Source organism: Streptomyces coeruleofuscus (genome assembly GCF_039532725.1).
Taxonomy (GTDB): domain Bacteria; phylum Actinomycetota; class Actinomycetes; order Streptomycetales; family Streptomycetaceae; genus Streptomyces; species Streptomyces coeruleofuscus.
Window position 1 is genome coordinate 285,304 of the sequence record NZ_BAAASE010000008.1, and the last position, 56,195, is coordinate 341,498.

A 56,195-nucleotide genomic window follows, 5' to 3' on the forward strand; every position below is an offset into this window, starting at 1 on the left:
CCTACAACATCGACATATCGATTCTCGGTGCGGCCATCGACACCGTCGGCGGCCTCCAGGTCGGCCGGATGCGCATCGAACTGCCCGGCCGCTACGAGGACAACGTCGTACCGATCGGCTTCCTGCGCGAAAAGGGCCTCCAGATCGACGTCCCGGGCCGCGAGTCCGTACTGGTGAAGGAGGGTGTCAAGTGACCTGGTCCGAAATGCAGCCCCTGCTGGAGCAGGCGTGTTGGGACACGCTCTACATGGTCGGCTGGTCCACGCTCATCGCCGTCGTCGGCGGACTGCCGCTCGGGATCCTGCTGGTCCTGACCGACCGCGGCGGGCTGCTCCAGAACGTCGTCGCCAACAAGGTCATCGGGCAGATCGTGAACATCGCCCGCTCTCTGCCCTTCATCATCCTGATGGTCGCGCTGATGACCTTCACCCGCTGGATCACCGGCACGACCATCGGCCGCGAGGCCGCCATCGTGCCGCTCGCCGTCGGCGCCATCCCCTTCTTCGCGCGCCTGGTCGAGACGGCCGTCCGCGAAGTGGACCACGGGCTCGTCGAGGCCGTGCAGGCCATGGGCGGCAACACCTGGACCGTCGTCCGCAAGGTCCTCGTCCCCGAGTCCCTGCCGTCGCTGATCTCCAGCACCACGACCACGGTCGTCGCGCTCATCGGCTACTCCGCGATGGCGGGCACCGTCGGCGCCGGCGGCCTCGGCGACATCGCCATCCGCTACGGCTACCAGCGCTTCGAGACCCAGATGATGTGGATCACCGTCGCGATCCTCGCCGTCGTCATCTCGGTCATCCAGTTCGCCGGCGACTACGCGGCCCGCTCCCTGCACCGCCGCGGCGCCCACTCGGGTCCCGCCCCGAAACTGCGGCTGCTCAAAGCCGCCTCCTGAACCCCCCGTTCACCCACAACGGGGCCGCACCACCCGCAAGGCCATAAGGAAAGGCACTTTTCGTGCGTAACACCGCCAAGATCACCACCGCCGTCCTCGCCGCCGGAGCCCTCACCCTCGGGCTCAGCGCTTGCGGCGCGGGCAAGGACGCCTCCGACACCTCCGGCCCGCTGATCGTCGCCGCGAGCCCTGTCCCGCACGGCGAGATCCTCAACTTCGTCAAGGACAACCTGGCGAAGAAGGAGGGCCTCGACCTGGAGGTCAAGGAGTTCACCGACTACACCTCGCAGAACCCCGCGACGCAGGACGGCTCCGTCGGCGCCAACTACTTCCAGAACAAGCCGTACCTCGACGACTACAACAAGAAGAACGGCACCGACATCGTGCCCGTCGTCACGGTCCACCTGGAGCCGCTCGGCCTCTACTCCCGCAAGGCCGAGAAGGCCGACGACCTGAAGAGCGGTGCGACCGTCGCCGTCCCCAACGACACGGTCAACGAGGCCCGCGCGCTCAAGCTTCTCGCCGCCCACGGGCTCATCACCCTCAAGGACGGCGCCGGCAACGAGGCGACCCCGTCCGACATCACCAAGAACCCCAAGAACCTCAAGTTCAAGGAGCTGGAGGCGGCCCAGACGCCGCGCTCCCTCGACGACGTGGACGCCGCCGTCGTCAACGGCAACTACGCCATCGAGTCCGACCTCGAGCCGTCGAAGGACGCCCTCGTCCTGGAGTCCCCGAAGAACAACCCGTACGGCAACTTCCTCGCCGTGAAGAAGGGCCAGGAGAACGACCCGCGGGTGAAGAAGCTCGCGAAGCTCCTCACCTCGCCCGAGGTGAAGAAGTTCATCCAGGACAAGTACGCCGACGGCTCCGTGCTCGCCTCCTTCTGAGCCCGCGCCCGGCACCCGTCACGCACGGGGTCCTCCCTCACCCGGTGGGGAGGACCCCGTGGTGCGGATCAGTGCTTTCATGCTGCATGCTGGGCAGTTCAGCAGGCCCTGAAGGTTCACCGAAGGTAACGGAGCGGCGCATGACGAGCACCTTTCCCAACGTCTCCATCAGCACGGAGCGGTTGGTCCTGCGTCCCTTCGAGGAGCCGGACATCCAGTCGTTCGCCGACATGATGAACGACGAGCTCGTCACCGCCTGGACCTCCGTCCCGCAGCCCTACACCGAGGTCCACGCCCGCGCCTGGATCACCGAACAGGCCCCCGCCGAACGGGCCGAGGGCCGCGGCATCGTCTTCGCCGTCACCGAGTTCCTCACCCAGCGCCTCGTCGGCGTCGTCCACCTCCGGAACACCGACTGGCGGATCCGCTCCAGCGAGATCTCCTACGTCATCGCCCCCTGGGCCCGCGGCGAGGGCTACGCCTCCGAGGCGGCGCTCATCACCGCGCAGTGGCTCTTCAACGACCAGAAGTTCGAGCGCCTCGAGCTGCGCACCCCGGCCGACAACACCGCCTCCCAGCAGGTGGCCCAGAAGATCGGCTGCATCAGCGAGGGAGTGCTGCGCGGCGCCTGGATAGCCCGGGCACGGACGGACGACGGCGAGTGGACCGAGGTCCGCACCGACCTGATCGTCTGGAGCCTGCTCCCCGAGGACCTCGAAGGCGTGGGCGACCAGCTGCCCGGCGGCTTCACGTCCTTCGGCGACTGGAACTGACTCCGGCGACCGGAACCGACCGGAACGGACACCGTGCGCGACGGCACCGACGCCCCCTCCGCCGGCTTCAGCGGGTAGTCTCACGGAGCCCGCCCGCGGGCACCTCACCACACGGCACACAGACGACCTGCGAAAACCCTGGAGACTGACGACGATGGCCGACCGGGTCACGGTGATCGGCTGGGACGGTTCGCCGCTGACCGCCGCGGCACGCGCCGCCCTGGGTGCCGCCACGCTCGTGGCGGGTGCAGCCCACCACCTGGCGCTCCCGGAGGTACCCGCCGGCGCCGAGCGCATCCGCCTCGGCAGCGTCGCCCTCGCCGCCCGCCGCATCGCCGCCCACCGCGGCACGGCCGTCGTGCTCGCCGACGGCGACCCCGGCTTCTTCGGCGTCGTCCGCACCCTGCGCGCTCCCGAGTTCGGCCTCGAAGTAGAGGTCGTCCCCGCCGTCTCCTCCGTCGCCGCCGCCTTCGCCCGCGCCGGCATGCCCTGGGACGACGCACAGGTGGTCGTCGCACACCGCCGCACCCTGCGCCGCGCGGTGAATGTATGCCGCGCCCACACCAAGGTGGCAGTCCTCACCTCGCCCGGCGCCGGCCCCGCCGAACTCGGCCTGCTCCTCGAAGGAGTCCACCGCACCTTCGTCATCTGCGAGGAACTGGGCACCGCACACGAGCGGGTCAGCGTCGTCACCTCCGAGAAGGCCGCCGACCACACCTGGCGCGACCCGAACGTCGTCATCGTCCTCGGCGGCCCGGTCGGCACCGCGGGGGAGACCGGCGGCTGGATCGCCGGCCGCGACCCGTCCGCCGGACCACGCGGCTGGTCCCTGCCCGCCGAGGCGTACGGAGGTGACCTCGGCGAGGGCGAGACCCAACTGCTGCGCGCCTCCCAACTCGCCCGCCTCGGGCCCCGTATCGGCGACCTCGTGTGGGACATCGGCTGCGGCAGCGGTGCCTTCGCCGTCGAGGCCGCGCGCGCCGGCGCCGCCGTCATCGCCGTCGACAGCGACCGGGCGGCCTGCGCCCGCACCGACGCGGCCGCCCGCCGCCTCGGCGTCCAGCTCCAGATCGTGCACGGCACCGCCCCGCACGTCCTGGAGAACCTCCCCGAACCCGACGTCGTCCGCGTCGCCGGCGGGGGAGCGGCCGTCGTCTCGGCCGTCGCGGACCGCCGCCCGCAGCGCATCGTCACGCACGCCGCGACCCGGGACGCGGCCGAACTCGTCGGCCGGGACCTGACGGAGCACGGATACGGCGTCGAGTGCGCCCTGCTCCAGTCCGTCGAACTCGACACCCGGGTCTGGACGGAGAAGGAACGGAGCGTCGCGTTCCTGCTCAGCGGGGTGCTTCCCCGGCGCAGCGCCTGATCCCGCCGCCGTCCCCGTGATCGGGTTGTCGTACTGCGCGCGGTAGGCTGGCCGATCGCTGCACCGCACGCGGACGTCCGGCAGATCGTCGGTCAATGTCCGGAAAGCCCGCCCGTTTTGGGGTGAGTGTGGTACGGCAGAACCGGAGGACGCGCAACGTGGCGCAGTCCACAGCGGAACCGTCGCGGATCAACGTGCCGTGACGGTGGTTGGGCCGCAACAATGCCAGTGAGTGGCTTTGTCGCCTTTTACAGGCGGGCCGTTCGTGCCGCTGGGGACGCACGCTCGTTCTTCACTGTGGGGCGGTCGGTGCGCCGTTCCGGGTGAGCTGGTCGTAGGAGCACTAACCGATGGGCGAGGGGTACGCATGACCGACACCGGCCAGGTCCCGGGCGAGGGACTGCCGGAGAGCGCAGGCATGGTGGAACAGCCGGGCGCCCCCGCGCACGGTGCGTACGCCTACCTCTCCGAGGACACCGTCGAGGACGAGGACCTGCTGTTGCCGGGCTCCCACGGCGCCTGGGGCAACGAGGTCGCCCCGCCCGCGCCGGAGCCGGTCGTCGAGGCCGTGCACCAGCCGGGCCCGCACGAGCTCTCCGGCCGCGACAGCGGCTCGGTCGACCTCGGCGGCGTCCGCCTGCCCGACCCTCCGCCCATCCCGCCCATCACCCCGCGCCGGCCACTGCACCTCGGCCCGCCCCTGCCCGACAGCTCCGCCAGCCCGGTCCGCTCGCTCGCCGACCGCGGCCCCGCGGGAGCGCCGGCCCGCCAGGCCGCAGCGCCGGCGCCCGGCCCCGAGTACCTCGACGCCCCGCGCGCCCCGGAGGCGCCCGCGCCGGCCGCCGAGCCCTGGGTCGCGCAGGTCCCGCCCCAGGCCCAGGTGAGCTCCGGGGCGGCGCCTGCGGAAACGGTTGTTCCGTCAACAGAACCGACGGGCACGGCCCAGGCCGTCGCAACCCACGTCACCCCGGAGCCGGCCCACCCGGCAGCGGCGGTCCCGGACACGGCCCCGGCCCCGGCCGGGTCCGCGCAGGCCGCCCACACCGAACAGCCCGCGCAGAGTGCGGCCGCGCCGGTCGAGCCAGCAGGTGACCACGTGGCCGTCGGCGAGCCGGAGCAGGCCGTCCCCGCGCAGGGGGCGGTGGCTGCGGGTGACCCCGCTGGGGTGGGCGTCGGCCCTGCCGGGGAGCAGATGGCCGCCGCCGAGCCCGTGGTGGCTGGTGAACCGGCGGGCGCGGGCGCTGGCCCGGAGGGTGAGCCGGTGGCCGCGGCCGAGTCCGTGCAGGGCGCGGCGGTCGCGGTCGAGTCGGCGGGTGCGGGCGTCGGCCCGGAGGGCGAGCCGGTGGCCACCGCCCAGCCGGAGCAGGGCGCTTCCGCGCTGGGAGCGGAGGTTGAGGGCGACCCGGCTGCCGTCGGCGTCGGCCCCGCCGCCGACCATGCCGCCACCGCGGAGCCGGAGCAGGGCGCTTCCGCGCAGGACCCGGGCGTCGGGGATGCCCCCGCACACGTGGCCGTCGATCCGGACGCCGGTCAGGTGGTTCACGCAGAGGCCGCGGCCGTGTCCGCTGCGGGGACTGTTCCGGGGGAGATGCCGGGCCCGTTCGTCGACGGCTCCGGTCAGCACGGTGAGCCGGCGCTCGCCGATGGTTCTCCCGCGGTACCCGGGCAAGGTGTCGCCGACGGATCCGCCGACGGTGGTGAGCAGACTCCGGCGGCTGCCGCGGAGCAGGACGTGGCGAACGCTCCTGTCCCGGAGGCCGCACCGGCGCCGGAGGCGGTCCCGTTCCCGGAGGCTGCCACCGCGCCCGAGCACGCTGTCGTGGCGCCGCCCGAGGCTGACGCAGCGGAAGCTGACGTTGCCCGATCGCCGGACGTGGTGGGACCCGCAGCCGCTGGCCAAGCGCCGGACCCGGTGGCCCCCGACGCCGCTGCACCCGCCCCGGCAGCGGAAGTCGGCCCCGAGGCTGCCGCACCGGGCACGACCGAGTCCGTCGCGCAGGAGCCGGAGGCCGGTGGCCACGAGGCCGCCGCGCAAGCCCCGGCCGCCGAGCCGACCGCCCAGGCCCCCGAGGCAACTGACACCGAGGCAGCCGCGCAGGAACCCGAGATGACGGAACCGCAGACCGCCGCTGCCGCCCCCGAACCGCCCGCCGCTGCCACGCCGAGCCCGGCCGCCGGGACGGTCGCCGCGGAAGCCGACGCTCCGGCTGCCCAGCCCGCCGAAGCACCCGCCGCCGAAGCCCCCGTCTCTGGGACGCCCGTCGAGGCACCGGAAGCGACCGCACCGCCCCAGCCCTCTGCTGCCCCGGTGCCTCCTCAGCCCACCGAGCCGGCCACACCCGACTCCGGAGCAGAGGTTCCCGCACCTGCCCAGGCAACCCCTGACACGGCCGCCGCCGAGGCAGCGGCACCGGCCCAGACGCCCGAGACACCCGCGCCCGAGCCGGCATCCGCCACCTCTGACCCGGTTGAGTCCACCCCCACCCCCGTGGCGCCGGAAGCCCCCCAAGTCGCCCAGGTCCCCCACACCCCGCAGCCCCCGGAGAGCACTCCGACCTCCGCCGAGGACGTCACCGTCGTACTCCCCGGCCCGGCCCCGGACGAGCAGGCCGGACAGCACGTCCAGGGCCCGCAGCAGTCCCAGGCCGCCGTCCCCCAGCCGGCCCAGCCCGAGGCGGAACCCGTGGTCATCGTCCCCGCACCCCGCGAAGGCGAAGCCGAACTCGCACAGAACGCCGACGACCTGGACACCCGGGGCGCCGAACAAGAAGACCTGGCGGACCAGGAACACCACGAATCAGAGAGCGCGGCAGCAGTGGCAGAAGCACGACAGTCCACCGGCCCCGCCGCCCCCGGCTACGACCCCGCCGAGCGCGAGGCCGTGCTGAAGGTCATGCGCGAACGCCGCGACATCCGCAACGGCTTCCGCAGCGACCCCATCCCGCACGAGGTGCTGCTCCGTGTCCTGGAGGCCGCCCACCACGCGCCCTCCGTCGGTCACTCGCAGCCCTGGGACTTCGTCGTCATCCGCTCCGCCGACACCCGGCGCGCGATGCACGAACTGGCCATGCGCCAGCGCGACGCCTACGCGAAGTCCCTCCCCAAGGGCCGGGCCAAGCAGTTCAAGGAACTGAAGATCGAGGCCATCCTCGACACCCCGGTGAACATCGTCGTCACCGCCGACCCGACCCGCGGCGGCCGTCACACCCTCGGCCGCCACACCCAGCCCCAGATGGCGCCGTACTCGGCCGCCCTGGCCGTGGAGAACCTCTGGCTCGCCGCCCGCGCCGAAGGCCTCGGCGTCGGCTGGGTCAGCTTCTTCGACGAGCGCGAGATGGTCCGCGCCCTCGGCCTGCCCGAGCACCTCGAAGTCATCGCCTACCTGTGCGTCGGTTACGTCGACGAGTTCCCGGACGAGCCCGAGCTGCTTCAGGCGGGCTGGTCCAAGCGCCGCCCGCTGTCCTGGGTCGTGCACGAGGAGACGTACGGCCGCCGCGCCCTGCCCGGAGAGGAACCGCACGACCTGCTCGCCGAGACCGTCGCGCAGATCCGCCCGCTCGACGCCAAGGCGCTCGGCGAGGCGTGGGAGCGCCAGAAGCGTATGACCAAGCCGGCCGGTGCGCTGGGCATGCTGGAGATCATCTCCGCTCAGCTGTCGGGCCTGTCCCGCCAGTGCCCGCCGCCCATCCCGGAACCCGCGGCCGTCGCGATCTTCGCCGGCGACCACGGCGTGCACGCGCAGGGGGTCACCCCCTGGCCGCAGGAGGTCACGGCCCAGATGGTGGCCAACTTCCTCGGCGGCGGCGCCGTCTGCAACGCCTTCGCCACCCAGGTGGGCGCCGAGGTCTGCATCGTCGACGTGGGCGTCGCCGCCGACCTCCCGGCCACACCGGGCCTGCTGCCGCGCAAGATCCGGGCCGGCACGTCCGACATGACCACCGGGCCCGCGATGACCCGCGAGGAGGCCAAGCAGGCCATCGAGGTGGGCATCGACACCGCCCGCGACCTGGTCGCCGCCGGCAACAAGGCACTCCTCACCGGCGAGATGGGCATCGGGAACACGACCGCGTCCGCCGCCCTGATCTCCGTCTTCACGGGTGCCGACCCGGCCGAGGTCACGGGCCGGGGCACCGGCATCAACGACGAGACCCTCGCCCGCAAGACCGAGGTCGTCCGCCGCGCCCTGGAACTCCACCAGCCCGACCCGGCCGACCCGGTCGGCGTCCTCGCCGCGATCGGCGGCTTCGAGCACGCCGCGATCGTCGGTCTCCTCCTCGGCGGCGCGTCCCTGCGCACGCCGGTGATCCTGGACGGCGTCAGCGCCGGCGCCGCCGCCCTGGTGGCCCGCGCGATCGCCCCGGAGGTCCTGGCCGCGTGCATCGCGGGCCACCGCAGCGCCGAGCCGGGCCACGTGGCCGCCCTGAACAAGCTCGGCCTGCGCCCCCTGGTCGACCTGGACCTCCGTCTGGGCGAGGGCACAGGCGCCCTCCTGGCCCTCCCCCTGGTCCAGAGCACGGCCCGGGCGATGCACGAGGTGGCGACGTTCGATTCGGCGGGAGTGACCGAGAAGTAAGGCTCCTGAGGTGCGCGTGGGTCCGTGGGCACGCACCCAGGCACCCGCACCCGGTGACGACGCCCAGCCACCGGACACCTGTGCCACCCCGAACACCCGCGCCGTAAAATCCGCACGTCAGGGCTACCGAACCACCGCCGCAACAGGAGCCGCACCCTCATGGCCGAACACCCCGCCTACCCCGTAGGCCTCCGCCTCACCGGCCGCCGCGTGGTCGTCCTCGGCGGCGGCCAGGTCGCCCAGCGCCGCCTCCCGGCGCTCATCGCGGCGGGCGCGGACATCATCCTCGTGTCCCCCGAGGTCACCCCCTCCGTGGAGGCCATGGCGGACGCCGGCGAGATCACCTGGCACCAGCGCCCCTACGAGGAAGGCGACCTCGCCGACGCCTGGTACGCCCTCATCGCCACCGGCGACACGGAAGCGAACACCAGGGCCTCCGCCGAGGCGGAACGCAACCGCGTCTGGTGCGTCCGCTCCGACGACGCCGACGAGGCCACGGCCTGGACCCCGGCCACCGGCCACAGCGAGGGCGTCACGGTCGCCGTACTGACCACGGACGCCCGCGGCCGCGACCCCCGCCACACCGCCGCCATCCGCGACGCCGTCGTGGAGGGACTGCGCGACGGCACGCTCGTCGCCCCGCACCACCGCACCCGCACACCCGGAGTCGCCCTGGTCGGCGGCGGCCCCGGCGACCCGGACCTGATCACCGTGCGCGGCCGTCGTCTGCTCGCCGAGGCGGACGTCGTCATCGCGGACCGCCTCGGCCCGCGCGATCTCCTCGCCGAGCTCCCGCCCCACGTCGAGGTGATCGACGCGGCGAAGATCCCTTACGGTCGCTTCATGGCCCAGGAGGCCATCAACAACGCGCTGATCGAGCACGCGAAGCAGGGCAAGTCGGTGGTCCGCCTGAAGGGCGGCGACCCGTACGTCTTCGGCCGCGGCATGGAGGAACTCCAGGCCCTCGCCGAGGTCGGCATCCCCTGCACGGTCGTCCCCGGGATCTCCAGCTCGATCTCGGTCCCGAGCGCGGCCGGTATCCCGGTCACCCACCGCGGCGTCGCCCACGAGTTCACCGTGGTCAGCGGCCATGTCGCGCCGGACGACGAGCGCTCCCTGGTCGACTGGCCGTCCCTGGCCAGGCTGACCGGCACGCTGGTGATCCTCATGGGCGTCGACAAGATCGGAAAGATCGCGGAGACGCTCGTCGCGCACGGAAAGCCGGCCGACACCCCCGTCGCCCTCGTCCAGGAGGGCACGACGGCGGCTCAGCGCCGGGTCGACGCGACCCTCGCGACGGTCGCGGAGACGGTCCGCACCGAGGAAGTGAAGCCCCCGGCGGTCATCGTCATCGGCGAGGTCGTGAAGGTCGGCCCCACGGTCGGCGCACCCCGCAAGTAACCCCGGGTAACACAACCGTCCCAAGCCGTTGGCACCGCACCCAGGACAAGGCAGTATCAACCCTGTGGCCGATCTCATCACCGTCGAGGATCCCGACGACCCGCGCCTGCACGACTACACCGGCCTGACCGACGTGGAACTGCGCCGCAAGCGCGAACCCGCCGAGGGCCTCTTCATCGCCGAGGGCGAGAAGGTCATCAGAAGGGCCAAGGAAACGGGCTACGAGATGCGGTCCATGCTGCTCTCGGCCAAGTGGGTCGACGTCATGCGCGACGTCATCGACGAACTCCCCGCCCCGGTCTACGCCGTCAGCCCGGAGCTCGCCGAACAGGTCACCGGGTACCACGTGCACCGCGGGGCGCTCGCCTCCATGCAGCGCAAGCCCCTGCCCACGGCGGCCGACCTCCTCCAGACCGCCCGCCGTGTCGTGATCATGGAGTCGGTCAACGACCACACCAACATCGGCGCGATCTTCCGCTCCGCCGCCGCCCTCGGCATGGACGCGGTCCTGCTCTCCCCGGACTGCGCCGACCCCCTCTACCGCCGCAGCGTGAAGGTCTCCATGGGCGCAGTCTTCTCCGTGCCGTACGCCCGGTTGGACACCTGGCCCAAGGGCCTGGAGTCGGTCCGCGAGGCCGGCTTCACGCTGCTCGCCCTCACGCCCGACGAGAAGGCCCGGCCCCTCGACGAGGCCGCCCCGCACACCATGGACCGCGTGGCCCTCATGCTCGGCGCCGAGGGCGACGGCCTGTCCACCCAGGCCCTGGTCGCCGCCGACGAATGGGTGCGCATCCCCATGTCCCACGGCGTCGACTCCCTCAACGTGGGCGCGGCGGCCGCCGTGGCCTTCTACGCCGTGGCCACCGGCCGCCCTCAGTCCTAGGTCGTGTCACAGCGCCAGGCGATCGTCGCCGTACTGCTGCGCGGGGACCGGATCCTCGCGATCCGGCGCGGCCCGGCGGTCGCCCGTCCCGGCTACTGGCAGCCGCTGAGCGGCAAGCTCGAACCGGGCGAGACCCAGGAGCAGGCGGTCGTCCGGGAGGTCCGCGAGGAGGTCGGCCTCACCGTCGTGCCGCTGGCGAAGGTGTGGGAGTCGGAGACCGACGACCACCTCTTCCGCCTCCACTGGTGGACCGCCCGCGCGGACACGGGAGAGGTCGTCCCCGATCCCGCCGAGGTCGCCGAGACCCGCTGGGTCACGCCGGAGGAGTTCCTGACCCTGGCCCCGGTCTTCGACGGCGACCGCGAGTTCTTCGAGCGGATCCTGCCGGGACTGTGACCGCGGGGCCAAGGCGGTGAAGCCCTGCGGACAGTGAGGCCTCGAAGCCCTACGGTCCGAATTCCTGCCGGACGCTCTCCTGCCGCGCACCGCCGCTGCCGCCGTCGCCGCCGAGTCCTCGCGCCGAGCCCTGACAGCCCTGCACCAGGGCGATGCCGACGGCCACCAGCAGCGTGACCACGACGAACACGAACAGCCGCTGCCGCAGCAGCCGGGGATTGGCGGGCCGCAGCCCCGTCCCCGTGTTCCTGGACGCCGGCCGCCCGGTACCGCTGTGCGGGGCGGTACGGCTGCCGCTGCCCGACCGCGTCCCGTTGCGTCCGGTGGGCGTCGGCCGTGATCCGGACCGCGACGGAGTGCCGCCGCGTGAGGCCCCGGAGCCGCGCACCGGAGCCCTGCCGCGGTTCCCGCCGCCCGTCGTCCGGTTTCCGCCTCCTGTCGCCCGGGACCCGCCCCGCGCGCCGGCGCCTCCCTGGGAAGCCGGACCGTCCGGCGACGGAATGCCGTCCCCGGGCCCGGGGGAGCGCCGTGGCGGGGGAGCCCCCCGACCGCGCTGCGCCCCGGAAGCGCCCGCACCCTGCTGTCCCTGCGGACGCCGGCCGCGCTCGGGGTAGGTGTCGGCGGGCCGGTCCGTCTCCGCACCGCGCGGCGCGGGCGGCCGCACGCCGGCCAGGTCCTGCGACTCCCGGGCCGCGATCTCCTTGAGCCGCATGGACAGTTGGAGCGTGCTGGGCCGTTCCTCCGGGTCCTTCGCCAGGCACGCCCGGACGAGCGGAGCCAACGCGTCGGGTACGCCGTGCAGCTGCGGTTCCTCGTGCACGACGCGGTACAGCATCACCTCGGAACTGCCGTGCCCGAAGGGCGAGTCGCCCATCGAGGAGTACGCGAGAGTGGCGCCGAGCGAGAACACGTCCGTGGCCGGTGTGACGGCGGCCCCGCGCACCTGTTCCGGTGCGAGGAAGCCCGGCGAGCCGACCGCCGTACCGACGTGGGTGAGCGTCGAGGCGCCGGTGGCCCAGGCGATGCCGAAGTCGATGATCCGCGGCCCCTTCGGGGACAGCAGGATGTTGGACGGTTTCAGGTCCCGGTGCACGACCCCGGCCTCGTGCACGGCGACCAGGCCCTCCGACAGGGCGGCGCCGACGGCCGCGACGTCGGCCGCGCCGAGCGGCCCCTCGGCGGCGACCTTGTCGTGCAGGGAGGGGCCGGGTACGTACTGCGTGGCGAACCAGGGCCGGTCCGCGTCGAGGTCGGCGGCCACGAGCCGTGCCGTGCACCCACCGCGAATCCGCCTGGCCGCCGAGACCTCACGGGCGAACCGCGAGCGGAACTCCTGATCCTCCGCCAGGTCAGGCCGGATGACCTTGAGCGCGACCCGCTGCCCCTTCTTGTCGGAGCCCAGGTAGACCACGCCCATCCCGCCCGCGCCGAGCCGTCTGTGAAGCCTGAACGAGCCGACGACGCGCGGGTCCTCGCGCCTCAGGCGCATCATCGCCATGTTCATCCCCGCTGCCCGGTCCTGTGACGAGCCACAGCTTACGTTTCCACAGCCGCCCGCGCGCAGAGGCCGCGCCCTCTCGGAGCGATGGATTGTCAGTGGTGGGTGGGAGACTTGAAGGGTGGTCAGGGGGCGCGCGAACAGGCCGTGTTCGCGCGGGGGATGATCCCAACCGCCTGCCACGGAAGGGGGATTGGACCCGTGAAGGGTGACCGCGTGGAGATAGTCGTGGACGCCGGCGACACGACGCGCACGTATGAGGTGGTGGCGAGCAGGGCGGGCCGCAGGGTGGAGACGGCGGTACGTCGAGGTGTCGTGGAAGTGAGCGAAGTCACCAGGTGGGGGTCCCCCCGCGCCGTTTAGGCAGCGGGGGAGGAACCGTCGTGCGTACGGCCCGTTTCATGGCGAACCGGGTGCTGGCACTGGTCGAGCAGCCGATTCCGAGGGAGGAAAGCTCGGACAAAGCGGGGTGAGCCGGGCGTCCCTTCGGGGAAGACCCTGAGACCCAGGCCTTCGTCTCCACCCAGGGGAGTACACCGCAGGTGACGGCTCATCCTCCGGGAGGCCCGGCAATCGGTACGAGGGCATGACGCCCGGGGAGGGCCGGCCGCCTAGATTTGAGGTCAAGCGGCGGGTGCAGCACTCGTCCCCCGAGGTCAGACGCCCGCCGCTGCCAACTACAACTACAACTGAGAACGGTCAGGAGAGGGACCATGGCCCACACGGCACCGCGGACGCTGATCCGCGAAGAGGGACGCAAGGTGTACGCCGCCGCGTTCCGCCGGCGCCAGGGTCGTCGCCACCCCGTGGTGGCGACGCTGATGGCCCTTCCCCTGGCGGTCCTGCTCCTCCTCGTCTTCGACGGGTGGGAGACAGTGGCCACACAGGCGTCGTCCGTGGGAGAGATGCTGGGGCGCTGAGCGGCGACCTCAGGCCCGGAAGAGCGGTCCGGGCGGGGACATCCCACCCATGAAACCCCGTGGGGACGGGGGTGCGGCGGACGGCACAAATGCCGGCGCAGCTGGGGAGCTGCGCCGGCATTGCTGTGTGCGCACGCAGGCGGCCGCGGATCGCCGAGCTGCGGGCCGCCGGCCGAGTCCAGCTGCGGGCAGTCGTGCCTCCCCCTTGTGCCTCAAGGGCCTGGGACGTGCCCCCAGGGCGGCACGGGTGGGCGCAGCGGCACCCCGCACCGCCGGGTTGCGGCCCCACCCGCCACAGCAGCAACGCCGAGGAGCTGGCAACCGGATCCGGCACCGGCGCCGAGCCCCTGATCCCAAGAGTGCCTTACCCCCCGGCCCCACCTGCGCGTACTCTCGCCCCGGTGAAACCCGCCCCCGCCCTGCTCGTGCAACAGCTCACCGCCAAGGCCCGAGCCACAGCTCACGCACGCTCCTCGACCTGCCCCTGCGGAACGGCCACACTCGCGGACCGCCCCGACGGCATCGTCGTACGGCACGCGGACACGGTCGCGAAGGCCCACCCGGAAGACACCGACGCGACCGGACTGACCACCCGCCTCACCATCGCCACCCACCACCCCGGCATCCTCCTGCCCCCACTCGTCCCGGCCCCCGCCGACCTGCACGGCCGCCTCGTGACGTTCTGGCCGTACGGCATCCCCGTCGACCCGGACGACCCCGACGCCGCTCCCTGGGAAGCCGCCGCCACCCTCCTCGCGCGACTGCACCGCAGCCCACTCCCGCCCGACCCGCCCACCATGCGAGGCCCCGCCAAGGCGGCCCGGGCCGTCGCCCGGCTCCGGGCCGCCGGCCCGCACCCCGCCACCACTCCGGTCCTGCGCGCCTGGGACACCCTCCCCGCCTGGGCCCGGGGCGAGGCCCCGATGCCGCACACCGGCATTTTGTGCCACGGCGACCTCCACCTCGGCCAGCTCATACGCCACCCCGCCCCCGAAGGCCCCTGGCTGCTGATCGACGTGGACGACCTCGGTGTCGGCGTCCCCGCCTGGGACCTCGCCCGCCCTGCCGCCTGGTACGCCTGCGGGCTGCTCGCGCCCGGTGAATGGGCCCGGTTCCTCGCCGCCTACCGCGCCGAGGGCGGCCCCGCCGTCCCGGCCGACGGCGATCCCTGGCCCGCCCTGGACGTCCCCGCCCGTGCCCTCACCGTGCAGACCGCGGCCCGGGCCGTCGCCAAGGCGGTCGCGGCCGGCCGCCCCCTCGACGAGGTGGAGCAGTCGGTCGTGGACGCCTGTGACCGAATGGCTACCGTCCCGCCGCAGTTGGCGCAGGAGCACCCGAAGTAGGGTGCAACCGACCACAGCCGGACAGAGTCTGTCCTGGCGACACATGAAGCAGGACCGACCGGCGAGGAGTTGAACCACCATGCAGTGTCCGAAGTGCCGTGCGCCGATGCACACGTACAACCGCAACGGTGTCCAGATCGAGCAGTGCAGCGGCTGCCGCGGGATCTTTCTCGACTACGGCGAGCTGGAGTCGCTGACCCGCCTGGAAGCCCAGTGGTCCCAGTCCGCCCCACCGCCCCCGCCCGCCCCGCAGGCCTACCCCGCTCCTCCGGCCCCCGCCTGGGGAGCCCCGCATGGTGGCCACGGACATCATGGCCACCAGGGTCACCACCGGCAGAAGGGCTTCGGACGCATGCTGTTCTCGTCCTGACACCAGGATCGCGACACGACGGAGCCCCCGGCCGATGCGTACGGCCGGGGGCTCCGGTGTGGTGTGGACGATACTGGGATTGAACCAGTGACCTCTTCCGTGTCAGGGAAGCGCTCTCCCGCTGAGCTAATCGTCCTCGGGACCATGACCACTTGTGCAGCGGATCATGGGCACTGCGTGCGCGATACTGGGATTGAACCAGTGACCTCTTCCGTGTCAGGGAAGCGCTCTCCCGCTGAGCTAATCGCGCGGGTCGGATCTTCGAGCAGATCCAGTGGACGATACTGGGATTGAACCAGTGACCTCTTCCGTGTCAGGGAAGCGCTCTCCCGCTGAGCTAATCGTCCTTGGAGGTGGAGACGGGATTTGAACCCGTGTAGACGGCTTTGCAGGCCGTTGCCTCGCCTCTCGGCCACTCCACCAGGAGTGTAGGGAACCGGGAAGATCCCCACTTCCTTCGAGCGGACGACGAGGTTCGAACTCGCGACCTCAACCTTGGCAAGGTTGCGCTCTACCAACTGAGCTACGTCCGCTTGTCGTTTCCGTCCGCTCTCGCGGCCCGGCGACGAGTTGAACTCTAGCGGATTCCCGGGCCAGCACAAAAACGCGTTTGTGCAGCGTGCTGCGCTTCCCCTGCTCAGGGTGGTCACAGTGCCTCACGAAGGGACATCCCCCGGTCACCCGCGGGACGCCCGCCATAGACTCGACTGCGTGCTCGACCTCCCTCCCCTCGCCCGCTTCGGCGACCGTGTCGCCACCGGGCTCCTCGACGTCACCGACGATCCCGAAGCCCTGGAGTCCAGCGGTTTCTGGGCGGTCTGCGCCGACTTCGAGGGCCGTCTGACCTGCGCACGCTTCCGGGACGTGCGGAACGCGGCCGTGCCCGCCCCCGTGCCCGGCGCGTGGCGAGGACCGGCGGCGAGTGACTGGACGTCATCACTCGACCGCGCCGCGTACACGGCGGCGGTGCAGCGGATCCGCGAGCACATCGCGGCCGGCGAGGTCTACCAGGCGAACCTGTGCCGGGTGCTGTCCGCGCCCGTCGCACCCGGTGCCGACGTGGACGCCCTCACCGCGCTGCTGGCCCGCGGCAACCCGGCACCGTATGCAGGAACGATCCGCCTGCCCGGTCACGGCGTGGAGATCGCCACCGCGTCCCCCGAGCTGTTCCTGCGGCGCGACGGACGCGTCGTCGTGTCCGGGCCGATCAAGGGCACCGGCCGCACCGAGACCGACCTGCTGGAGAAGGACTACGCCGAGAACGTGATGATCGTGGACCTGGTCCGCAACGACATCGGGCGGGTCTGCGCCACCGGCAGCGTGATGGTGCCCGACCTGTGTGCCGTCGAGAAGCATCCGGGGCTGGTCCACCTCGTGTCGACGGTCCGCGGCGAGCTGGGGGAGGGGGCCGGCTGGGCCGAACTGCTCGCCGCCGCCTTCCCGCCCGGCTCCGTCACCGGCGCGCCCAAGTCGAGCGCGCTGCGGATCATCGACGCGCTGGAGACGGCGCCCCGCGGGCCGTACTGCGGGGGGATCGGCTGGGTCGACGCCGACCGGCGGGTCGGTGAGCTGGCCGTCGGTATCCGTACCTTCTGGATCGACCGGTCCGACGGTGTGCTGCGCTTCGGCACCGGCGCCGGCATCACATGGGGCTCCGATCCGGAGGGGGAGTGGCGGGAGACCGAGCTGAAGGCGGCCCGGCTGCTCGCGATAGCGTCGGGAGCGTATGAGGTGAGTGGAGAGGACCTGACGTGAAGATCTGGCTCGACGGTGACTTGCAGGACACGGAGTCCGCCCGCGTCTCCGTCTTCGACCACGGGCTGACCGTGGGCGACGGCATCTTCGAGACCGTGAAGGCCGTGGACGGCCGGCCGTTCGCGCTCACGCGGCACCTCGACCGGCTGACCCGGTCGGCGCGCGGCCTGGGACTGCCCGACCCGGACCACGACGAGGTACGCCGCGCCTGTGCCGCCGTCCTCGAAGCCAACCCCATGCCCCTCGGCCGCCTGCGCATCACCTACACCGGCGGCCACGGCCCGCTCGGCTCCGACCGCGGCGAGCACGGCCCGACCCTCGTCGTCGCCCTGGGCGCGACCACCCGCCGCCCCGACTCCACCGCCGTGATCACGGTCCCCTGGACGCGCAACGAGCGCGGCGCGCTCACCGGCCTGAAGACCACCTCGTACGCCGAGAACGTCGTCGCCCTCGCCCGCGCCCGCGAACAGAACGCTTCCGAGGCCCTGTTCGGCAACACGGTGGGACGGCTGTGCGAGGGCACCGGGTCCAACGTCTTCGTCGTCCTCGACGGCGAGATCCACACTCCGCCGCTCGCCTCGGGCTGCCTCGCGGGCATCACGCGCGCGCTGGCGATCGAATGGACCGGCGCCAGGGAGACCGACCTGCCGCTGGACGTGCTGGAGCGTGCCGACGAGGTCTTCCTGACGTCCACCCTGCGGGACGTGCAGGCCGTGCACCGGGTCGACGACCGTGAGCTGCCCGGCGCGCCCGGCCCGGTGACCGCCAAGGCCATGCGGATCTTCGAGGAGCGGTCCGGGAACGACCTCGACCCCTGAGAGCCCCGCATTCCGGGCTGAACAGGGGCGTGGTTGCGGGTAGAACACCCCTGATGACCACGACCCTGCGGCCGACCGAGCCGCTTCAGCAGAACGCCGACGGGACGCGCTCACGCCGCTACCAGGTGTGCGTGAACAGCCGTCCCGTAGGGGCGATACACCTCGGCACGCATCCCGTGTTCGGCGACGCCGTGGCCCGGATCACGAAGCTGCGCATCGACGAACCGGACCGCGGACGCGGCCGGGGCACCGTGGCCGCGCTCGCCGCCGAGGAGGTGGCGCGCGGCTGGGGGTGCCGCCGTATCGAGACGACCGTCCCCGCCGACGCCGCCGCGGCGTTCCGGCTCGCCACCGCGCTCGGCTACGTCGTGCGCAACCGCGGCATGGAGAAGCCCCTCGGCGACACCCCGCCGGAGCTGCCGGAGGGCAGCTGTGCCCGGCCCGTGACCGACGCGGAGTTCGGCCCCTGGCTGGAGAAGGGCAAGGAGGACTACGCGCGGAGCTGGATCGAGCGGGGCGTTCCGGAGGCCGAGGCACGCGCCAAGTCGGAGCGGGACCACGCCACCCTGCTGCCCGACGGCCTCGCCACCCCCGGCATGCTCATCAGCGTCCTGGAACACGAGGGGACGGCGGTGGGCGCCTTGTGGCTCGCGCTGCGCGCGGACAGCGCCTTCGTCTTCGACGTCGAGACGCACGCCGCCCACCGCGGCAAGGGACACGGCCGCACCCTCATGCTGCTGGCCGAGGCCCAGACGATCGTCGAGGGCAGGCGCGTCATCGGCCTCAACGTCTTCGCCGGCAACACCCCGGCCGAACGGCTCTACGCCTCGCTCGGCTACGAGACGAAGACGTACGCGATGTACAAGCCGCTGGTATAGCGGCCGGGCGGGGACGGCAGACAGGCGCGGGGGCCTTCGGGTCAGCCCTGCTGCTGCTCCTGCCCGGCCAGCAGCCGGTCGGCGATCTGCTCGATCCGCTCGCGCAGCCCCTCCTGGCTCTTGCCCCCGTCGAGCCGCTCACCGCCGATGACGTACGTCGGGGTGCCGGTCACGCCGATGGCCTTGCCCTCGGCCTGGTCGGCGTCCACGATCAGGATGTGCCGGCCGTCGATCAGGGCCGTGTCGAACTCCTCGGCGTCCATGTCCAGTTCGCGGGCCAGCTCGACCAGGAAGGGCTCTCCCTCACGGCCCAGCTCCTCCACCCGCCCCAGGAGCGCCTCGGCGTACTCCCAGCCCCGGCCCTGCTCCCACGCCTCCTCCGCGGCCTGGGCGGCGGCGAAGGCGTGCTTGTTCTTCTCCAGGGGGAAGTGCCGCAGCCGCAGCTCCAGGCGGTGGCCGTAGCGGGCGCGCAGGGCACGGAGGTCGTCCAGCGCGGTACGGCAGTCCGGGCACTGGAGGTCGCACCAGACCTCGAGGACGGGGGCGGCGGCGGGGGCGGGGGAGGAGTCGCTCATACCGACATTCTCCCAGGCCGTGCACCCGCACCGGCACCTGCGGAGGAGGCGACCCGGAGATGTCCCTGATGTCGGGCCGGGGCATGGCCCCCCGGGGTACGGCGGGTGCAGGATGGAAGGGACGAAGTGCCCTGCCCGACCGCGCCACGCCTGGAGGACCGGATGATTGCCGAGACCGTCTGCTCCGCCGTGTCCGCTGCAGGCCTGGGTATTGCGGTCATCACGGCGTACCGCAAGCGTTTCCTCGCGGCGACCCGTATCGCGGCGTACTCGCTCGTGCCGATCGGCCTGGTCATGACGGGCGTCGTCGAGTGGCTGGCCGACACCGCGTTCAGCCTGACCGCCTGGGCGGGCTTCGGGGTCCTCGCTGTCGCGTGGCTGCTGTTCATGACCACGCGTGTCGTGGAGCGCCGGCGCGGCGGCACCCGCAAGGAGCGCAGGGCGGCCCGCGCGGCTGCCCGGCCTGACGCTGTGGCTCCGGCGGCCTCGGCGCCCTCCCTGGGCCAGGGTCAGGGGTCCCGCCCGGCCACCCGGCCGGCATCGGCGTCCCGGGGCGACGACGACTTCAGCGACATCGAGGCCATCCTCAAGAAGCACGGCATTTGACGGCCGGGTCCCGGTCGAATCGTCACAGTGGGTCCTAGGGTGCGCGGAAGTGATCACAACCTGAACCGGACCTCGCGGAATCGGCGCACTCCCGCACGCAACGAGGCCGCTGATCGCGTCTGCCCGGCGACTGCGTCATCATCGCCGCGAGATGCTGGACACGACGAATCAGAGCGACCCCGCGCCGCCGCAGGACGAGCCCCGTCCCCGGCAGGACGAGCCACGTGGTTGCCTCTTCGCCCTTTCCCAGCCACCGCTGATGATCTTCCTGGCGGTGATCGGGAGTCTGCTGCTCATGGCCTCGTTGCACGACCTGCTGCTGCTGTGAGCCGTACCCGCGGTACCCGGCGCCACCCGCCGGGACCGCGTCGGCATCGACGATCCGCCCGTCAATCGCCCCCGAGGCGGAGCGGTCAGCCCGCCGCTTCCTTACGGCGCGCCCGGTACGCGGCCACATGCAGGCGGTTCCCGCAGGTGCGGCTGTCGCAGTACCGCCGCGAGCGGTTGCGGGACAGGTCGACGAAGGCCCTCCGGCAGTCGGGCGCCTCGCACCGCCGCAGCCGCTCCTGCTCCCCTGCGACCACGAAGAAGGCCAGTGCCATCCCGCAGTCGGCGGCCAGGTGGTCGGCGACGGAGGCGCCGGGCGCGAAGTAGTGCACATGCCAGTCGTAGCCGTCGTGGTCCGTGAGCCGGGGTGTGGTGCCGGCGGCCGCGACGAGGTCGTTGATCAGGCCGGCGGCGGCCCGGGCGTCGGGGGCGGCGAAGACGGCGGCGAACCGCCCGCGGATCTTCCGCACCGCGGAGAGGTCGAACTCCGAGAGCACTCCGACGTCGCTGATCTCGTGGTTCTGTACGAAGTCCGCGAGTGTCGCCACGTCCGGCAGCCCGTCCGCCGCCGTGTCGTCGTCCGGTGCGGTGTTCACCAGATCGACCACGGTGTCGAGGGCGCACCGGGTGTCGTGGGTGATCAGCACGATTCGCTCCCTGGCCTGGGGGTCGGGCAGGCGCCCGCGGATGCTGGCCGATGGTAGCGGCTCCACCACCGCTGGACCGCCCTCATGCCCGCACATGGCTTCGAATACAACGCCGCCGGGCGAGGCATGGTTCCCGCCCGCCCTCCGGGCGGCGGAAGGCCCGCCGCGGCGGGCTGCCGTCGTCCGCCCACACGGTCCGCGAACGGCGCCACACGCGAGCCGGCGCCGCCCCGCGTGATCCGCGGTGCCGGCGCCGGTGTATCCCATATGCGGTTGTCCAGGCCCGAGCCGTCTCCCCGAGTCGACGGCGCCGGGCGGCTTTGTGAGGGCCTCGCCCTAGCTTTCCGCCAGGATGTGCGAGAGCTCCTGATCGAGATCGAAATGCCGGTGCTCCGTGCCGGGCGGCACGGCGGCGTCGGTGCGCTTCAGGAAGGACTCCAGGGCCCGTGCCGGGGCCTCGAGCAGGGCCTCGCCCTCCGGCGAGCTCAGGGCGATGCACACGACGCCCTGACCGTGACTGCGCGACGGCCAGACGCGGACGTCGCCGGTGCCCGTAGGGCGGTGAAGTCCCTCGGCGAGGAGGTCGCGGGCGAACACCCACTCGACGGTCTCCTCGGCTCCGGTGTGGAAGGTGGCGTGCACGGCGTAGGGGTCGGCCGTGTCGTACCGCAGGCCTGCGGGGACAGGCAGGGAGGACTCGCTCGACACAACGAGGCGCAGGTGCAGCTCGCAGCTGACCGTGGTGTTCATAAGCGCCAGGGCCTTTCGCTCAGTGTGCGCTCGGGGATTCGCACGTCGGCGAAATCGACATGCCACCTACGGTGCCGTTGTAAACCCCTCTGAGTGTTTTGCGTGCCTTTACGTAACTCTTCCGGCCGAGAGATCGTTCGTGCCGTGCGTCCATTCCGGTGACTGGTTTCGCTCGGGTAGTGTTTGGCCGTATGAATACGGGGAGTGACGAGCCGGGCGAGGTGGCCGTGGCGCCGGACGAGACGGGGACGGACGAGGAGCGCAGCGAGCAGGAGCGGGGACTCGGCTCGCGGGCGCCGGAATTCATCAAGGCGCGCCGCCTGCTGCACGTGAGCTGGCAGGTCGGCGTCTTCATCATCGGGCTCGCGGTCGTCGTGGCGGGCATCATCATGCTGCCCCTGCCGGGGCCGGGCTGGGTCGTGATCTTCGGCGGCATGGCGATCTGGGCGACCGAGTTCGTGTGGGCCCAGCTGGTGCTGCGCTGGACCAAGCGGAAGGTCACGGAGGCCGCGCAGCGCGCCCTCGATCCCAAGGTGCGGCGGCGCAACATCATCCTGACGTCCATCGGGCTGGTGATCGTGGCCGTACTGGTCGGTATCTACGTGTGGAAGTTCGGCATTGTCATGCCGTGGAAGATCAAGAACCAGTGAACCGCGTCGGGGGTGCCGGTGCCGGCCGGCGCTGGTCACAGGCACCCCCTGACATGGGGTAATCTTCTTCCTGCGTCCGGGCGATTAGCTCAGTGGGAGAGCGCTTCGTTCACACCGAAGAGGTCACTGGTTCGAACCCAGTATCGCCCACCCGGATCGGCGGCCCACCTGCGATTGCGCAGGTGGGCCGCCGTCGTGCGGGGTCGTTGTCACGGCTGCCGAACGCCCCGCGTGCCGTTCTCCGCCAGGGCTCGCCGACCGAAGCCGGCCACCTCGCGCGCGGCTCCACGCCACCCACCTCGGCGTCGCCTTTCGGTCGCTCCCGCAACCCGTGTGAGCGGCCCCGCCTCGTTCGGCCCACCGACCACAGTGGCCCCACCAGTGACGTCTTCCCGGCGGAGGCGGCGTGCCCCCTCCCCGTCCCGCCGCGCCTGGGGCCCGTTCGGTAAGAAAATCTTGTCCGAATCATTGACGCACCCTCAGCCCCTCCGTAACTTGTGCCAGCAAGCGCTTACTTGAAACGATTCATGCGAGCGGGACGACGTGCGGGGAGGTCCAACCGTGGTGAACGGCAGGAATGTTGAGAGACGTACGATTCTGAAGGCGGCCGGGGCCACGGCGGCCACGCTGGGGCTGGCCGCGACCACCGCCTGCGGTGGCGACGGAGGGGCCTCCGCGGACGGGACGGTGACGATCCGTTACGCGTGGTGGGGAGCGGAGGACCGCGCCGAGCGCATCAACAAGACCATCGCGCTCTTCGAGAAGAAGTACCCGAAGATCAAGGTGAAAACGGACTTCCAGCCTTATCTCGACTTCTGGAAGAAGTTCAACACCCAGGCTTCCGGCGGAAATCCGCCGGACGTCTTCCAGAATGCCATCGGGTTCCTGCGCAAATACGACGCGAAGAACGTGCTGCTCGATCTCGGTGAGCAGGTCAAGGCCGGCAACCTCCGGATGGACGGATTCCGCGCCGGACTCGAGAAGTTCGGTGAGATCGACGGCAAGCTCCTCGGAGTTCCGGTCGGTTCCAACTCGATGGCCCTGGTCATCGACAAGCCCGTCTACACCAAGGCGGGCGTGAAGCCGGAGATGGGCTGGACCTGGGACGACTTCGACGCGGCGATGAAGAAGATCCGCGACAAGGCGGGCCGCGCCGGCGACAGCGGCATGTACGGCGTCATGTACCTCTACGACCTGTACCTGCGCCAGAACGGCAAGGCGTTCTTCACGGAGGAGGGGCTCGGCTTCACCGAGTCGGACCTGTCGGACTGGTGGACGAAGGCCAAGAAGGGTGTGGAGGACGGCCGTTACGCCGACGCCAAGAAGGTCGCCCAGATCAAGCCCAAGTCCGCGGTCACCGGAGAACTCGCGGGCGGCGAGTTCACCTGGGACAACTTCACGGTCCGCTACACCGCCGAGGGCAAGAGCGAGTACGCCCTCGCTCCCATCCCGACCACGGACGGCAAGAAGACCGGCCAGTACCTCGGCTCGCTCATGCTGAGCGCCTCCAAGCGCACCCAGCACCCCAAGGAGGTCGCCCAGTTCATCGACTTCATGGTGCACGAGCCCGAGGTCGCCAAGATCATGGGCTACGACCGGGGCGTGCCCGCGACGCAGGCCCAGTACGACGCGTACAAGCCGACCGACGAGGTCAACAAGGCGATAGCCGCCTACGAGGAGTCCCTCGTCGAGGCGGGTGTCCTGGAGCCGATCACCCCGCACCCGAACGGGGCGGACATCTGTGAGTCCGCCTTCCTGCGCATCGCCGAGGAACTCGCCCTGGGCAAGCGGTCGGTGGACGAGGCCGTCAAGCAGTTCTTCACCGAGTCGAAGACGGCTCTCGGCAGCTGATGGGAACCACCGTGACACACGCCCCTGCGATGGAGGGCCTGTCCCAGGACTCCGAGCCGCGGCACGGTCCGGTGAAGCCCGAGCGCCCCGCCGCCCTCAAGCGGCGGCGGCGCCGGGAGAACCTGGCCGGCTATCTCTTCATGTCTCCCTGGATCGCCGGGTTCCTGCTGCTCACAGCGGGCCCGATGGTCGCCTCGCTCTACTTCGCGTTCACCGACTACAACCTGTTCGACGCGCCCAAGTGGATCGGCCTCGACAACTTCTCCGAGATGTTCGGCGATCCCCGCTGGCGCCACTCGGTGCAGGTGACGCTCTGGTACGTCGTCGTCGGAACGCCGCTCAAGCTGGTCGCGGCCCTCGGTGTGGCCCTGCTCCTCGCCCAGAAGCGGCGCGGACAGGCCTTCTACCGGGCCGCCTTCTACGCGCCGTCACTGATCGGCGCGAGCGTCTCCATCGCGATCGTCTGGAAGGCGATCTTCTCGGACGACGCGATCGTGGACCGTACGCAGAAGATCTTCGGGATCGACGTCGGCGGCTGGACCGGCGACCCGGACATGATCATCTACAGCCTGGTGGCCCTCACCGTCTGGCAGTTCGGCGCGCCCATGGTCATCTTCCTGGCCGGCCTCAAGCAGGTCCCGCGCGAGCTGTACGAGGCGGCCGAGGTCGACGGGGCGGGCAAGCTGCGGCGGTTCTGGAACATCACGCTGCCGATGATCTCCCCGGTGCTCTTCTTCAACGTCCTGCTGGAGACGATCCACTCCTTCCAGATCTTCAGCTCGGCGTACATCGTCGGCGGCGGCGCCGGAGGCAACGCCTGCGGTCCGGCCGACGGCTCGATGGTCTACACCTGCTACCTCTACGTCCAGGGCTTCGAGAACAGCCGGATGGGTCTGGCCTCCGCCATGGCCTGGATGCTGCTCGTCGCGGTCGCCCTGGTGACGGCGGTGCTGTTCTGGTCCCAGAAGCGCTGGGTGCACTACGAGGAGGGCGCCCGATGAGTGCGCAGGCCACCGACGCCACCCCACGAGCGGGCGGGCTCCGGCACAAACTGCCCGGATCCCTCGCCTGGCACATCGGCTCCCTGCTGATCCTCGCGGTGATCCTGTATCCGGTGATCTGGGTCATCGGCGGCTCCCTCAAGAAGAGCGGGGACATCGTCGGCAGCCTGGACCTCCTGCCGGGCGAACCGATCCTCGACAACTACAAGAGCCTCGCCGACGGCATCGCCGACATCTCGATCTCCACCTTCTTCTTCAACTCGCTCTTCCTCGCGGTCGGCTCGGTGATCGGGATCGTGGCGTCCTGCTCGCTGACGGCGTACGCCTTCGCGAGGATCAGGTTCGCGGGCCGCAATCTGCTGTTCACGCTGATGATCGGCACCCTCCTGCTGCCGTACCACGTGCTGCTGATCCCGCAGTACGTGCTGTTCCGCAACATGGAGTTGATCAACACGTACACCCCGCTGCTGCTGGGGAAGTACCTGGCCACGGAGGCGTTCTTCGTCTTCCTGATGCTGCAGTTCATGCGCAACATGCCCAAGGAGCTCGACGAGGCGGCCCGTCTCGACGGCTGCGGGCACTTCCGCATCTACTGGTCGATCATGCTTCCGCTGTGCCGGCCGGCCCTGATCACCAGCGCGATCTTCACGTTCATCAACTCCTGGAACGACTTCATGGGCCCGCTGATCTACCTCAACGAGCCCGACAAGTACACGGTCTCCCTGGGGCTGAAGATGTTCGTCGACCAGGAAGGGCTGGCCAACTACGGCGGCATGATCGCCATGTCGCTCGTCGCCCTGCTGCCGGTGCTCGCCTTCTTCCTCGCCTTCCAGCGGTATCTGATCGACGGCATGGCGACGTCCGGTCTGAAGGGCTGAGGAGATCCGGCCATGGCCACGACGCGAGTGAAGGCACAGGGGGAGTCGGCCTTCGCCGAGCGGTTCGGCGTGTTCGCCGAGTGTCTGCTGACGGGGGTCTGGATCGCGGTGGCCTCGCTGGGGGTCGTCACGTACCCCGCCGCATTCGCCGCGGGTGCGCGGCACCTGCGGCGCCGTACCGCGCAGGAGGGCGGAGGCTGGCGGGAGTTCGTCGCCGACTTCCGTACGGCCGTGCGCGGCGGGTGGCTCGCCGGGCTCGCCGGGTGGGCGGCCGTGGCCGCGGTCTGGGTGGACGTCCGGGCGGTCCGTGCGGGGATTCCCGGCGGGCCGCTGGTCGGGGCCGTCGGAGTGCTGGCGCTGATCGGCTTCGCCGTGGCCGGGCTGCGCGCGGCGGCGGTCTGGGAGCCGGACGCCCGCTGGCGGACCCTGCTCACGGCTGCCTGGCGCCGGACGGTCCTCGACCCGGCCGGGTCCTTCCTGATCATCGCCGGGCTGGTCGTGGTGGCCGTGTCCGCCTGGTTCACCGCGCCGCTGGCGGTCCCCGTCCTCGGGGCCGTAGCGGCGGCGGCCGTCGCCGTGGAGGAGCGGTACCGGCACCGCTGACCGGCGGTGCCCTCGTCCCAGGCCGGCGCCGCGTGCGCCGCGCCTCTCACTGTCATGCCCCTGACCAGCGCACGGATGTGCTTCCCGCACGGACAAGGAAAGGCAGCCTCTCTATGTCTCCCATCCCCCGCAGGAACCTTCTCAAGGCGGCCGCCGTCGCCGGAGCCGCCGCCCAGTTCAGCTGGGCCCTGGGGACACAGGACGCGCGGGCCGTCCCCAGAGCCGAGCCCGCCGACGCCGACCCGGTGACCCTGGACTGGCTGGAGGACGGCGGCCTCGGCGCGGCGCCCGGCTCCACCGTCGGCGTCCCCTGGCCGAAGGGCGCCTATCAGAAGGACCAGACCTTCGCGCTGACGGACGCGGCCGGCAAGGCCGTGCCCGTGCAGTCGTGGCCGATCGCCTACTGGCCCGACGGCTCCCTCAAGTGGACCGCCCACGCGGTCGGTTCGGGCGACGGCAAGCTCACCCTCACCGCCGGGACGCCCGCCGCACCGCAGAAGAAGGTCACCGTCGACAAGCGCGGCGGCACCATCGACATCTCCACCGGCGTCATCACCGCGAAGATCGGCAAGTCCGGCTCCACGATCGTCAAGTCGGTCACCCGGGGCTCCACCGAGATCGCCAGGAACGGCCGGCTCGTGCTGATCCGCCTGCCCGAGATCGAGGACGAGGACCAGGGGGCGGTCAAGACCGAGCGCTTCGACGGCGCCGTCGACAAGGTCACCGTCGAGCAGGAGGGCCCGGTCCGCGCGGTCGTCCGCATCGACGGCAAGCACCGCAAGGGCGGCCGCGGCTGGCTGCCCTTCTCCATCCGGCTGTACTTCTACGCGGGAGCCGACTCCTTCCGCATGGTGCACACCATCACCTACGACGGGAAGCAGGAGCCCGGCAAGGCGAGCGGAGACTTCGTCCGCGGCCTCGGAGTCCGCTTCAGCGTGCCGATGCGGGACGAGTCGTACGACCGTCACATCCGCATCGGCGGCGAGGGCACCGGCCTGTTGCGTGAGGCCGTCAAGGGCATCACCGGCCTGCGGCGGGACCCGGGCGCGGCCGTGCAGGCGGCGCAGTACGAGGGCAAGAAGCTGCCCGACCCGGCCACCTGGGACCAGCGGGTCACCACCCGGCTCCAGTACATCCCCGAGTGGGGCGACTACACCCTCTCCCAGCTGTCCGCCGACGGTTTCACCCTGCGCAAGCGCACCAAGAAGGGCTACGGCTGGATCGGGGCCGGCGGCGGCCGGCGCGCTTCCGGCTTCGGGTACGTCGGCGGGGTGAGCGGCGGACTCTCCTTCGGCCTGCGCGACTTCTGGGAGAAGTTCCCCGCCCAACTCGACATCCGGGAGGCCCACACCGACGAGGCCGAGGTCACCCTCTGGCTCTGGTCTCCCGAGGCCCAGCCCATGGACATGCGCTTCTACCACGACGGCATGGGCCAGGACACCTTCCCCGAGCAGATCGAGGGCCTCAACATCACCTACGAGGACTACGAGCCCGAGTTCGGCACCCCGTACGGCATCGCCCGCACCTCCGAACTGCTCTTCTGGGCCAACGAGTCCACCCCGAGCGCCGAGAAGCTCGCCGAGCAGGTCGAGGCCGTCCGGGTCCTGCCGCAGCTCGCCGCCCCGCCCAAGCAGCTCATCAAGGCGGGCGTCTTCGGCAAGGGCCTGTACGCCGAACCCGACCGCTCCACCCCCGCCAAGGCCAAGATCGAGGACCACCTCGACTTCCTCTTCACCTACTACAAGGACCAGGTGGAGATGCGCCGGTGGTACGGCTTCTGGGACTACGGCGACATCATGCACACCTACGACACCGTCCGGCACCAGTGGCGCTACGACGTCGGCGGCTACGCCTGGGACAACTCCGAGCTGTCGCCGGACCTGTGGCTCTGGTACGCGTACCTGAGAAGCGGCCGTTCGGACATCTTCCGCTTCGCCGAGGCCATGACCCGGCACACGGGTGAGGTCGACGTCTACCACCTGGGCAAGTGGGCCGGCCTCGGCACCCGGCACGGCGTGCAGCACTTCGCCGACAGCGCCAAGCAGCAGCGCATCGCCAACACCACGTACCGGCGCTACTACTACTTCCTCACGGCGGACGAACGCGTCGGCGACCTCATGCACGCCAACGTCGACTCCGACGAGACGTTCCTCGCCCTCGACCCGCTCCGCAAGATCCGCACCGAGCCGTACACGCCCGACCGGCACGCCCTGTCGATCGGCTTCGGCACCGACTGGAGCGGCCTGGTCTCGGCGTGGCTGACCGAGTGGGAGCGCAAGGGCCCCAAGTGGGAGAAGGCCAAGGCGCGCGTGCTGTCCACGATGGAGACCATCGCCGCGCAGCCCAACGGCTTCGTCCAGGGCAGTGGCCTGTACGACCTGGACACCGGCAGGTTCGCCGTCGCCGCCCAGCCCAAGGTGGAGGTCTCGCACCTGTCGGCCGTCTTCGGCCTCAACGAGCTGTGCGCCGAGCTCATCGACCTCGTCGACGTGCCGAAGTTCAAGGAGGCGTACCTCGACTACTGCCGCTACTTCAACGCCACCAAGGCCGAACAGGCGGCCCGCTACGGCAGCAACTTCGGCTCCCTGATCCTCTTCCAGGGACACTCGCGCCTCGACGCCTACGCCGCCGTCCAGTCCGGCGACGAGAAGCTCGCGAAGCGCGCGTGGGACAAGTTCTACAACTCCGACGGCTACAAGGAGTCCGCGCCCTGGAAGACGGAGAAGCTCAGCGGCCCGCTCACCCTGGTGCCGGGCAGCGAGGCACCCTGGGTGTCCACGAACGACACCTCGCTGTACGGCCTCGCCGCGATCGAGAACCTGGCACTGCTGGGGGACAAGATGCCGTAGCGGGGAGGGCTGGACTGGCGGATCCCCGTGGCGAGCCACCGGGATCCGCTCGTCTAGTCGATGATCTGGTTGAAGAACAGGACGGCCGGGGCCACGACCCCGCCTCCGACGCTCACCGCGACCGGCCACCCCTTGCCGGCCAGCGCCGCCAGAACAGTGGCACCGATGCCGACCAGAACTGCCAGCAGGAAGACGATCGCGGCGCGCTGACTGAGGAGCGGTCCGTCCCGGCCGGGCCCTCGACGGCCGGCCTGTGCCACCTCGGTGCTCCTTACCCGACGCCGCGGCCGACGGCACCGTGCACGGGCTCGTGCGCCCGTTGCCGCAGGGGCGCGCCGTGGCCACCCGGGCCCGGCACGTCCCACGGGTCCTGCGCGGGACGCAGGAGTTCGAAGCGGACACGGCCGTCACCGCCCGTCCGGACCCCGTGCACGGCGGGTTCGGGCAGGCTGTTGTAGTGGAACGGCGTCGAAAAGTAGTACGCGCCGGTGTCCGGGACGGCGATGATGTCGCCGGGCTCCAGGAGGGGCAGTGCGCGGTCACGCGCCAGCAGGTCCCCCGCGAAGCAGGCGGGGCCCGCGATGTCCTGGCGGACCGGTCCGCCCCGCTTGACCCTCCCGCTTGGGTCGTGCGCCTCGATCCGCAGGGGCCAGGCGTCGGGGTTGAACACGGTCCGGGTGGCCACCTGCACACCGGCGTGGGTGACCGCGATCGGCCGCCCGCCCATGCTCTTCGTGTACTCGACGTACGCGGCGGTGAACCCGTTCTTGGCGAGGACGGAACGCCCGAACTCGGTGACGATCTCGTACCCGCCGGAGAACAGCGCGGGCGCCTGGGCGCGCAGCTGCCGGACGTACGTGTCGAAGGTCGGCGCGGTCTCGTCGTCGGCGAAGTTGACGGGCAGTCCGCCGCCGATGTCGATGCCGACTACCTGGCGCCGTCCGAGCGAGGCGTTGACCTCCTCGGCGAACGCCACGGCCTGCGCCACCCCGCCGGCCATGAGGTCGAGCGGGCAGCCCTGCGAGCCGGCATGCGTGTGCACCCAGGTGAGCCACGGGTGGTCGTGGTAGGCGCGCAGCAACCGCCGTCGGCTTCCGGGGTCCGCCAGGGGGATGCCGAATTTCGAGGTGCTGGTCGCCGTGCTCATCGCTGCGATACTGCCGCCGCCGAGCTGGGAGTTGACGCGCACCCCGATCCTCGACACCGGGACGCGGTCGCCCAGGGCCCGGTCGATCCTGGCCAGTTCCTGGTGGTTGTCCGCGTTGACGGCCACGCCCAGGTCCAGGGCACGCCGCAGCTCGGCCTCCGTCTTGGCCGGAGAGTCGAAGACGATCCGATCCGGCGCGAATCCGGCGGCCAGCGCGCGGGCCAGTTCGCCCGCGGTGGCCACCTCGCAGCCCATGCCGAGCCGCCGCAGCTCCGCCAGCACCGGCACCAGGCAGTTCGCCTTGGCGGCGAACGCGTGCAGCACACGGGGCGACGCAGGGAAGGCACGGTGCAGGGAGTCGACCGTCGCGGCGACGCCGTCGAGGTCGACGAAGGCGGCCAGCTGGGACCGCTCGGCGTCCAGCAGTCCCCGCGACACCGCTTCCTGGAGGATCCGTTCGCGCCGCTCGGCGGCGGGGGTCAGTCCGGTCATGGTGAGCCTTCCGGTGTCGTACGCGCAGCGCCCGGGACCGTCCCGGGGCGGAGTACCAGACTGTTGTCCGCACCGGGACGGCGTCTTCGTCGAGTCGTCAAAGACGAGGGCCTCGCCCACGGCGGTGGAACGCAACAACCCACCGGCCGCGCCGGGGCCTTGTGCGGTACGACGAAGGAGAGGCCCTTCGATGGTGGTTGCGGCCAAGCGGTGGACGGCACGCGGCCGCGCCTCGGTGCCGGACCGCTCAGGGGCGTGCGCCGTCGGCGTCCCCCTCCAGACGCAACTGCAACTGGGCGAGCAGCCGGGCGTCGGGACTCTCCAGATCCAGCCCCGACACCTGCGTGATCCGGCGCAACCGGTAGCGCAGGCTGTTGGAATGCACACCCAGCGCGAGCGAGGCGGCGGACACGTCACCGAAGTGGTCGAGATAGGCGCGCAGGGTGCCCACCAGGCAACTGCCGCTGTGAGCGGCGTCGAACTCCCTCAGCCGGGCCACCGAGGTGCGCTGTGGCAGCGCCACGTCACGCAGGGCGTCGACGACCTGGAGGACGCCCACCGTGTCCGCGACGTCCTCGCTCCGCGCGACGGTGCGTGGCCCGGCCGCCGCGATGAGCGCCCGGAGGGCCCGCTCGGCCGACCGGCGTGACGCGGGCGTCCGTGCCAGCCCGGGAACCACGTCTCCGAGCCCCACCCTCACCGACGAGCCGATCGTCGCCGACAGCTGTCCGGCCAGCGATTCGCCGAGCCGCGTCACCTGGCGGTCGGCCCGCTCCGGATCGCGCTCCAGCCCGCTCAGCAGCACCAGGATCCTGCCCCCCGCCGGGACAACCACGACGCGGTGGCCCAGGGCCGCGCAGTGCAGGGTCAGCAGCCCGTACAGCCCGGACGGGTCGTCGTCCCCGTGGCGGCCGGACCCGGTTCCCACCGCCAGGACGGCACAGGGCTCCCGGGGCGGCAGTGAGGCCCGCTCCGCGAGCACCTCGACGGATCCGCGGTCCTCCAGCAACGCCCGGGCCGCGTCCTCCAGCAGGCGGCCGTCGGAGCTGTGGGTACGGTGATGCAGCAGGTGGGCGGCGGCGGTCCGGGCCGCGGCGCGCAGGGTCTCAGCGGCGTTCGGGGACAGCGGGCGGCCGGCGACCGCGGCCACCCAGATGGACCCCAGCGACTCTCCGCCCGCCCGTACGGCGCCGACCAGACGCTCCGGGTCCTGGCCGTGGGCCGGCCGGTGCAGCACGTCGCCCGCACCCCACAGCGCCTGGAAGAACCCCGCCTCCCGCATGGCCGCCACCCGCCAGGGCGGCACGCGACGACCGAGGATGGTCAGTCTGCGCATCTCGTCCACGTTCTCCTCGGTGGAGGAGTACGCCAGGACCCGGGAGTCCGTGTCCTCGATGGTCACCGAGCCTCCCACCAGGGCCGCCACCGCGTCGGCCAGTGACTCCAGATCGCCCAGGCGCACGCCGCTGGTCGCGGGCATCGGGGGTACGCCCGCCGCGGCCAGCCCCGCCCTCAGCACCCCCACGAGCTGTGCCCAGGTGCACCAGGCGGTGCGGAAGAGCACCGCCGTGCCGCCCTCCTCAGCGGCCGCCTGCAACGCCCGCGCGGTGGGCACCGGGCGCCCCGGGCCGAACACCACACCGGCCGCACCCGCCTCACCGGCCCGGCGCACCACGTCGACCGCATGTGCCGACCGCGGGTCGACGCCGACGGCGAGCAGTAACTCCCGCGGCCTGATGACGGGTTCCAGGGCGTCCAGCACATGGACGCCGGTGACGCTCGTCCGCAGTCCCTCCGGGGCCGTGTGCAACTCCACGGCTCCCGCCCCCACCACCGAGAGCAGGTGCTCCAGTGTTCCCCGGTCCTCGGCGCCCGTGCCCCGCCCCGCCGATTCCTCCAGGTCCGTCATGATGTCTCCCCCCGGCTCCCGCCCGACCGCGTCGCCTGCCGTCAGCGGCCAATCGGAAAACGTATGACATCACGGGCGTTGTCCGCAGTCGAGACGCCCGTTCGGCACGCGCAGGCACCGACGGCGCGGCACCAGGGCTAGTTCATCCTCCCCAGCACGTCCCGCACCCGCCGCACGTCCCGGATCCGCTGCTCGTACGTCGCCCCGAGTGCGAGCAGCAGGAGTCCGGCGAGGGCGGGAGGCGCCCAGCGGGGGAGTGCCCCGGCCACCTGCACGACGTACGGGGCGAGTTCGTGCAGCGTGACCAGGGCCAGCACCGCACCGCCCAGCACCAGCGGCGCCTTGAGGTGGTGCCGGGCACCCAGCAGGGTGACCAGCAGTGCCGCCGTGCCCAGCAGCAACGGCCGCGTCCACTGCGGGTCGCCCCAGGCGGCGACGAGGCTCGGCAGGAGCGTGGCGGCGAGTCCGGGGCCGTATGCCGTCCAGGAGGAGACCCGCGGATCGCGGCGCCTGCGCAGGGCGCCGACGAGCAGCGCCGGAACGGTCACCGGGAGCGTGTACGCCTCGGGCGTGCCGACCTCCCACGCCGCCAGACGCACCCAGGCGGCCAGCACGAACAGGGCAGTGGCCGCGTAGCCGACGGGACGGCGGTCCGGACGCAGGGCCGTGCCCGCGGCGATGACGCCGCACAGCGCCAGCACCAGGGCGAGCAGCGGCGGATCGGTGACCGCGAGCCCCACGGCGAGCAGGCCGGCGGCGGCTCCCGTGGCCTCGACCGGCACCGTCGCCCGCTGCGCACCGAGACGCGGCGCGAGCAGGGCGGCGGCCACGGGAACGGCCAGCACCAGCAGGGCGGTCCGGGCCGGCGGCCAGTCCACGGCGGCGCCCGTCGCCGAGGCCAGGGCGGCGGCGTACACGAGGGCGGCCGGAGCCGTGAAGGGGGCGAGGCCCGTCCGCCACGAGGCCGCGGCCGGCAGCGCCGTCAGCACGGACAGCACGACCAGCGTCGCGGTCTGGGAGGCCAGGGAGACGAGGGTGAGGTCGACGGCCGTGACCAGGGCCAGGACGAGGGCGGTGACCCGCGCGCCGGACGTCGTGGTCCGGCCCAGGTACAGCGCGGCCGCCGTCATGACGCCCAGGACCGACATCCCCGCGAGGTGGGGAACCGCGAGGATCGCCGGAAGCAGCAGCGCCGCGGCCCACAGCAGACCCAGCGCACCGAGCCGGGCGCGCGGGCGCCACTGCTCCGCGCGGACCGCCGAGGCGAGTACGGCCGCGACCGCGAGCAGCACAACGGGAGCCGCCGCCGCGTCCGACGGCCAGGGCGCCTCGACGGCGACCGCCGCACGGGCGTCCGACGGCGCACCGCTCCACACACGGACCAACCAGCCCGCCGGTCCCATCACCACCAGGGCGACGACGGGCAGCGCCCACAGAAGAGCCAGCGCCTGTACGACCGCGGAGGCCCAGGCGACCCCGTGCCGCACCGCGTCCGGCAGCAGCCGCCCGGCCCGCAGCACCGCCAGCAGGGCGACACCGAAGGCCAGATGAACCGGGACCGCCCACTCCGCCGGTACCCCGAAGCGAGCCACTCCGCCGAGCGCACCCACGGTGAGCAGCCCCGAGGCCGCCGCGAGACCGAGGGCGTGCCGTACGCCCGGACCCGAGACCCGCCAGGCCGCACCCAGCGCGATCGCCGCCGCGAGCAGGAGCAGCGCCCCGGCCCGGGCGGCAGCACCCGGGCCGTCGGCCGTCACGGACAGCCAGCCGGCACCCAGAACGCCCCAGCCGCCCGTGCCGTACCCGCCGACGACCGCGCAGATCCGTACGGAAGCGCCCGTCACCCGCAGCGCCACCACCGTGTCCAGCCCGGCCGTCACCAGCAGCGCGGCGCTGATCACATACGAACCCGCGTCGGCGGACAGGGCCCACAGCAACAGCGGGAACTGGGCCGCCACCAGGGCGCAGGGCAGGGGCAGACGCAGCACGGCCGTGGCCGGCAGCAGGCCGTACGCCGACCAGATCACCGCCAGCACCGCCGCCGCGGCCGCCGCGTACCCCGTCCCGTCCGTCCCGGCGAGCGCGGCCTCGTGCAGGGCGTAGGCGTCCAGGACGGTCAGCGCGAGGCCCAGCCCCGCCACGGACTCGGCCGTCGAGCGCAGCCCCCGCTTCAGCAGGAGCGCCGGCCCGGCGAGCGCGGCCAGCGTGACCGCGCCGAGCACCAGCGCCCGCCCGGTGATGCCCATGTGTCCCCAGCTGACCAGCGTGAACACCGCCGCCGCGAGCGTGAGCAGCACACCGCCGAGCACCAGCAGCACGTTCTGCACGCTGGGCGCGGCGGCTTCCGGGCGGGACCATGCGACGGGTGGCGGCTGCGTCCGCGCCTGAGCCCAGGCCTGCTGCGGTTGTTGCCGTGCCTGTTGCAGGGTCGCGACCAGCCAGGCGCGACGGGCCAGCAACTGGGTGCGGCGGGAGTCCAGTTGCCGGAGTTCGGCATCGAGGAGCCGCAACTCCTCGGCCGGGGGCGGAAGGTGCGTCATGACCGGCAGTGTGGTCCCCGTCACCCCGTACGGCATGAGTGCGGGTACTCAGGCGCGTACTCAGACAGACCCGCACCGTACGTGGGCAGACTGCGGTCATGGACTGGAACCACTACCGTTTCCGCACGCTGTGGACCCTGCCCGCGCCGCCCGCCCCCGTGTACGAGGCGCTGGAGCGCGCCGAGGACTACCCCCGGTGGTGGCGCCAGGTCCGGGAGGTGACCCGGCTCGACGACACCACGGGGGTGGTCCGGATCCGCTCCGTCCTGCCGTACGACATGACCTTCACGGCGCGGGAGGTGCGACGTGACCCCGTGGCCGGCGTGCTGGAGATCGCTCTGTCCGGTGACATGGAGGGCTGGGCACGCTGGACGCTCACCCCGGACGGGGCGGGGACTCGCGCGCGGTACGACCAGGTCGTCGACGTCCGCAAGCCGCTGCTGCGGCGGCTCGCCGTGCCGTGCCGGCCGGCCTTCCGGGTCAATCACCGGCTGATGATGCGCACGGGAGCGCGCGGACTGGCCAGGCACCTCCGAACGGTTTGAAGGAAAGGTGCCGGGACCTGTATTGTTCAGTGCGTTCCCGGGCGATTAGCTCAGTGGGAGAGCGCTTCGTTCACACCGAAGAGGTCACTGGTTCGAACCCAGTATCGCCCACCGGAAACAGCCGGTCCGTCGCAGACGGACCGGTTTTTTCATGCCCCGCGCAGGTGTCCTGCCCAGGTGCTCAGGCCGCCGCCGGCAGGTCCGGACGCAGCGGCCATGCCGGGTCGACCGCCTCGTCCACACCACTGCGCGCGAACCACGCCTGGAGCCCCCGGGCCTGCGCCGCGTGCCACACCGCCTGAAGCGTGTGCAGCTCGCCGGGGCCAAGGCGCTCCAGCCGCGACGCGAAACGGCGGCCGACCGCCCGGGTGACCTCCAGCGCCGCCACGGCGTCGGCAGCCGCGTCGTGCGCGCCCTCCAGGGCGACGCCGTAGTGCGCGCACAGGTCGGTCAGGGTGCGGCGGCCCTTGCGGTAGCGGTCCAGGTGCTTGTCCAGAACCCTCGGGTCGAGCACGTACAGCGGCGTCGACTCGAACCAGCGGCCCAGGGCCGAGGCGCGATGCCGGCGCAACTCCCGGTCGAACAGGGTCAGATCGAACGGCGCGTTCATCACGACGACCGGGCGGCCGGCGTGCGCCTGCTCGGCGAGCGCCTGCGCTATCTCGAACATCACCGGCGCCGGCCACCGGCCGTTGCGCTGGAGGTGTTCCTCCGTCAGCCCGTGCACCGCCGTCGCCTCGGCGGGCACCGGCACGCCCGGGTTCACCAGCCAGCGGCTGACCCGCGGCCGGACGCCCGGGGCGTCCTGGACGACGACGGCGGCCGACACGATGCGGTCGGTCTCGACGTCCACGCCCGTCGTCTCCGTGTCGAAGGCGGCCAGCGGCCCTTCATACCAGCACGTCGTCATAGCCACACAACCCCTCGTTCACCTTCGGCAGTTGACGCACCGTCCGCTGCCCGATTCGGTGATACCCGGGCTGTTTGCGCCGTACGCCGGAAGGAGACAACAGGAGTACGGGTCCGCGCAGTTCAGCGGCCCGCAGTGGGGAATCACTTGTTCTGGAAGGCTGTCGGCCATGGCCATAGCGCAGCCCGAACGGGGCGGGCTGCTGCCCGAGCGCACGGCTCCCTCTCGCGGCACTCTCGCCACCACCGCCTGCATGGAGACACTGCAGGTCGGCTATCTGCACGCCGTCGCGGCGGCCGCCGGCTGCTCGCTCTCCCAGCCGTTCCCCGACAACGGCATCGACTGGCACGTCAGCCACAGCGCCCCCGGGCACACCGTCGACGACGAGGTCACCATCAAGGTGCAGCTCAAGGCCACCTACCAGGTGCCGCCCAACCCACCGGGCCGCACCTTCGCCTTCACCCTCGACAACGACCACCTGGCGAAGCTCGCCCGCACACCGGTGTCCGTGCACAAGATCCTGGTGGTGATGCTGGTGCCGCGCGCCCAGGACGACTGGCTGAGCGCCGGCCACGACCGGCTCGACCTCAGGCACTGCTGCTACTGGACCAACCTCGCCGGCCAGCCGATCACCGGCCGCCGCCGTACCACCGTGCGGATACCGACTTCACGCATCTTCGACGACCGGGCGCTGTGCGAGATCATGACGCGGGTCGGGACGGGAGGGAAACCGTGACGCACCGCCCGACCGAGGAGCCACTGAGGCCCGTGCGGCCCCACCCCGTCGACACCCCCTGGAGCGGCGCTCCGCCCGAGCCCGTGGACGTCGACCCGGCCGTGCTCAGCGCCCTGCTCCGGCGGCACGGCTGGCAGCGGCGCGGCGGCGCCCCGGGACGCTACGGCCGCTGGACCCCGCCCGGCCCCGGCGGCAGCGGCACCAGTCTCCTCGTGCCCGAGAGCCGTGCCTTCCCCGACAGCGACGACCTGCTCGCCGAGGCCCTGCTCGCCCTGTCCCGCAGCGGCTCGCCCTCCGCCCGTGAGGTCCTCGTCTCCCTCGCCGTCCCCAGCGACGAGATCCGCTGGTGGCACGACGTCCCCGCCGGGCCCGCCGGTGCGGCGCCCTGGACCGTCGAGGACCGGCTGCGCACCGCCGCCCGCCGGATGCTGCTCGCGGCGGCCCTCGCCACGCGCGCCCGGGCCGGTTACCACGGCGCCCGCCACCGGCGCTCCGCCGCCGCGGCCCTGGACGACGTCCTCGTCGGCTCCGCGACGGACGGCCGGCTCACCGCCTTCGTGCCCGTCACCGGTGGCCGTCCCCTGGCCGTACGCCTCCACCAGGCCCTGTACGCCACCCGTGAGGCCGTCGACTACCAGCGCGCCACGGGCGGCATGGACGCCTTCGACGCAGCGGTCGAGGCGGGGGTGAGCCATGAGCTCACCGAGGCCCTCGTCGCCCTGGTCCGGGGCACGGAGGGTGCCCGGATCGCCGTCGAGTGGGCCCCGGCCGCCGGTGTGCCCGAGGGCTGCGCGCCCTCCGCCGAGCCCGTCGAGTTCTCACCCGGCGACCTGCCCGTGCTGCGCGAGGCGGGCGCCCGCTACCTGCGCGCGGAACCCTCCGAACCGGTGCGGATCACGGGAGCGGTGGTACGGATGCGCAGGCCGGGGCCGCGCGGCGAGGGCACGGTACGGCTGCGGGTGCTGGCCGGGGCCGACGTACCCCACGTCCGGATCACCCTCGACGAGGAGGCCTACCGGATCGCCGGGCACGCCCACCTCGTCGGACTGCCGGTGCGGGTCCAGGGGCGGCTGGAGAGCCGGGGCGGCTTCCGGCGTCTCACCGGCGCCCACGGCGTCGTACCGGTGCAGGTCGACGACGCCGAGCGGGACCGCCTCATGAAGGCGCTCCAGGAGAACGCCGGGATGGCGGCCTTCTTCGAGGAGGCCTGCGGAGGGGACAGCGGGGACTGATTTCGCGGTGGGCGGTCCCGGGTCGGTACGATCCATACTCGTGCGCGCGCTCCGGTATGGCGCCGCGACCCACCTTCAGTCAGGAGAGACCGGTGTCAGACGTCCGTGTGATCATCCAACGCGATTCCGAGCGGGAAGAACGCGTGGTGACGACGGGCACTACGGCCGCCGAGCTCTTCGCCGGCGAGCGCTCGATCGTCGCCGCGCGCGTCGGCGGCGAGCTCAGGGACCTGTCGTACGCCCTGTCCGAGGGCGACGAGGTCGAGGGCGTCGAGATCTCCTCCGAGGACGGCCTGAACATCCTGCGCCACTCCACCGCGCACGTCATGGCACAGGCCGTGCAGGAGCTCTTCCCCGAGGCCAAGCTCGGCATCGGCCCGCCCGTCAAGGACGGCTTCTACTACGACTTCGACGTCGAGAAGCCGTTCACGCCCGAGGATCTCAAGGCCATCGAGAAGAAGATGCAGGAGATCCAGAAGCGGGGGCAGAAGTTCGCCCGCCGCGTGGTCACCGACGAGGCCGCCCGCGAGGAGCTGGCCGACGAGCCCTACAAGCTGGAACTGATCGGCCTCAAGGGCTCCGCCTCCAGCGACGACGGCGCGGACGTCGAGGTCGGCGCCGGCGAGCTGACGATCTACGACAACCTGGACGCCAAGACCGGCGAGCTGTGCTGGAAGGACCTCTGCCGCGGTCCCCACCTGCCGTCGACCCGTGCAATCCCGGCGTTCAAGCTGATGCGCAACGCGGCCGCCTACTGGCGCGGCAGCGAGAAGAACCCCATGCTCCAGCGCATCTACGGCACCGCCTGGCCGACCAAGGACGAGCTGAAGGCGCACCTGGAGTTCCTCGCCGAGGCCGAGAAGCGCGACCACCGCAAGCTCGGCAGCGAGCTCGACCTGTTCTCCATCCCGGAGCAGATCGGCTCCGGCCTCGCCGTCTTCCACCCCAAGGGCGGCGTCATCCGCCGGGTCATGGAGGACTACTCACGGCGCCGCCACGAGGAGGAGGGCTACGAGTTCGTCTACACCCCCCACGCGACGAAGGGGAAGCTCTTCGAGACCTCGGGCCACCTGGACTGGTACGCCGACGGCATGTACCCGCCCATGCAGCTCGACGAGGGCGTGGACTACTACCTCAAGCCCATGAACTGCCCGATGCACAACCTGGTCTTCGACGCGCGCGGGCGCTCCTACCGTGAACTGCCGCTGCGCCTGTTCGAGTTCGGGACGGTGTACCGGTACGAAAAGTCCGGCGTCGTGCACGGCCTGACCCGCGCCCGCGGCTTCACCCAGGACGACGCGCACATCTACTGCACCCGCGAGCAGATGTCGGAGGAGCTCGACAAGACGCTCACCTTCGTCCTCGGCCTGCTGCGCGACTACGGCCTGACCGACTTCTACCTGGAGCTGTCCACCAAGGACCCGGAGAAGTTCGTCGGCTCGGACGAGGCCTGGGAAGAGGCCACGGAGACCCTGCGCCAGGTGGCGGAGAAGCAGGGGCTGCCCCTCGTTCCCGACCCGGGCGGCGCCGCCTTCTACGGCCCGAAGATCTCCGTGCAGACCAAGGACGCCATCGGCCGCACCTGGCAGATGTCGACCATCCAGCTCGACTTCAACCTGCCCGAGCGCTTCGACCTGGAGTACACGGCCGCGGACGGCTCCAAGACCCGCCCGGTCATGATCCACCGCGCGCTGTTCGGCTCGATCGAGCGCTTCTTCGCGGTGCTCCTGGAGCACTACGCGGGTGCCTTCCCGGCGTGGCTGGCCCCGGTCCAGGCGGTCGGCATCCCGATCGGCGACGCGCACGTCGAGTACCTGGAGAAGTTCGCGGCGGCGGCCAGGAAGAAGGGCCTGCGCGTCGAGGTCGACTCCTCCTCCGACCGGATGCAGAAGAAGATCCGCAACGCCCAGAAGCAGAAGGTGCCCTTCATGGTCATCGCGGGCGACGAGGACATGTCCCACGGGTCCGTGTCCTTCCGCTACCGCGACGGTTCCCAGGAGAACGGCATCCCGTTCGACGAGGCCATCGCGAAGATCGTGAAGGTCGTCGAGGAGCGGGCGCAGGTCTGACCGCACGGCGTCACGGCGGCCTGCCCGAACCGCGTACAGGGCCCCCGGGAGATCCCGGGGGCCTTTGCCGTACCCCCAGCTCCACGCCATATGCTGCACTGCATGACGAGTGAGCCGGAGCAGCAGCTGGGAGTGGGGACGCAGGACGCGTTCCAGCGTCTGTGGACGCCCCATCGGATGGCCTACATCCAGGGTGAGAACAAGCCGAGCGGCCCGGGCGCCGGCGACGGCTGCCCCTTCTGCTCCATCCCGGCCAAGTCCGACGAGGACGGGCTGGTCGTCAGGCGCGGCGAACAGGTCTACGCCGTGCTCAATCTGTATCCGTACAACGGCGGGCACCTGATGACCGTGCCCTACCGGCACGTCGCCGACTACACCGACCTCACGGCGGGGGAGACCGCCGAGCTCGGCGAGCTCACCAAGCAGGCGATGACGGCCCTGCGCACGGCCTCCGGCGCCCACGGCTTCAACATCGGCATGAACCAGGGCTCGGTCGCCGGCGCGGGCATCGCGGCGCATCTGCACCAGCACATCGTGCCGAGGTGGGGTGGCGACACGAATTTCATGCCGGTGGTGGGGCATACGCGGGTGCTGCCGCAGTTGCTGGCGGACACGAGGAAGATGCTGGCGGAGGCCTGGCCGGTCTGAGGTGCCGGCTGCCGGGGCGCTGCGCCTGCGGGCGGTCGCGCCGCTGGGGCGATGAATGGCGCGGCGCGCCCTCGTCGACCGCCGTCGGCCGGCAGGACCGCGGCGACCGCGGAGCGGTCCTGCGATGCGCCGCGGTCAGGTGAAGGGTCAGCGGTCGATGGTGGCCATGTTCGCCTCGTCGTGGCGCTCGCCCGCGGCCGGTGTGAGGTTGTTGAGGCGGTCGAGCTGGGCGGCGGTGAGTTCGATGGCGTCGGCGGCGGTGTTCTCTTCGACGCGTGAGACCCGGCGGGTTCCGGGGATGGGGGCGATGTCGTCGCCGCGGGTCAGCAGCCAGGCCAGGGCGGTCTGGGCCGGGGTGGCTCCGATCTCGGCGCCGATGGCCTTCACCTCGTCGACGATGCGCAGGTTGCGCTGGAAGTTCTCGCCGGTGAACCGCGGGTTGGTCTTGCGCCAGTCGTCGTCGGTGAAGTCGTCGACGGTGCGGATCTGCCCGGTCAGCAGGCCGTGGCCGAGCGGCGAGTAGGGAACGAAACCGATGCCGAGCTCGCGCAGCAGCGGGAGGATCTCGGCCTCGACGTCACGGGTCCACAGGGAGTACTCGGTCTGCAGGGCGGCCACCGGATGCACGGCGTGGGCCCGGCGGATCGTCTCGGGCCCGGCCTCCGACAGTCCGATGTGGCGGACCTTGCCCTCGGCGACCAGATCGGCCAGCGCGCCGACGGTCTCCTCGATGGGCGTGTCCGGGTCGACGCGGTGCTGGTAGTACAGGTCGATGTGGTCGGTGCCGAGCCGCTTGAGCGAGCCTTCGACCGCTGTCTTCACGTTGGCGGGGCCGCTGTCGATGACGCCGGGGCCGTCGCCGGCGTGGGAGACGAGACCGAACTTCGTCGCCACGACGACCTCGTCGCGCCGGCCCTTGATGGCCTGGCCGACGAGTTCCTCGCTGTGGAAGGGGCCGTAGATCTCGGCGGTGTCGATGTGGGTGACCCCGAGGTCCAGGGCTCGGTGGATGGTGCGGATCGACTCGGCGTCGTCGAGCCCTCCGCCCGTGGTGTAGACGCCTGCCATGGTCATGGCTCCCAGACCGATGCGCGAGACATCGAGCCCGCCCAGTGATACGTGCTTCATGAGGTACTCCTTGTCGTGACGGCCGTCAGACCTTCGTGCCGGCCGTGTCAGTGGTCCTGAGCGGCGGGCTCCAGAACGAGGACCGGGATCTCGCGGTCCGTCTTCTTCTGGTACTCGGCGTAGTCCGGGAACGCCTCGACGGCCCGTGCCCACCAGAGGGCCTTCTCGTCCCCGGTCACCTCGCGGGCCAGCATGTCCTGGCGTACCGGGCCGTCCTGAAGCTCGACTCGGGGGTCGGCCACCGCGTTGTGGTACCAGACGGGGTGGTGGGGGGCTCCCGCCATGGAGGCGACCACGGCATACGAGCCGTGGTGCTCCACCCGCATGACCGGGGTCTTGCGGATCTTGCCGGTCTTGGCGCCCAGGGTGGTCAGGATGACCACCGGCAGGTCCCGTAGCCCCTCGTCCTCCTCGCGTGCGACCAGGACGCTCAGCGTCGTTCCTTCGGTGCCGCCGGACCTCTCGTACAGCTCCACCTGGTCACGCACGAACTGTGCCCTGCTCGGCTCGTACTCGCCTTTGAGTGGCATGTCGTCCCTCTCAGGCGTGGGTGTCGTCGTAGGCGAGGTTGTCGCCCAGTTCGCGGGAGGCCTCGGCCTGGGCGAGGAGTTCCTTCGCCTTGGCCTCGACGGCCTCGATGGCGTCCGCTCCGGCGACGAAGCGGTGCGGGGGCTTGTCCTGCCGGGCGATGGTGAGCAGGGCGCGGGCGAGCTTGGCGGGGTCGCCGGGCTGCCGGCCGTTCATGCTCTTCATGCCCTCGATCCTCGGGGCGGTCCGCGGGGCGTAGTCGTCGATGGAGAGCTCGGGCCAGGTGGTGGAGCCGTCCACGAGGAGTTCGGTCCGGAAGTAGCCGGGCTCCACGGTGGTGGTGTGGATGTTGTACGGCTCGACGTCGTGGCGCAGGGACTCCATCCAGCCCTCTTCCGCGAACTTGGAGGCGGCGTAGGCGGAGGTGAACTCCATGCCGACCAGGCCCGCGGTCGAGGTGATGGTGATGACGTGGCCGGCGCGCTGTCGGCGCATGATCGGCAGGACCGCGCGGGTCACGTTCATCGGGCCGAAGAGGTTGGTCTCGAACTGCCGGCGCATCTGCGCGGGGGAGATCTCCTCGAAGTAGCCGGTGAAGAGGTTCCCGGCGTTGTTGACCAGGACGTCGAGGCGGCCGAAGCGGTCGACGGCGGCCTGCGCTGCGGACGCGGCGTCCTCGGGGCTGGTGACGTCGAGCTTGGCGACCAGCAGGTTGTCCTGCGGCCCACCCAGGGCCTTCTCGACCTCGTCGGGGCGGCGGCCGGTGGCGACGACCTGGTGGCCGGCGGCGAGGGCCTCGCGGGCGATGTCCGTGCCCAGACCGCGTCCGGCACCGGTGACGAGAATGACCTTGCTCATGGGGGTTCCTTTCGGGTGCCGTGGTCCGGCACCCGGTGTGTGCGGGAGTGACGGGTGCGGCGTTGACGGCGCCGCGGAGAAGGCTGGAGACCGGCGGCACAAGCGCCGCTCTCTCCGGCCGTTCACACCGCCGGGAGCGGTGCACCACCAACGAAACCGGCTGTCACGGGAGCGTGGGAGTCCCTGAGGAGGGGGTCACTGAGAGGGACCCCCTGCCTGGCGCGGGCGCTCGTAGAGTGGAGCGCATGGCAGGCAGAAACGACCCCTACGGCACCAACCGCGACATTCGTGACGATTTCCGCGCCGAGATCCGGGAATTCCTCGGTACGCGGCGGGCCAAGGTCACCCCCGAGCAGGCGGGACTGCCCACGTACGGGGGCGAGCGCCGACGCGTCACCGGACTGCGCCGGGAGGAGGTCGCCCTCCTCGCGGGCATCTCCAGCGAGTACTACACCCGGCTGGAGCGCGGCAACGCCACCGGTGTCTCGGAGAGCGTCATCGAAGGCATCGCGCAAGCGCTTCAGCTCGACGAGGCCGAACGAATCCACCTGCTCCGCCTCCTGCGCGGCGCCGGCACGACCCGCCCGCCACGCCGCCGGCCGGCCCAGCAGCGCGTGCGCCCCGCGGTGCAGCGCGTCCTCGACTCGATGACCGGCACACCCGCGTTCGTCCTCAGCGGACGCGGGGACATCCTGGCCGACAACCACCTCGGGCGCGCCCTGTTCTCTCCCGTCTACGCCGACCCGGCGCGGCCGCCCAACAACGCCCGGTTCGTCTTCCTCGACCCGCGCGCCACCGAGTTCTTCCGGGAATGGGAGAAGGTCGCGGGTGACACCGTCGCCATGCTGCGCGCCGAGGCCGGCCGCGAGCCCTACGACCGTCGGTTGATGGACCTGATAGGCGAACTGTCCACCCGCAGCGAGGAGTTCCGCCACCGCTGGGCCGCGCACAACGTCCGCATCCACACCACCGGAGTGAAACTTCTCCACCACCCGGTCGTCGGCGACCTCGACCTGCCCTTCGAGACCTTCCCGCTCGGGGACGGCCCCGGCCAGTTCCTCCTCACCTACACCGCCGAGCCCGCCTCGCCCTCGCAGGATGCCCTGACTTTGCTGGCCAGTTGGGCCGCGGCCAACGACGACACCGAGCGGTCCGCCCCGGCCGACGACTCCGAGCGTGACACCTAGGGCGCGTCCGCCCTAGGCGTCGTAGACATCCGCCTTCTTCGGCGAAGCCTCCTGCACCGCCCCGCTGAGCGCCGCCGACCTGGACCCGAACTTCTCCACGTCCACGCCGTTCTCCCGCAGCACCTTCAATGCCGCCGCGTGCACCACACGCAGCACAGGCGTAGCCGCCCGCAGCGCGTCGTCCGCCATGAACCGATGGCGCCACGGCTGGTCCGCCCAGGCGTGCCGCAGGCCGAACGGCTCCGGAAGCGTCAGGCTGCCGCCGAGCCAGTTCAGCAGCGGCGGATACCAGGTCAGCGGAGCGCGCGCGGCCAGCCGCACCACCTCGTCGGCATCGATCAGCGGCAGCTTCACGGTGCGGGTCTCCCAGAACCGGAGAGCCTTCTGCACCGACTTCTCCTTGGCGGCGGGCTTCTCGTTGAACAGCGGGTTGACCGGTCCCAGGGCGTGGCCGGTGACCTCGATGCGCAGGGTGTCGTGCAGCACCGTCACCGTGATCAGCATCGTGATGACCAGGTGACCGTCCCAGAGGGTCCACTGCACGCCGAGGTAGTGCCGGTCGCCGCTGCCGAACTGCTGCTTGTTGCAGATGTCCTGTATGGCGTGCGTCCGGACCGTGTACGCGTCGACGTCCGCGCCGCTCGGCCGGGACACCTCCGTCGCCTTCTCGCCGATCGGCGTGACGATCCAGTGCGTGATGGACGGCTTGGTGAAGCCGCCGGTGTTGATGGACGTGCGCTCCAGCATGCCCAGGCCGCCCTGGATCGCCACGATGACGTCCCAGCTGCGGAAGGGGTGGAAGTCCTTGCCCGGCTCGGCGGACACCAGCTCCTCGGCCAGCTGCCAGCTGCCCCACCGGGTGCCCATGCCGAGTATGCCCTTGGGCCCGGCGTAGAAGACCGAGTTGGACCGCTGCTCGGCGCTCAGGCGCGCCAGCTCCTTGCGGACCTGCTCGGCCGCGTCGCCGGGGTTGCCCGGTACGGCTTCGGGGATCTTGGCGCCCACGCCGCCGCCCGACAGCAGGCTCGACCAGCGCTCCCGCAGGTCGGAGGCCGTCCGCTCGCAGACATGCTTGGCCCAGAACCAGCCGACGACCGGCATGATGATCGCCGCGCGCGCGTACCAGCCCCAGAAACCCGTGAACGGCATGCGGATGAGGAACAGCACGGCGAGCGCGCCCACCGCGACCAGCAGGGTCGTGGCGAGGGCGCCGGCGCGCTTGTCCTCGCGCTTGGCCATGGTGGTGCGCAGCGTGAACACCAGCAGCCACACGAAAAAGCCCGGCAGGAAGAGCACTCCGCAGATCACCGTGATCGCCGAGAGCCGGTTGTCGCGGTCGCGTCGGATGCGGTGGGCCGCCAGACAGTGCTCCACGACGACCTGGGGCTCGATGCCGAAGGACTGGATGACCGGCTTGCGCCCGGCGCCGAGCATGCGGTCGACGACGGCACGGGAGAAGGCTTCGCCGAAGTTGGGGCGGAAGATCTTCGCCCACGAGCGCGGTGGGGTCACCTTCGACTGGTGCCACTCGTTGTCGGCCTTGAGGATCGTGCTGACCTCGTCGTCCCGGTACGCCGCCGCGGCCAGCGCGTAGGTCGCCGCCGTCTGGCCAGCCGAACCCGCCAGAGGCACCTGGGCCCCCGGGCTGAAGTCGAATCCGTCCGTCACTGCCGCCCCCATCGCTGCCGCTTCCGCATCAAGCGGCCTTCCCGACTTCCGCGCTTCGCACACCTGTTGATCAGGTCATCAGCGTATCCGCAGGTACCGACATCCGTCGGCGGGCGGTCTCGGAACCGCCCGCCTGTGCGGAGTGAGCTTCCACCGAGGGCCACTTGGCCCCCTCGGGCCCCGACTAGGAGGCTTTGCGCTCCTCTTCACGGACCCGGTCCGCGACCTGCTGCGGCATCGGCTCGTGCCGTACGTACCGGCGGCTGAAGCGTGCCGTGCCGTGCGACATCGACCGCAGGTCGATCGCGTAGCGACCGATCTCGATCTCCGGCACCTCGGCCCGGATCAGGGTGCGCCCGCCGGGTGTCTGCTCGGTGCCGAGCACCCGGCCGCGCCGCCCCGACAGGTCGCTCATCACGGTGCCAACGAACTCGTCGCCGACCAGCACCGACACCTCGTCCACCGGCTCCAGCAGATGGATCTTCGCGTCGGTCGCGGCCTCCCGCAGCGCGAGCGCGCCGGCTGTCTGGAACGCGGCGTCGGAGGAGTCCACCGAGTGCGCCTTGCCGTCCAGGAGGGTCACGCGTACGTCGATGAGCGGATACCCGGCGGCGACCCCCTTGGCGGCCTGGGCCCGTACGCCCTTCTCCACCGACGGGATGAACTGCCGGGGCACCGCGCCGCCGACCACTTTGTCCACGAACTCGATGCCCGAGCCGCCCGGCAGCGGCTCCACCTCGATCTCGCAGATGGCGAACTGCCCGTGCCCACCGGACTGTTTGACGTGCCGGCCGCGCCCGGCCGACTTGGCCGCGAACGTCTCGCGCAGCGACACCCTGTGCGGTACGACGTCGACCTGGACGCCGTAGCGGCTGCGCAGCCGCTCCAGGGCGACGTCCGCGTGCGCCTCGCCCAGGCACCACAGGACCACCTGGTGGGTGTCCTGGTTCTGCTCGAGCCGCATCGTCGGGTCCTCGGCGACGAGCCGGGCCAGGCCCTGCGAGAGCTTGTCCTCGTCCGGCTTGCTGTGCGCCTGGATGGCCAGCGGCAGCAGCGGGTCGGGCATCTGCCACGGCTCCATGAGCAGCGGATCGTCCTTGGCGGACAGGGTGTCCCCGGTCTCGGCGCGGCTCAGTTTCGCCACGCACGCCAGATCGCCCGCGATGACGTGCGACACCGGGCGCTGCTGTTTGCCGAACGGCGTGGACAGGGCGCCGATCCGCTCGTCGACGTCGTGGTCCTCGTGCCCGCGGTCGGCCAGGCCGTGCCCGGAGACGTGGACCGTCTGGTCGGCGCGCAAGGTGCCGGAGAACACGCGGACCAGCGACAGCCGGCCGACGTAGGGGTCGGAGGAGGTCTTCACGACCTCCGCGACCAGCGGCGCGTCCGGGTCGCACGGCTTGAGCTCGCGCGGCTTGCCGTCGATCGTCGTCACGCGCACCGTCTCGTGCTCCAGCGGCGTGGGGAAGCCCCGGGTGATCAGCTCCAGCAGCTCCACCGTGCCGAGCCCCTGCCGGGAGCCCTCGGCCGCGGGGGCGGCGGCCAGGACGGGGAAGAAGACCCCGCGTGCGACGGCCCGCTCCAGGTCCTCGATCAGTGTCTTGACGTCGACCGGTTCCCCGCCGAGGTAGCGGTCCATGAGGGTCTCGTCCTCGCTCTCCGAGATGATCCCCTCGATCAGCCGGTTGCGGGCCTCCTCGATCAGCGGCAGCTGGTCCTCGCCCGGCTCGGACTCCTTGCGCTCACCGGTCGAGTAGTCGAACAGCTTCTGCGACAGCAGCCCGATCAGGCCGGTCACGGGCGCGTGCCCGTCCGGCGCCTCCGGGCCGCGCAGCGGCAGGTAGAGCGGCAGGACCGCGTCGGGGTCGTCCGCGCCGAAGGCCTCCGCGCAGATCCGCGTCATCTCCTCGAAGTCGGCGCGCGCCGCCTCCAGGTGGGTGACCACGATGGCCCGTGGCATGCCCACGGCCGCGCACTCCTCCCACACCATGCGGGTCGAGCCGTCCACACCGTCCGAGGCCGAGACGACGAAGAGGGCCGCGTCCGCCGCTCGCAGACCGGCCCTGAGCTCACCGACGAAGTCGGCGTATCCGGGGGTGTCGAGGAGATTGACCTTGATGCCGTCCCACTCGACGGGTACCAGGGAGAGCTGCACCGAGCGCTGCTGCCGGTGCTCGATCTCGTCGTAGTCGGAGAGGGTGCCGCCGTCCTCCACACGGCCCGCCCGGTTCACTGCCCCCGCCATGAGCGCGAGGGCTTCCACCAACGTGGTCTTGCCCGATCCGGAGTGGCCGACCAGCACCACATTCCGTACGGACTGGGGTTGGTCGGCCGCCTGTGCCCTGCCGGCGGCCCCAGGGTGTGTCTGTGCCTTGTCGCCCATGATCCTGCCTCCCGTGCACGGTGAGGTCACTGTGGGCGCGGACACGCGGGATCCGCGTGCGGTGCGGCTCCGGCGACGCCCGCGGTTATTCGACCTTCCCACTCCCGTCACGGTGCGTCCATACGAAGGACGTGATCGCGCCCCGCGCCGCGCACCGGTGCGCCGTGACACGGGCCTCGGGTCCCGCCCGTCGACCGCACGCGCGCGTGGCTACGATGGGCCAGCCGGTGGCCAGCAGGGGCCAGACGGCGACACCGACCCTCGGGAAGGCCATGCTGAACAAGTACGCGCGTGCATTCTTCACGCGTGTTCTCACACCGTTCGCCGCGTTTCTGATCCGGCGGGGCGTCAGCCCCGACACCGTCACGCTCATCGGCACCGCCGGTGTGGTCGCGGGCGCGCTGGTCTTCTACCCCATGGGCGAGTTCTTCTGGGGCACGGTCGTGATCACGCTGTTCGTGTTCTCCGACCTGGTCGACGGCAACATGGCCCGGCAGCTCGGCCGCTCCAGCCGCTGGGGCGCCTTCCTGGACTCCACGCTGGACCGGGTCGCCGACGGGGCGATCTTCGGCGGCTTCATCCTCTGGTACGCCGGCGGGGGAGACGACCTCGTCCTGTGCGCCGTCTCGATCTTCTGCCTGGCGAGCGGCCAGGTGGTGTCGTACACCAAGGCCCGCGGCGAGTCGATCGGCCTGCCGGTCGCCGTCAACGGGCTGGTCGAGCGGGCCGAGCGGCTGGTGATCTCCCTGGTCGCGGCCGGTCTCGCGGGCCTGCACGCCTTCGGTGTCCCGGGCATCCAGTACCTGCTGCCGGTCGCCCTGTGGATCGTCGCCGTGGGCAGCCTCGTCACGCTCATCCAGCGGGTCGTCACGGTCCGCCGCGAGTCCGCGGAGGCCGAGGCCGCGACCGCGGCCTCCGAGCGGGACGACAATGAGGGCGAGCAGGAGAACGCCTCTCACGGGAGCGAGGCATCCACGTGAGCGCACAGGACCGGCTGACGGACGCGCTGTACGGCCTCGGCTGGAGCACGGTCAGGAAGCTCCCCGAGCCGGTCGCCGTACGGCTCGGGCACACCATCGCCGACCTCGCCTGGAAGCAGCGCGGCAAGGGCGTACAGCGGCTGGAGAGCAACTACGCGCGCGTGGTGCCCGGCGCGGGCCCCGAGCGCCTCGCCGAGCTCTCGCGCGCGGGCCTGCGGTCGTACCTGCGCTACTGGATGGAGTCCTTCCGCCTCCCCGCCTGGAGCGAGGAGCGGATCAAGGGCGGCTTCGAAGCCAAGGACCTGCACTACCTGACCGAGGGCCTGGCCGCCGGCAAGGGCGTCATACTCGCCCTGCCCCACCTGGCCAACTGGGACCTCGCCGGCGCCTGGGTCACCACCAAGCTCGGCATCCCGTTCACGACGGTCGCCGAGCGCCTGAAGCCGGAGACCCTGTACGACCGGTTCGTCGCCTACCGCGAGGGTCTCGGCATGGAGGTCCTGCCGCACAGCGGCGGCACCGCCTTCGGCACCCTGGCCCGGCGGCTGCGCGACGGCGGCCTGGTCTGCCTGGTCGCCGACCGCGACCTGTCCGCCTCCGGCGTCGAGGTCGACTTCTTCGGCGACACGGCCCGGATGCCGGCCGGACCGGCCCTGCTCGCCCAGCAGACGGGCGCCCTGCTGCTCCCCGTCACCCTCTGGTACGACGACTCGCCCGTGATGCGGGGCCGCCTCCACCCGCCCGTCGAGGTGCCCGGGTCAGGCACGCGCGCCGAGAAGACGTCTGTCATGACACAGGCGCTGGCCGACGCCTTCGCCACGGGGATCGCCGACCATCCGGAGGACTGGCACATGCTCCAGCGCTTGTGGCTCGCGGACCTCGACCCTGCGAAGGGGACCTCGTGAGGATCGGCATCGTCTGCCCGTACTCCTGGGACGTACCGGGCGGCGTCCAGTTCCACATCCGGGACCTGGCCGAGTACTTCCTCCGCCTCGGCCACGAGGTGTCCGTCCTCGCCCCGGCCGACGACGACACCCCGCTCCCGCCGTACGTCGTCTCGGCAGGGCGCGCGGTGCCGGTGCCGTACAACGGCTCGGTGGCCCGGCTCAACTTCGGTTTCCTGAGCGCAGCCCGGGTGCGCCGCTGGCTGCACGACGGCGCGTTCGACGTGATCCACATCCACGAGCCGACCTCGCCGTCGCTGGGCCTGCTGACCTGCTGGGCGGCCCAGGGACCGATCGTCGCCACGTTCCACACGTCCAACCCGCGCTCCCGCGCGATGATCGCCGCCTACGCGATCCTCCAGGCCGCCCTGGAGAAGATCAGCGCGCGGATCGCGGTGAGCGAGTACGCCCGCCGCACGCTGGTGGAACACCTCGGCGGGGACGCGGTGGTGATCCCGAACGGCGTCGACGTCGACTTCTTCGCCACGGCCGAGCCCAAGGCCGAGTGGCAGGGCGAGACGATCGGCTTCATAGGGCGCATCGACGAGCCCCGCAAGGGCCTGCCGGTGCTGATGAAGGCGCTGCCGAAGATCCTCGCCGCCCGCCCGCAGACCCGGCTGCTGGTCGCCGGACGCGGTGACGAGGAGGAGGCGGTGGAGTCACTGCCCGCCGAGCTGCGCTCCCGCGTCGAGTTCCTCGGCATGGTCAGCGACGAGGACAAGGCCCGCTTCCTGCGCAGCGTCGACCTGTACGTCGCGCCCAACACCGGCGGCGAGAGCTTCGGGATCATCCTGGTCGAGGCCATGTCCGCGGGAGCCCCCGTCCTCGCCTCCGACCTGGACGCCTTCGCCCAGGTCCTGGACCGGGGAGAGGCCGGCGAACTGTTTCCCAACGAGGACGCCGACGCCCTGGCCGACGCGGCCGTACGCCTGCTGGACGACCCGGCCCGGCGCGCGGAACTGCGCGAGCGGGGCAGCGCCCACGTGCGGCGCTTCGACTGGTCGACCGTCGGCGCGGACATCCTGTCCGTCTACGAGACGGTGACGGCGGGCGCGGCGGCGGTCGCGGAGGACGAGCGGGTGACAGGGCTGTGGGCCAGGCTGGGGTTCGCCCGGGACTGACGTGATCCGTCAGGGCCGGGCAGGACGGGGTGAACCGACGGCCCGGCCGGGCCGCTAGCCTTGCCGCCCGTGACCACCACTCTCATCTGGATCGCCGTGGCCCTGGTCGCGGTCGGGCTCTATCTGAGCTGGACCGCCGGCCGTCTCGACCGTCTCCACGCCCGGATCGACGCCACCCGGGCCGCCCTGGACGCGCAGCTGCTGCGCCGCGCCTCGGTCGCGCAGGAACTGGCGACGTCGGGGGTCCTGGATCCGGCCGCCTCGATCGTCCTCTACGAGGCCGCGCACGCCGCCCGTCAGGCGGTGGAGGAGCAGCGGGAGGTCGCCGAGAGCGAGCTGAGCCAGGCCTTGCGGGCCGTCTTCGGGGAGATCCAGCAGGTGGAGGCCGTGCGGGAGGCGCCCGGAGGCGAGGAGGCCGCCGAGGAGCTCGCGCAGGCGGTGCGGCGCGTCCCGATGGCCCGCCGCTTCCACAACGACGCCGTGCGCGCCGCCCGTGCCCTGCGCCGGCACCGCAAGGTCCGCTGGTTCCGCCTGGCGGGCCACGCCCCGTTCCCCATGGCCTTCGAAATGGACGACGAGCCTCCGGTGGCCTTGGCGGACCGGGCCGCCTGAGCACCCGTTCACGCGCCGTTCCCGGGCCGTCCGCCGAAAAGGATCCACAGCGTTCCCATTGGCCCTTGCAGTGGCCTGGTCCCCTCGCGTTTCCTCAGTGCTGCAGGATTCCCCTTTCCGTAGCGAGGTCACCCGTGTCCACCACGTCCCCCAACTCCCAGGCCCCCGAGACCGGCACCGCCCGTGTGAAGCGCGGTATGGCCGAGCAGCTCAAGGGCGGCGTCATCATGGACGTCGTCACGCCGGAGCAGGCGAAGATCGCCGAGGACGCGGGCGCCGTCGCCGTCATGGCCCTGGAGCGGGTCCCGGCCGACATCCGCAAGGACGGCGGCGTGGCCCGCATGTCCGACCCGGACATGATCGAGGGCATCATCGAGGCCGTCTCGATCCCGGTCATGGCCAAGTCCCGCATCGGCCACTTCGTCGAGGCCCAGGTGCTGCAGTCCCTCGGCGTCGACTACATCGACGAGTCCGAGGTCCTCACCCCGGCCGACGAGGTCAACCACTCCGACAAGTGGGCCTTCACCACGCCGTTCGTCTGTGGCGCCACCAACCTGGGCGAGGCCCTGCGCCGCATCGCCGAGGGCGCCGCGATGATCCGCTCCAAGGGCGAGGCCGGCACCGGCAACGTCGTCGAGGCCGTCCGCCACCTGCGCCAGATCAAGAACGAGATCGCCAAGCTGCGCGGCTTCGACAACAACGAGCTGTACGCCGCCGCCAAGGAGCTGCGCGCCCCCTACGAGCTCGTCAAGGAGGTCTCCGAGCTCGGCAAGCTGCCGGTCGTGCTGTTCTCCGCCGGCGGTGTCGCCACCCCGGCCGACGCGGCCCTGATGCGCCAGCTCGGCGCCGAGGGCGTCTTCGTCGGCTCCGGCATCTTCAAGTCCGGCGACCCGGCCAAGCGCGCCGCCGCCATCGTGAAGGCCACTACCTTCTACGACGACCCGAAGATCATCGCCGACGCGTCCCGCAACCTCGGCGAGGCCATGGTCGGCATCAACTGCGACACCCTGCCCGAGACCGAGCGCTACGCCAACCGCGGCTGGTAACACCCATGACTGAAGCACCTGTGATCGGCGTCCTGGCCCTCCAGGGCGACGTACGGGAGCACCTCGTCGCCCTGGCCGCGGCCGACGCCGTGGCCAGGCCGGTGCGGCGCCCCGAAGAACTCGCCGAGGTGGACGGCCTCGTCATCCCCGGCGGCGAGTCCACCACCATCTCCAAGCTGGCCGTCCTGTTCGGGGTGATGGACCCGCTGCGCGCGCGCGTGCGGGACGGCATGCCCGTCTACGGCACCTGCGCCGGCATGATCATGCTCGCCGACAAGATCCTCGACCCGCGCTCGGGCCAGGAGACCGTCGGCGGCATCGACATGATCGTGCGACGCAACGCCTTCGGCCGGCAGAACGAGTCCTTCGAGGCGGCCGTCGACGTCAGGGGCGTCGACGGCGACCCGGTGGAGGGCGTCTTCATCCGCGCCCCCTGGGTCGAGTCCGTCGGCGCCCGGACCGAGGTGCTCGCCGAGCACGACGGCCACATCGTCGCGGTCCGTCAGGACAACGCTCTGGCCACGTCCTTCCACCCGGAACTGACCGGCGACCACCGCGTGCACGCCCTGTTCGTCGACATGGTGCGCGGGAACCGGACGGCCGAGTCCTTGTAGGATTCCTGCGTTCGTTGATGAGATGGGTTACGCGAAGGAGACAGGCAGATGTCCGGCCACTCTAAATGGGCCACGACGAAGCACAAGAAGGCCGTCATCGATGCCAAGCGCGGCAAGCTCTTCGCGAAGCTGATCAAGAACATCGAGGTGGCGGCCCGGATGGGCGGCGCCGACCCCGAAGGCAACCCGACGCTCTACGACGCCATCCAGAAGGCGAAGAAGTCGTCGGTCCCCAACAAGAACATCGACTCCGCGGTCAAGCGCGGCGCGGGCCTGGAGGCCGGCGGCGCCGACTACGAGACGATCATGTACGAGGGCTACGGCCCGAACGGTGTCGCTGTGCTCATCGAGTGCCTCACCGACAACCGCAACCGCGCCGCCTCCGAGGTCCGCGTCGCCATGACCCGCAACGGCGGCTCCATGGCCGACCCGGGCTCGGTGTCGTACCTGTTCCACCGCAAGGGCGTCGTGATCGTCCCCAAGGCCGAGCTGACCGAGGACGACGTGCTGGGCGCCGTGCTCGATGCGGGCGCCGAGGAGGTCAACGACCTCGGCGACACCTTCGAGGTCATCAGCGAGGCCACCGACCTGGTCGCGGTCCGTACCGCCCTCCAGGACGCGGGCATCGACTACGACTCCGCCGACGCCAACTTCGTCCCGACCATGCAGGTCGAGCTGGACGAGGAGGGCGCCAAGAAGATCTTCAAGCTGATCGACGCGCTCGAGGACAGCGACGACGTGCAGAACGTCTTCGCCAACTTCGACGTCAGCGACGAGGTCATGGAGAAGGTCGGCGCGTAACTCCGCCGCGAGCTCCGCAGGACCAACGGGCCGACGGGACACACCCCGTCGGCCCGTCGCGTTGTCGGTGGCACCCGATAGCCTGCACAAACAGGTGAGCGAGAGGGAGGGCGCGTGCGCGTACTGGGGGTGGACCCGGGACTGACCCGGTGCGGTGTGGGCGTGGTCGAGGGCGTCGCCGGACGGCCGCTCACCATGATCGGCGTCGGCGTCGTCCGGACCCCCGCCGACGCGGACCTCGGCCACCGCCTGGTCGCCATCGAGCAGGGCATCGAGCAGTGGCTGGACGATCACCGGCCGGAATTCGTCGCCGTGGAGCGCGTCTTCAGCCAGCACAACGTCCGTACGGTGATGGGCACCGCCCAGGCCAGCGCCGTCGCCATGCTCTGTGCCGCCCGCCGCGGCATCCCCGTCGCCCTGCACACCCCGAGCGAGGTCAAGGCCGCCGTCACCGGCAGCGGCCGGGCCGACAAGGCCCAGGTGGGCGCGATGGTGACCCGCCTGCTGCGGCTCAGCGCACCGCCCAAGCCCGCCGACGCGGCCGACGCCCTCGCCCTCGCCATCTGCCACATCTGGCGCGCCCCCGCGCAGAACC

General features: G+C 71.6%; 51 protein-coding genes, 7 tRNA genes and 1 pseudogene (2 of these 59 only partly in view). 40 read left to right on the forward strand and 19 right to left on the reverse strand.

What is annotated here, in order from left to right; translation table 11 throughout:
• The 9 genes from ABFX81_RS29860 to ABFX81_RS29900 form a co-directional block, all read left to right on the forward strand.
• Positions 1-194 carry the end of a methionine ABC transporter ATP-binding protein gene (locus ABFX81_RS29860; RefSeq protein WP_346138921.1) on the forward strand. The gene continues 841 nt to the left of window position 1, outside the view, so 194 of the gene's 1,035 nt are visible here — the last part of the coding sequence; its start codon lies off the left edge, out of view; it ends in the stop codon at positions 192-194.
• Positions 191-898: a methionine ABC transporter permease gene (locus ABFX81_RS29865; RefSeq protein ID WP_086853799.1), complete on the forward strand. Its 708-nt coding sequence runs from the start codon at positions 191-193 to the stop codon at positions 896-898. Before ABFX81_RS29860 ends, ABFX81_RS29865 begins: the two co-directional genes overlap by 4 nt.
• Before the next feature lie 62 nt (positions 899-960).
• Positions 961-1,788 (forward strand): MetQ/NlpA family ABC transporter substrate-binding protein, encoded by an 828-nt coding sequence (locus ABFX81_RS29870; protein WP_086853797.1) that lies wholly within the window; start codon positions 961-963, stop codon positions 1,786-1,788.
• A 140-nt stretch (positions 1,789-1,928) separates the two neighbouring features.
• A complete protein-coding gene (locus ABFX81_RS29875) occupies positions 1,929-2,561 on the forward strand; it encodes a GNAT family N-acetyltransferase (RefSeq protein ID WP_086853795.1) in 633 nt (210 codons plus the stop codon).
• A 154-nt stretch (positions 2,562-2,715) separates the two neighbouring features.
• Positions 2,716-3,930, forward strand: coding sequence for a precorrin-6y C5,15-methyltransferase (decarboxylating) subunit CbiE (cbiE, locus tag ABFX81_RS29880; RefSeq protein WP_086853793.1), 1,215 nt, complete (start codon positions 2,716-2,718; stop codon positions 3,928-3,930).
• A gap of 367 nt (positions 3,931-4,297) precedes the next feature.
• Entirely contained in the window at positions 4,298-8,503 is a 4,206-nt protein-coding gene (gene cobT / locus ABFX81_RS29885) for a nicotinate-nucleotide--dimethylbenzimidazole phosphoribosyltransferase (protein ID WP_346138923.1), read from the forward strand.
• Positions 8,504-8,662: 159 nt separating this feature from the next.
• The gene (cobA, locus tag ABFX81_RS29890) at positions 8,663-9,904 is read left to right on the forward strand and encodes a uroporphyrinogen-III C-methyltransferase (RefSeq protein WP_086855294.1); all 1,242 of its coding nucleotides are present in this window, start codon (positions 8,663-8,665) and stop codon (positions 9,902-9,904) included.
• Between the two features lie 64 nt (positions 9,905-9,968).
• Complete coding sequence (locus ABFX81_RS29895; RefSeq protein WP_086855293.1) at positions 9,969-10,787, forward strand: TrmH family RNA methyltransferase; 819 nt, start codon at positions 9,969-9,971, stop codon at positions 10,785-10,787.
• 3 nt (positions 10,788-10,790) lie between these two features.
• Positions 10,791-11,183, forward strand: a complete 393-nt coding sequence (locus tag ABFX81_RS29900; RefSeq protein WP_086855292.1) for an NUDIX domain-containing protein — start codon at positions 10,791-10,793, stop codon at positions 11,181-11,183.
• A gap of 49 nt (positions 11,184-11,232) precedes the next feature.
• Here the strand turns inward: ABFX81_RS29900 and ABFX81_RS29905 are convergent, their stop codons facing one another.
• Entirely contained in the window at positions 11,233-12,687 is a 1,455-nt protein-coding gene (locus ABFX81_RS29905; RefSeq protein ID WP_086855291.1) for a protein kinase domain-containing protein, read from the reverse strand.
• A 195-nt stretch (positions 12,688-12,882) separates the two neighbouring features.
• Between ABFX81_RS29905 and ABFX81_RS29910 the strand changes: the two are divergent.
• The 4 genes and pseudogenes from ABFX81_RS29910 (at position 12,883) to ABFX81_RS29925 (ending at position 15,314) form a co-directional block, all read left to right on the forward strand.
• Positions 12,883-13,154: pseudogene (locus tag ABFX81_RS29910) on the forward strand (hypothetical protein).
• 240 nt (positions 13,155-13,394) lie between these two features.
• Positions 13,395-13,601, forward strand: coding sequence for a hypothetical protein (locus ABFX81_RS29915; RefSeq protein ID WP_086565651.1), 207 nt, complete (start codon positions 13,395-13,397; stop codon positions 13,599-13,601).
• 401 nt (positions 13,602-14,002) lie between these two features.
• Positions 14,003-14,944 carry a phosphotransferase gene (locus ABFX81_RS29920; RefSeq protein WP_346138924.1) on the forward strand — a complete coding sequence of 314 codons (942 nt, stop codon included), beginning with the start codon at positions 14,003-14,005 and terminating at the stop codon, positions 14,942-14,944.
• A gap of 79 nt (positions 14,945-15,023) precedes the next feature.
• Positions 15,024-15,314 (forward strand): TFIIB-type zinc ribbon-containing protein, encoded by a 291-nt coding sequence (locus ABFX81_RS29925; protein WP_150479827.1) that lies wholly within the window; start codon positions 15,024-15,026, stop codon positions 15,312-15,314.
• Positions 15,315-15,378: 64 nt separating this feature from the next.
• Here ABFX81_RS29925 and ABFX81_RS29930 read toward each other — a convergent pair.
• The 5 genes from ABFX81_RS29930 to ABFX81_RS29950 all read right to left on the reverse strand — a co-directional run bounded on the left by ABFX81_RS29930 (position 15,379) and on the right by ABFX81_RS29950 (position 15,847).
• Positions 15,379-15,450 (reverse strand) — tRNA-Val (locus tag ABFX81_RS29930).
• Between the two features lie 42 nt (positions 15,451-15,492).
• A tRNA-Val gene (locus ABFX81_RS29935) sits at positions 15,493-15,564 on the reverse strand.
• 25 nt (positions 15,565-15,589) lie between these two features.
• Positions 15,590-15,661: transfer RNA gene (locus tag ABFX81_RS29940), tRNA-Val, on the reverse strand.
• A 1-nt stretch (position 15,662) separates the two neighbouring features.
• Positions 15,663-15,736: transfer RNA gene (locus ABFX81_RS29945), tRNA-Cys, on the reverse strand.
• A gap of 38 nt (positions 15,737-15,774) precedes the next feature.
• Positions 15,775-15,847, reverse strand: a tRNA-Gly gene (locus ABFX81_RS29950).
• Positions 15,848-16,025: 178 nt separating this feature from the next.
• Between ABFX81_RS29950 and ABFX81_RS29955 the strand changes: the two genes are divergently transcribed.
• From ABFX81_RS29955 to ABFX81_RS29965, 3 genes are read left to right on the forward strand one after another with little or no spacing between them, the layout of a single operon-like run.
• Positions 16,026-17,069, forward strand: coding sequence for a chorismate-binding protein (locus ABFX81_RS29955; RefSeq protein ID WP_086852337.1), 1,044 nt, complete (start codon positions 16,026-16,028; stop codon positions 17,067-17,069).
• Positions 17,066-17,887: an aminotransferase class IV gene (locus ABFX81_RS29960; RefSeq protein ID WP_086852339.1), complete on the forward strand. Its 822-nt coding sequence runs from the start codon at positions 17,066-17,068 to the stop codon at positions 17,885-17,887. Before ABFX81_RS29955 ends, ABFX81_RS29960 begins: the two co-directional genes overlap by 4 nt.
• 53 nt (positions 17,888-17,940) lie before the next feature.
• On the forward strand, positions 17,941-18,765 hold the full coding sequence (locus ABFX81_RS29965; protein ID WP_086852341.1) for a GNAT family N-acetyltransferase: 825 nt from the start codon (positions 17,941-17,943) through the stop codon (positions 18,763-18,765).
• A gap of 41 nt (positions 18,766-18,806) precedes the next feature.
• On the opposite strand, the gene ABFX81_RS29970 is transcribed toward ABFX81_RS29965, so the two are convergent.
• Positions 18,807-19,340, reverse strand: coding sequence for a DsbA family protein (locus ABFX81_RS29970; protein WP_346138925.1), 534 nt, complete (start codon positions 19,338-19,340; stop codon positions 18,807-18,809).
• A 162-nt stretch (positions 19,341-19,502) separates the two neighbouring features.
• On the opposite strand from ABFX81_RS29970, the gene ABFX81_RS29975 reads away from it, so the two are divergent.
• Entirely contained in the window at positions 19,503-19,946 is a 444-nt protein-coding gene (locus ABFX81_RS29975) for a hypothetical protein (protein ID WP_086846604.1), read from the forward strand.
• Positions 19,947-20,097: 151 nt separating this feature from the next.
• Complete coding sequence (locus ABFX81_RS29980; protein ID WP_167537303.1) at positions 20,098-20,274, forward strand: hypothetical protein; 177 nt, start codon at positions 20,098-20,100, stop codon at positions 20,272-20,274.
• Positions 20,275-20,359: 85 nt separating this feature from the next.
• Here ABFX81_RS29980 and ABFX81_RS29985 read toward each other — a convergent pair whose 3' ends face one another.
• Positions 20,360-20,920, reverse strand: coding sequence for a CGNR zinc finger domain-containing protein (locus tag ABFX81_RS29985; RefSeq protein ID WP_086846606.1), 561 nt, complete (start codon positions 20,918-20,920; stop codon positions 20,360-20,362).
• A 336-nt stretch (positions 20,921-21,256) separates the two neighbouring features.
• Positions 21,257-21,670 carry an SsgA family sporulation/cell division regulator gene (locus ABFX81_RS29990; RefSeq protein ID WP_004002642.1) on the reverse strand — a complete coding sequence of 138 codons (414 nt, stop codon included), beginning with the start codon at positions 21,668-21,670 and terminating at the stop codon, positions 21,257-21,259.
• 191 nt (positions 21,671-21,861) lie between these two features.
• Between ABFX81_RS29990 and ABFX81_RS29995 the strand changes: the two genes are divergently transcribed.
• The 7 genes from ABFX81_RS29995 (at position 21,862) to ABFX81_RS30025 (ending at position 29,502) form a co-directional block, all read left to right on the forward strand.
• Complete coding sequence (locus ABFX81_RS29995) at positions 21,862-22,320, forward strand: TIGR02611 family protein (RefSeq protein ID WP_086846608.1); 459 nt, start codon at positions 21,862-21,864, stop codon at positions 22,318-22,320.
• Positions 22,321-22,398: 78 nt separating this feature from the next.
• A tRNA-Val gene (locus ABFX81_RS30000) sits at positions 22,399-22,470 on the forward strand.
• A gap of 411 nt (positions 22,471-22,881) precedes the next feature.
• Positions 22,882-24,171 (forward strand): extracellular solute-binding protein, encoded by a 1,290-nt coding sequence (locus ABFX81_RS30005; protein ID WP_086846610.1) that lies wholly within the window; start codon positions 22,882-22,884, stop codon positions 24,169-24,171.
• Positions 24,171-25,172, forward strand: a complete 1,002-nt coding sequence (locus tag ABFX81_RS30010; protein WP_346138926.1) for a carbohydrate ABC transporter permease — start codon at positions 24,171-24,173, stop codon at positions 25,170-25,172. The genes ABFX81_RS30005 and ABFX81_RS30010 overlap by 1 nt, the downstream gene beginning before the upstream one ends.
• Positions 25,169-26,050, forward strand: a complete 882-nt coding sequence (locus ABFX81_RS30015; RefSeq protein WP_086846612.1) for an ABC transporter permease subunit — start codon at positions 25,169-25,171, stop codon at positions 26,048-26,050. Before ABFX81_RS30010 ends, ABFX81_RS30015 begins: the two co-directional genes overlap by 4 nt.
• Before the next feature lie 12 nt (positions 26,051-26,062).
• On the forward strand, positions 26,063-26,653 hold the full coding sequence (locus ABFX81_RS30020) for a hypothetical protein (protein ID WP_086846614.1): 591 nt from the start codon (positions 26,063-26,065) through the stop codon (positions 26,651-26,653).
• A gap of 113 nt (positions 26,654-26,766) precedes the next feature.
• Positions 26,767-29,502 (forward strand): exo-rhamnogalacturonan lyase family protein, encoded by a 2,736-nt coding sequence (locus ABFX81_RS30025; protein WP_086846618.1) that lies wholly within the window; start codon positions 26,767-26,769, stop codon positions 29,500-29,502.
• Between the two features lie 53 nt (positions 29,503-29,555).
• Here the strand turns inward: ABFX81_RS30025 and ABFX81_RS30030 are convergent, their stop codons facing one another.
• From ABFX81_RS30030 to ABFX81_RS30045, 4 genes are all read right to left on the reverse strand, one after another.
• Positions 29,556-29,762 (reverse strand): hypothetical protein, encoded by a 207-nt coding sequence (locus tag ABFX81_RS30030; RefSeq protein ID WP_086855715.1) that lies wholly within the window; start codon positions 29,760-29,762, stop codon positions 29,556-29,558.
• Positions 29,763-29,773: 11 nt separating this feature from the next.
• Positions 29,774-31,141, reverse strand: coding sequence for a type III PLP-dependent enzyme domain-containing protein (locus ABFX81_RS30035; RefSeq protein WP_346138927.1), 1,368 nt, complete (start codon positions 31,139-31,141; stop codon positions 29,774-29,776).
• Positions 31,142-31,388: 247 nt separating this feature from the next.
• Complete coding sequence (locus tag ABFX81_RS30040) at positions 31,389-33,050, reverse strand: helix-turn-helix domain-containing protein (RefSeq protein ID WP_086841000.1); 1,662 nt, start codon at positions 33,048-33,050, stop codon at positions 31,389-31,391.
• Positions 33,051-33,187: 137 nt separating this feature from the next.
• Positions 33,188-35,626: an SCO7613 C-terminal domain-containing membrane protein gene (locus ABFX81_RS30045; RefSeq protein WP_086841002.1), complete on the reverse strand. Its 2,439-nt coding sequence runs from the start codon at positions 35,624-35,626 to the stop codon at positions 33,188-33,190.
• Positions 35,627-35,688: 62 nt separating this feature from the next.
• On the opposite strand from ABFX81_RS30045, the gene ABFX81_RS30050 reads away from it, so the two are divergent.
• Entirely contained in the window at positions 35,689-36,135 is a 447-nt protein-coding gene (locus ABFX81_RS30050; RefSeq protein WP_086841004.1) for an SRPBCC family protein, read from the forward strand.
• Positions 36,136-36,174: 39 nt separating this feature from the next.
• Positions 36,175-36,246: transfer RNA gene (locus tag ABFX81_RS30055), tRNA-Val, on the forward strand.
• 70 nt (positions 36,247-36,316) lie between these two features.
• Here ABFX81_RS30055 and ABFX81_RS30060 read toward each other — a convergent pair.
• Positions 36,317-37,045: an exonuclease domain-containing protein gene (locus ABFX81_RS30060; RefSeq protein WP_086841006.1), complete on the reverse strand. Its 729-nt coding sequence runs from the start codon at positions 37,043-37,045 to the stop codon at positions 36,317-36,319.
• Between the two features lie 169 nt (positions 37,046-37,214).
• Between ABFX81_RS30060 and ABFX81_RS30065 the strand changes: the two genes are divergently transcribed.
• The 4 genes from ABFX81_RS30065 (at position 37,215) to ABFX81_RS30080 (ending at position 41,730) form a co-directional block, all read left to right on the forward strand.
• Complete coding sequence (locus tag ABFX81_RS30065) at positions 37,215-37,781, forward strand: DUF4365 domain-containing protein (protein ID WP_086841007.1); 567 nt, start codon at positions 37,215-37,217, stop codon at positions 37,779-37,781.
• Positions 37,778-39,013 carry a hypothetical protein gene (locus tag ABFX81_RS30070; protein ID WP_086841009.1) on the forward strand — a complete coding sequence of 412 codons (1,236 nt, stop codon included), beginning with the start codon at positions 37,778-37,780 and terminating at the stop codon, positions 39,011-39,013. The genes ABFX81_RS30065 and ABFX81_RS30070 overlap by 4 nt, the downstream gene beginning before the upstream one ends.
• A gap of 92 nt (positions 39,014-39,105) precedes the next feature.
• On the forward strand, positions 39,106-41,082 hold the full coding sequence (gene thrS, locus ABFX81_RS30075) for a threonine--tRNA ligase (protein WP_086841011.1): 1,977 nt from the start codon (positions 39,106-39,108) through the stop codon (positions 41,080-41,082).
• 90 nt (positions 41,083-41,172) lie between these two features.
• The gene (locus ABFX81_RS30080; protein ID WP_086841012.1) at positions 41,173-41,730 is read left to right on the forward strand and encodes an HIT family protein; all 558 of its coding nucleotides are present in this window, start codon (positions 41,173-41,175) and stop codon (positions 41,728-41,730) included.
• Positions 41,731-41,877: 147 nt separating this feature from the next.
• On the opposite strand, the gene ABFX81_RS30085 is transcribed toward ABFX81_RS30080, so the two are convergent.
• From ABFX81_RS30085 to ABFX81_RS30095, 3 genes are read right to left on the reverse strand one after another with little or no spacing between them, the layout of a single operon-like run.
• Entirely contained in the window at positions 41,878-42,858 is a 981-nt protein-coding gene (locus tag ABFX81_RS30085; RefSeq protein ID WP_086841014.1) for an aldo/keto reductase, read from the reverse strand.
• 47 nt (positions 42,859-42,905) lie between these two features.
• A complete protein-coding gene (locus tag ABFX81_RS30090; protein ID WP_086841016.1) occupies positions 42,906-43,388 on the reverse strand; it encodes a nitroreductase/quinone reductase family protein in 483 nt (160 codons plus the stop codon).
• Between the two features lie 10 nt (positions 43,389-43,398).
• A complete protein-coding gene (locus ABFX81_RS30095; RefSeq protein WP_086841018.1) occupies positions 43,399-44,244 on the reverse strand; it encodes an SDR family NAD(P)-dependent oxidoreductase in 846 nt (281 codons plus the stop codon).
• Between the two features lie 245 nt (positions 44,245-44,489).
• Here ABFX81_RS30095 and ABFX81_RS30100 point away from each other — a divergent pair, with 245 nt between their 5' ends.
• Complete coding sequence (locus ABFX81_RS30100; RefSeq protein ID WP_086841020.1) at positions 44,490-45,431, forward strand: MmyB family transcriptional regulator; 942 nt, start codon at positions 44,490-44,492, stop codon at positions 45,429-45,431.
• A 12-nt stretch (positions 45,432-45,443) separates the two neighbouring features.
• Here the strand turns inward: ABFX81_RS30100 and ABFX81_RS30105 are convergent, their stop codons facing one another.
• Positions 45,444-47,111, reverse strand: coding sequence for a hypothetical protein (locus ABFX81_RS30105; RefSeq protein WP_086841022.1), 1,668 nt, complete (start codon positions 47,109-47,111; stop codon positions 45,444-45,446).
• Positions 47,112-47,283: 172 nt separating this feature from the next.
• The gene (locus ABFX81_RS30110; RefSeq protein WP_086841024.1) at positions 47,284-49,482 is read right to left on the reverse strand and encodes an elongation factor G-like protein EF-G2; all 2,199 of its coding nucleotides are present in this window, start codon (positions 49,480-49,482) and stop codon (positions 47,284-47,286) included.
• Positions 49,483-49,697: 215 nt separating this feature from the next.
• On the opposite strand from ABFX81_RS30110, the gene pgsA reads away from it, so the two are divergent.
• The 8 genes from pgsA to ruvC all read left to right on the forward strand — a co-directional run.
• Positions 49,698-50,462 (forward strand): phosphatidylinositol phosphate synthase, encoded by a 765-nt coding sequence (pgsA, locus tag ABFX81_RS30115; protein WP_230528682.1) that lies wholly within the window; start codon positions 49,698-49,700, stop codon positions 50,460-50,462.
• On the forward strand, positions 50,459-51,367 hold the full coding sequence (locus ABFX81_RS30120) for a phosphatidylinositol mannoside acyltransferase (protein WP_086841027.1): 909 nt from the start codon (positions 50,459-50,461) through the stop codon (positions 51,365-51,367). The genes pgsA and ABFX81_RS30120 overlap by 4 nt, the downstream gene beginning before the upstream one ends.
• On the forward strand, positions 51,364-52,527 hold the full coding sequence (locus ABFX81_RS30125; RefSeq protein WP_086841029.1) for a glycosyltransferase: 1,164 nt from the start codon (positions 51,364-51,366) through the stop codon (positions 52,525-52,527). The genes ABFX81_RS30120 and ABFX81_RS30125 overlap by 4 nt, the downstream gene beginning before the upstream one ends.
• A 69-nt stretch (positions 52,528-52,596) precedes the next feature.
• On the forward strand, positions 52,597-53,139 hold the full coding sequence (locus ABFX81_RS30130) for a LemA family protein (protein ID WP_086841043.1): 543 nt from the start codon (positions 52,597-52,599) through the stop codon (positions 53,137-53,139).
• A gap of 134 nt (positions 53,140-53,273) precedes the next feature.
• Complete coding sequence (pdxS, locus tag ABFX81_RS30135) at positions 53,274-54,185, forward strand: pyridoxal 5'-phosphate synthase lyase subunit PdxS (protein WP_086841031.1); 912 nt, start codon at positions 53,274-53,276, stop codon at positions 54,183-54,185.
• A 5-nt stretch (positions 54,186-54,190) separates the two neighbouring features.
• A complete protein-coding gene (pdxT, locus tag ABFX81_RS30140; RefSeq protein WP_086841033.1) occupies positions 54,191-54,799 on the forward strand; it encodes a pyridoxal 5'-phosphate synthase glutaminase subunit PdxT in 609 nt (202 codons plus the stop codon).
• Between the two features lie 48 nt (positions 54,800-54,847).
• The gene (locus ABFX81_RS30145; protein WP_086841035.1) at positions 54,848-55,600 is read left to right on the forward strand and encodes a YebC/PmpR family DNA-binding transcriptional regulator; all 753 of its coding nucleotides are present in this window, start codon (positions 54,848-54,850) and stop codon (positions 55,598-55,600) included.
• 114 nt (positions 55,601-55,714) lie between these two features.
• Positions 55,715-56,195, forward strand: the 5' portion of a protein-coding gene (ruvC, locus tag ABFX81_RS30150) for a crossover junction endodeoxyribonuclease RuvC (RefSeq protein ID WP_086841037.1). 50 nt of this gene lie beyond the right edge of the window; the window shows 481 of its 531 coding nt (coding positions 1-481); the start codon lies at positions 55,715-55,717; its stop codon lies beyond the right edge, outside the window.

What these genes read in the sequence shown, in the direction of transcription:
- ABFX81_RS29875 (WP_086853795.1), top strand. Translation starts at nt 1,929, where the DNA reads ATGACGAGCACCTTTCCCAACGTCTCCATCAGCACGGAGCGGTTGGTC.
- cbiE (WP_086853793.1), top strand. Translation starts at nt 2,716, where the DNA reads ATGGCCGACCGGGTCACGGTGATCGGCTGGGACGGTTCGCCGCTGACC.
- cobT (WP_346138923.1), top strand. Translation starts at nt 4,298, where the DNA reads ATGACCGACACCGGCCAGGTCCCGGGCGAGGGACTGCCGGAGAGCGCA.
- cobA (WP_086855294.1), top strand. Translation starts at nt 8,663, where the DNA reads ATGGCCGAACACCCCGCCTACCCCGTAGGCCTCCGCCTCACCGGCCGC.
- ABFX81_RS29905 (WP_086855291.1), bottom strand. Translation starts at nt 12,687, where the DNA reads ATGAACATGGCGATGATGCGCCTGAGGCGCGAGGACCCGCGCGTCGTC.
- ABFX81_RS29915 (WP_086565651.1), top strand. Translation starts at nt 13,395, where the DNA reads ATGGCCCACACGGCACCGCGGACGCTGATCCGCGAAGAGGGACGCAAG.
- ABFX81_RS29925 (WP_150479827.1), top strand. Translation starts at nt 15,024, where the DNA reads ATGCAGTGTCCGAAGTGCCGTGCGCCGATGCACACGTACAACCGCAAC.
- ABFX81_RS29965 (WP_086852341.1), top strand. Translation starts at nt 17,941, where the DNA reads ATGACCACGACCCTGCGGCCGACCGAGCCGCTTCAGCAGAACGCCGAC.
- ABFX81_RS29970 (WP_346138925.1), bottom strand. Translation starts at nt 19,340, where the DNA reads ATGAGCGACTCCTCCCCCGCCCCCGCCGCCGCCCCCGTCCTCGAGGTC.
- ABFX81_RS29975 (WP_086846604.1), top strand. Translation starts at nt 19,503, where the DNA reads ATGATTGCCGAGACCGTCTGCTCCGCCGTGTCCGCTGCAGGCCTGGGT.
- ABFX81_RS29980 (WP_167537303.1), top strand. Translation starts at nt 20,098, where the DNA reads ATGCTGGACACGACGAATCAGAGCGACCCCGCGCCGCCGCAGGACGAG.
- ABFX81_RS29990 (WP_004002642.1), bottom strand. Translation starts at nt 21,670, where the DNA reads ATGAACACCACGGTCAGCTGCGAGCTGCACCTGCGCCTCGTTGTGTCG.
- ABFX81_RS29995 (WP_086846608.1), top strand. Translation starts at nt 21,862, where the DNA reads ATGAATACGGGGAGTGACGAGCCGGGCGAGGTGGCCGTGGCGCCGGAC.
- ABFX81_RS30010 (WP_346138926.1), top strand. Translation starts at nt 24,171, where the DNA reads ATGGGAACCACCGTGACACACGCCCCTGCGATGGAGGGCCTGTCCCAG.
- ABFX81_RS30015 (WP_086846612.1), top strand. Translation starts at nt 25,169, where the DNA reads ATGAGTGCGCAGGCCACCGACGCCACCCCACGAGCGGGCGGGCTCCGG.
- ABFX81_RS30020 (WP_086846614.1), top strand. Translation starts at nt 26,063, where the DNA reads ATGGCCACGACGCGAGTGAAGGCACAGGGGGAGTCGGCCTTCGCCGAG.
- ABFX81_RS30025 (WP_086846618.1), top strand. Translation starts at nt 26,767, where the DNA reads ATGTCTCCCATCCCCCGCAGGAACCTTCTCAAGGCGGCCGCCGTCGCC.
- ABFX81_RS30035 (WP_346138927.1), bottom strand. Translation starts at nt 31,141, where the DNA reads ATGACCGGACTGACCCCCGCCGCCGAGCGGCGCGAACGGATCCTCCAG.
- ABFX81_RS30040 (WP_086841000.1), bottom strand. Translation starts at nt 33,050, where the DNA reads ATGACGGACCTGGAGGAATCGGCGGGGCGGGGCACGGGCGCCGAGGAC.
- ABFX81_RS30045 (WP_086841002.1), bottom strand. Translation starts at nt 35,626, where the DNA reads ATGCCGTACGGGGTGACGGGGACCACACTGCCGGTCATGACGCACCTT.
- ABFX81_RS30050 (WP_086841004.1), top strand. Translation starts at nt 35,689, where the DNA reads ATGGACTGGAACCACTACCGTTTCCGCACGCTGTGGACCCTGCCCGCG.
- ABFX81_RS30060 (WP_086841006.1), bottom strand. Translation starts at nt 37,045, where the DNA reads ATGACGACGTGCTGGTATGAAGGGCCGCTGGCCGCCTTCGACACGGAG.
- ABFX81_RS30065 (WP_086841007.1), top strand. Translation starts at nt 37,215, where the DNA reads ATGGCCATAGCGCAGCCCGAACGGGGCGGGCTGCTGCCCGAGCGCACG.
- ABFX81_RS30080 (WP_086841012.1), top strand. Translation starts at nt 41,173, where the DNA reads ATGCTGCACTGCATGACGAGTGAGCCGGAGCAGCAGCTGGGAGTGGGG.
- ABFX81_RS30085 (WP_086841014.1), bottom strand. Translation starts at nt 42,858, where the DNA reads ATGAAGCACGTATCACTGGGCGGGCTCGATGTCTCGCGCATCGGTCTG.
- ABFX81_RS30090 (WP_086841016.1), bottom strand. Translation starts at nt 43,388, where the DNA reads ATGCCACTCAAAGGCGAGTACGAGCCGAGCAGGGCACAGTTCGTGCGT.
- ABFX81_RS30095 (WP_086841018.1), bottom strand. Translation starts at nt 44,244, where the DNA reads ATGAGCAAGGTCATTCTCGTCACCGGTGCCGGACGCGGTCTGGGCACG.
- ABFX81_RS30100 (WP_086841020.1), top strand. Translation starts at nt 44,490, where the DNA reads ATGGCAGGCAGAAACGACCCCTACGGCACCAACCGCGACATTCGTGAC.
- ABFX81_RS30105 (WP_086841022.1), bottom strand. Translation starts at nt 47,111, where the DNA reads ATGGGGGCGGCAGTGACGGACGGATTCGACTTCAGCCCGGGGGCCCAG.
- ABFX81_RS30110 (WP_086841024.1), bottom strand. Translation starts at nt 49,482, where the DNA reads ATGGGCGACAAGGCACAGACACACCCTGGGGCCGCCGGCAGGGCACAG.
- pgsA (WP_230528682.1), top strand. Translation starts at nt 49,698, where the DNA reads ATGGGCCAGCCGGTGGCCAGCAGGGGCCAGACGGCGACACCGACCCTC.
- pdxT (WP_086841033.1), top strand. Translation starts at nt 54,191, where the DNA reads ATGACTGAAGCACCTGTGATCGGCGTCCTGGCCCTCCAGGGCGACGTA.
- ABFX81_RS30145 (WP_086841035.1), top strand. Translation starts at nt 54,848, where the DNA reads ATGTCCGGCCACTCTAAATGGGCCACGACGAAGCACAAGAAGGCCGTC.